Here is a 57,126-nt window from a genome sequence, read left to right as displayed (position 1 = left end):
CGGCCAGGTAGACCTTGACCATCTTGAGCACGCCCGCGGGCAGCTCGTCGCCCTGCGTGAGCTTCTTGCGCTTTTCTTCGAACATCAGGTCGAAGCTGTGGCGCGTCTGCTCCAGCGAGTTCTTGATCGATTCGAGTTGCGAAGCGACTTCGTCGTCGGCCGGACGAATGTCGAACCAGTGGAACTTCTCGACCGAAGCCAGGTAGGCCTTGTCGAGCTTGGTGCCCTTGGCCAGCTTGTTCGGGCCGCCGTTGGCCGCCTTGCCGTTCAGCAGCTTTTCGATCCGGTCGAACGCGTCGGCTTCGACGATGCGCAACTGGTCGTTCAGGTCGAGGCGGAAGCGCTTGAGCTCGTCGTCGATGATTTGCTGGGCGCGCTTGTCGCGCGTGATGCCTTCGCGGGTGAACACCTGCACGTCGATCACGGTGCCTTGCGAGCCCTGGTCGACACGCAGCGAGGTGTCCTTCACGTCGGAAGCCTTCTCGCCGAAGATCGCGCGAAGCAGCTTCTCTTCCGGCGTCAGCGTGGTCTCACCCTTCGGCGTGACCTTGCCCACCAGCGTGTCGCCCGGCTGCACTTCGGCGCCGACATAAATGATGCCGGATTCGTCGAGGCGGTTGAGCTGCTGCTCGGCCAGGTTGGGGATGTCGCGCGTGATTTCTTCGGCACCCAGCTTGGTGTCACGGGCCATCACCACCAGTTCCTCGATGTGGATCGAGGTGTAGCGGTCTTCGGCCACGATGCGTTCGGAGATCAGGATCGAGTCTTCGAAGTTGTAGCCGTTCCACGGCATGAACGCGATCAGCATGTTCTGGCCGAGGGCCAGTTCGCCGAGGTCGGTCGAGGCGCCGTCGGCCACCACGTCGCCCTTGGCGATGTGGTCGCCACGCTTGACGATCGGGCGCTGGTGAATGTTGGTGTTCTGGTTCGAACGCTGATACTTGATCAGGTTGTAGATGTCCACACCGACTTCACCGGCCGCCGCTTCGGCGTCGTTCACGCGCACCACGACACGGGTCGCGTCGACATAGTCGACCACGCCACCGCGGGTCGCGGTCACGACGGTGCCGGAGTCGACCGCGGACACGCGCTCGATGCCGGTGCCGACGAACGGCTTTTCGGGGCGCAGCACCGGCACGGCCTGACGCTGCATGTTGGCGCCCATGAGCGCGCGATTTGCATCGTCGTGCTCGAGGAAAGGCACGAGCGATGCGGCCACCGACACGATCTGCGCAGGCGACACGTCCATGTACTGGACGCGCTCGGCGCCGACCAGGATCGACTCGCCGGCTTCACGCGCGGAAACCAGGTCGCCCGTCAGCACGCCGTCCTTGTCCAGGACCGCGTTGGCCTGGGCAATGACGTACTTGCCTTCTTCGATGGCCGACAGGTAGTCGATGTCCATCGTGACCTTGCTGTCGACCACGCGACGGTACGGCGTTTCGATGAAGCCGTATTCGTTCAAGCGGGCATACAGGGCCAGCGAGTTGATCAGTCCGATGTTCGGGCCTTCAGGCGTTTCGATCGGGCAGACGCGGCCGTAATGGGTCACGTGCACGTCGCGCACTTCGAAGCCGGCACGCTCGCGCGTCAGACCACCCGGGCCAAGGGCCGAAACACGGCGCTTGTGGGTGATTTCGGACAGCGGGTTCGTCTGGTCCATGAACTGCGACAGCTGCGAGGCGCCGAAGAATTCCTTCAGCGCGGCCGAGATCGGCTTGCTGTTGATCAGGTCGTGCGGCATCAGCGGCTCTTGCTCGGCCTGACCCAGACGTTCCTTCACGGCCTTCTCGATGCGGGCCAGGCCGGTGCGGTACTGGTTCTCGGCGAGTTCGCCGACGCAACGCACGCGGCGATTGCCGAGGTGGTCGATGTCGTCGACTTCGCCGTTGCCGTTGCGCAGGTCCACAAGGATCTTGACCACGGCCAGGATGTCTTCGTTGGTCAGCACCATCGGGCCGGTCGACTCGTCGCGGCCGACCTTGGCATTGAACTTCATGCGGCCGACGCGCGACAGGTCGTACGTGTCCGGGTTGTAGAACAGGCGCTGGAACAGGGCCTGCACCGCGTCTTCCGTCGGCGGCTCGCCGGGACGCATCATGCGGTAGATGGCCACGCGCGCAGCGAACTCGTCGACGGTCTCGTCGATGCGCAGCGTTTGCGAGATGTACGCGCCCTGGTCCAGTTCGTTGGTGTAGATCACCTGGACGTCCTGGACACCGGCGGTGCGCAGCTTCTTCAGCAGCGCTTCGGTCAGCTCGTCGTTGGCCTTGGCCAGGATTTCGCCGGAGTCGGCGTCGACGATGTTGCGGGCGATGACGCGACCCACCAGGAAGTCTTCCGGCACGCTGATGTGCGTGGTCTTCGACTCTTCCAGTTCGCGGGTGTGGCGCGCGGTGACGCGCTTGTCCTTGGCGACCACGACCTTGCCGGACTTGTCGGTGATGTCGAAACGGGCGACCTCACCGCGCAGGCGCTCGGAGACGAACTCCATCTGCGCGCCGCTGTCCATCAGGCGGAAGTTGTCGTTCACGAAGAAGTTCGCGAGGATCGATTCCGGGTTCAGGCCGATGGCCTTCAACAGGATCGTGACCGGCATCTTGCGGCGGCGGTCGACGCGGAAATACAGCATGTCCTTCGGGTCGAATTCGAAGTCGAGCCACGAACCGCGGTAAGGGATCACGCGGGCCGAGAACAGCAACTTGCCCGAGCTGTGCGTCTTGCCCTTGTCGTGTTCGAAGAACACGCCCGGCGAACGGTGCAGCTGCGACACGATGACGCGCTCGGTGCCGTTGATGATGAACGAACCCTTTTCGGTCATGAGCGGCACTTCGCCCATGTAGACCTCTTGTTCCTTCACTTCCTTGACCACCTTCGACTGCGAGGTCGACGACTCGCGGTCATAGATGATGAGCTGGACTTTGGCGCGCACGGCCGAGGCGAAAGTCAGACCACGGGTCTGGCATTCACGCACATCGAACGCCGGCTTCGCCAGGTTGTACTCGAGGAACTTCATCTCGACAAAACCGTTGTGCGAGACGATCGGGAACGCGGCGTCGAACGCGGCCTGGAGGCCCTCGACGGTGCGCTTTTGCGGGTTGATGCCCGCTTGCAGGAACGCGGTGTACGCGTCCTTCTGCATTTGCAGCAGGTAGGGGATTTCGACGACGCTGTCGCGGTTACCGAAACTTTTTCGGATGCGCTTGCGTTCTGTGTAGCTGTACGCGGACGTTTGGGCCATGGGAGCTCCGGGGCTTGAGATCTTGCGCGACTTGGGGTCGATGCTTTCGCATCGCGCTTGGCGGCTGGCCACTACCAGCCCTGGCGGACGGTGATGCATTGCACATCACCCGAACCAAGGGGTCTTCTGCAGTCGGGGTCAGAAGACACTCATAAACCGCGTCGCGACGTCGGCTTGTGGGTGCGCTCTGAAAGCGGCAAAGGCTGGAGGGCTCTTCCGAGCACCTCCAGCCCTTCAGGGAAACTGAATTACTTCAGTTCCACCTTGGCGCCGGCATCTTCCAGCTTCTTCTTGGCGGCTTCAGCGTCAGCCTTCGACAGGCCTTCCTTGACAGCCTTGGGAGCGGCTTCCACCAAGTCCTTGGCTTCCTTGAGGCCCAGGCCGGTGATTTCGCGCACGGCCTTGATCGCCGACACCTTGTTCGCGCCAGCTTCCATCAGCATGACGTTGAATTCGGTTTGCTCTTCAGCGACCGCGGCAGGGCCGGCAGCAGCAGCGGGGCCTGCCATGGCGGCAGCGCTCACGCCAAACTTCTCTTCGATGGCTTTCACCAGCTCGTTGAGTTCCAGGACCGTCATGCTGTCGAGCGCGGTCAGAAATGCGTCTTTATCGAATGCCATTTTTGTTTCCTAACAATTGGGTTGAAATGTTCAAACGCAAGCCGGCTTACGCGGGCTGCGCTTCGGCTTCTGCCGGAGGTGCATCGGTTGCTGCTTCTGCCGTGCCTTCGCCGCGTTTCGCCGCCAACGCCGCGAGAACGCGAGCGGTACGGGAAATGGGGGACTGCATCAAGCCCAGCAATTGCGCCAACAACACTTCCTTCGAAGGAATGCTGGCCAGTTGCTTCACGCCGTTCACGTCCAGAATCTTGCCGCCGAATGCGCCAGCGCGAATCACCAACTTGTCGTTGGTCTTCGCGAAATCGGCCACCACTTTCGCAGCAGCCACGGCATCGACGGAAAAACCGTAGATCAGCGGACCGGTCATCTGGTCACCGAGGACTTCGAATGCGCTACCCGCGACAGCACGGCGTGCCAACGTGTTCTTAAACACGCTGAGCGTCACGCCCTTGCTGCGCGCTTCGTTGCGCAACTTGGTCATATCGGCAACCGTGATGCCACGGTACTCCGCCAGAACGAGCGTTTGAGCTTTTGCGGCGAGGCTGGTCACGTCACCGATGACCGCTTCTTTCTCACTGCGATTCAGACTCAAGGTCTACTCCTTTTAATGCGTCGTCGGCCGGGGCCTCGGAACGCGCTACATGCAGCGACCAACCGTTCAGGAAACAAATCCTTTGCGGCGGGATCGCCATCTGCGCTGATCGCTTCGTGCAACGACGGAGCAATTAAGTGCAGGCTGCCCTGCACACCAGCGGTCTTGGATGGCCCACGGCAACCGAAGCTGCCGCGACCCACCACATCGCGCCACCGTTTGACGGGTGGCGCAAATTACTTGATCAGCTCACCGAGATGGATTGCGTGTCCACGCGGACACCCAGACCCATCGTCGACGACACCGCCACCTTGCGCAGGAAGACGCCCTTGCTGGTGGCCGGCTTGGCCTTCACCAGTGCGTCGATCAGCGCCACGAGATTGCCTTGCAGCTTGTCGGTGTCGAACGAGCGACGGCCGATCGTGCCGTGGATGATGCCGGCCTTGTCGACGCGGAACTGCACCTGGCCTGCCTTGGCGTTGCGCACGGCTTGTGCGACGTCCGGCGTGACCGTTCCGACCTTCGGATTGGGCATCAAGCCGCGCGGGCCGAGGATCTGGCCCAGCGTACCGACCACGCGCATGGCGTCCGGCGCGGCGATCACCACGTCGAAAGGCATGTCGCCAGCCTTCACCATCGCAGCGAGGTCGTCCATGCCGACGATGTCGGCACCGGCGGCCTTGGCTTCTTCGGCCTTGGCGCCCTGGGCGAACACCGCCACGCGCTTGGTCTTGCCGGTGCCGTTGGGCAGCACGACGGCGCCACGCACGACCTGGTCCGACTTCTTCGCATCGATGCCGAGTTGCACGGCCACGTCGATGGATTCATCGAACTTGGCGGTGGCAGCGTCCTTGACGAGGCCGATGGCTTCCACCAGTGCGTACAGCTTGTTGCTGTCGACTTTGCCGGCGGATGCTTTTTGTTTCTTGGTCAGCTTGGACATTTACACGCCCTCCACAGTCACGCCCATCGAGCGGGCGGTGCCGGCGATGGTGCGAACGGCCGCGTCCAGATCGGCAGCGGTCAAATCCTTCATCTTGGTCTTGGCGATCTCTTCGAGCTGTGCGCGCGTGATCTTGCCGACCTTGGCGGATTGCGGCGTGGCCGAACCCTTGTCGATCTTGATGGCCTTCTTGATCAGGATGCCGGCGGGCGGCGTCTTGATGACGAAGGTGAAGCTCTTGTCCGCGAAAGCGGTGATCACCACCGGCAGCGGCAGGCCGGGCTCGACGCCCTGGGTCTGCGCGTTGAACGCCTTGCAGAACTCCATGATGTTCAAACCGCGTTGACCCAATGCGGGACCGATCGGTGGGGACGGGTTGGCCTTACCAGCTGGCACTTGCAGCTTGATGAAGCCGACGATTTTTTTCGCCATGACTGACTCCTTGCGGGTGATAACGCATTGGCTTTCGCCGCAGCTCCCCGGGGGTTAACGACTCTTTCAACAATGTTCGCACCGAGTCGAGGGGGCGCGAACCACAAAAACTCAAGGCCGCAAGGCCTTGTGATCGTCTGTTTATGTCTTCTCGACCTGGCTGAACTCGAGCTCGACGGGCGTGGCGCGGCCGAAAATCATGACCGACACGCGCACCTTGCTCTTCTCGTAGTTGACGTCTTCGATCGTGCCGTTGAAGTCGGTGAACGGACCGTCCTTCACGCGCACGAATTCGCCTACGACAAATTCGACCTTGTGGCGCGGCTTTTCGGTGCCTTGCTGCATCTGGTTGACGATGTCTTCGACCTCTTTTTGCGAAATCGGGGCCGGCCGGTTCTTGGCACCACCCACAAAGCCGGTGACCTTGTTGGTGTGCTTGACCAGATGCCAGCTCTCGTCGTCCATGATCATTTCGACCAGCACGTAACCCGGGAAGAAGCGACGCTCGGTGGTGCGCTTCTGGCCGTTCTTGATTTCAACGACTTCTTCGGTCGGCACCAGGATGCGGCCGAACTTGTCCTGCATGCCCGCGCGCGTGATGCGCTCGACGATGTTGCGCTCGACCGCCTTCTCCATGCCCGAATAGGCATGCACCACGTACCAGCGCAGATCCGGGTTGGCGGCGGCCGGCATCGCCGAGGGGTTTTCCTGCGGCACGGCTTCTTCAACGATGTCGTCGGTCATTATTTTCTCCAGCCCAAGATGAGGTCAAAAAACACCCATTCGAGCGTCTTGTCGGTGAGCCAGAGGAAAACGGACATGACTGCCACGAAGGCAAACACGTAAGCCGTCATCTGCATCGTTTCCTTGCGGGTTGGCCAGACGACTTTCTTGACTTCGCGCCACGAATCGCGGCCGAACGCCAGCAATTGACGACCACTCTCCGAACTTGCGAAGGCGCCGACGGCCGCCGCCAGGCCCACGAGCAGGGCGGCCCACTGCACCAGCGAGCCTTGGCGCGCGAGCAGATAGAACGCCACGATGGCGCCCACCGCGAGCAGTACCGCACCCGCCAACTTGGCTTTGTCGGCGCTCGTGCTCACGGTTTCGATTTGAGTAGTGGCCATTTTCGGCTGGTTTCCTGCGGCCTTTCGACCATCAATTCAATGCGCCTTCTTGAGACGCCGAAGCCCATCGGGTCACGATGGGCTTTTTCTGCCTTGCCGTCGGTTCACGACGGACTTTTTTCGGAGGCCACCTGCGTGGCAGGGGCAGTAGGAATCGAACCTACAACCTTCGGTTTTGGAGACCGACGCTCTGCCAATTGAGCTATACCCCTCCGGAATCTCTTAAGCGAGAACCTTGGCCACGACACCAGAGCCCACGGTGCGGCCGCCTTCGCGGATGGCGAAGCGCAGGCCTTCTTCCATGGCGATCGGGTTGATCAGCTTGACGGTGATGCTGACGTTGTCGCCGGGCATGACCATTTCCTTGCCTTCAGGCAGCTCGATCGCACCGGTCACGTCCGTCGTGCGGAAGTAGAACTGCGGGCGGTAGTTGTTGAAGAACGGCGTGTGACGGCCGCCTTCGTCCTTGCTCAGCACATAGACTTCAGCGGTGAAGTGGGTGTGCGGCTTGATCGAACCCGGCTTGCACAGCACCTGGCCGCGCTGGACGTCTTCACGCTTGGTGCCGCGCAGCAGCACGCCGACGTTGTCGCCGGCCTGGCCCTGGTCGAGCAGCTTCCTGAACATTTCCACGCCGGTGCAGGTGGTCTTCTGGGTGGCAGCGATACCGACGATTTCGATTTCTTCGCCGACCTTGATGATGCCGCGCTCGACGGCGCCGGTCACCACGGTGCCGCGACCGGAGATCGAGAACACGTCTTCCACAGGCATCAGGAAGGCACCGTCGATGGCGCGTTCTGGCTGGGGAATGTAGGTGTCGAGGGCGTCGGCCAGCTTCATGATGGCTTCTTCACCCAGGGGACCCTTGTCGCCTTCGAGGGCAAGCTTGGCCGAGCCGTGGATGATGGGGGTGTCGTCGCCCGGGAAGTCGTATTTGTCGAGGAGCTCGCGCACTTCCATCTCGACGAGTTCGAGCAGCTCGGCGTCGTCGACCATGTCGCACTTGTTCAGGAACACGATGATGTAGCCGACACCGACCTGGCGGGCCAGCAGGATGTGTTCGCGGGTCTGGGGCATCGGGCCGTCGGCTGCCGAGCAGACCAGGATGGCGCCGTCCATTTGCGCGGCGCCGGTGATCATGTTCTTCACATAGTCAGCGTGGCCGGGGCAGTCGACGTGGGCGTAGTGGCGGTTGGCCGTTTCGTATTCGACGTGGGCGGTGTTGATGGTGATGCCGCGGGCCTTTTCTTCAGGTGCCGCGTCGATCTGGTCGTACGCCTTGGCTTCGCCGCCGAATTTGGCCGACAGAACGGTTGCGATCGCAGCCGTCAGCGTGGTCTTGCCGTGGTCGACGTGGCCGATGGTGCCCACGTTGACGTGGGGCTTGGTGCGGGTGAACTTGCCTTTTGCCATTTTTTCGCTCCGAAGAAATAACGATCAATACGCCGAGTTGAGAAGCAACGACGCCGTTGCACCCCAAGAAAACTGGTGCCCTTTGCGGGAATCGGACCCGCGACCTCCCCCTTACCAAGGGGGTGCTCTACCACTGAGCCAAAAGGGCATTGCTAACCAAATTCGCATCCTGCGGCAAACCGGATTTCTGGAGCGGGAGACGGGAATCGGACCCGCGTCATCAGCTTGGAAGGCTGGGGTTCTACCATTGAACTACTCCCGCATCGGGGGCATTCGATACACCCAAGCGCGAAATCCAAACGCTCTTTGAAAACCAAATTCATCGCTGGTGGAGAGGGCTGGATTCGAACCAGCGTACTCGTAAGAGGGCAGATTTACAGTCTGCTGCCATTAACCACTCGGCCACCTCTCCGGCGAACCTCGGAATATAGCATGTTTCCGAGGCATCAGCGAACCCCCACGCGCCGCATCGAGGCACTCGTGGGTTCGAACCGACGGCCGCGATTGTGCCAGAAGCGAAATGCGCCCTCGAAAGCGGCATAAGCTCACAGATAGACCAGGGTTTACCCTGACTCTGAACGACGTAGCGGCGCAGAATGTTTCGCATGCACTCCCTCCAGACGCCCTCCCCCGTCCGTCCGCCGTCAAAGCGACGCGCTGTCAGCCTGGCGCTCCAGGGCGGCGGCTCCCATGGCGCTTTCACCTGGGGCGTCCTCGATGCCCTGCTCGAAGACGGCCGGCTCACCTTCGACGGCATCAGCGGCGCCAGCGCCGGGGCGGTCAACGCCGTGGCCATGGCGCACGGCTTGGCCACGGCCCGTGCGGCCGGCGGGGACGAAGCCGCGGCACGCGCAGCCGCGCGCAAGGCGCTGGAACGCGTGTGGCGCCGCGTGGCCAGCCTGGGCGCGCCGGGCGCGATGGCACAGCGTTTTGCCCGCCTGCTGCTGGGCGGCGCCAGTGGCGAGCGTCTGCGCGCCAGCCTGGGCGTCGACACGGCCAGTCGCTGGGCTTCGCCCTACCAGATCAACCCGCTCGACATCAACCCGCTGCGCTCGCTGCTCGGCCAGGAAATCGACTTTGCGGCGTTGTCCCAACCCGGCGCGCCGCGCGTTTTCGTGTCGGCGACGCAGGTCAGGACCGGCCGTGCCGAGATCTTTCACGGTGAGCGTCTGACGCTGTCTGCCGTGATGGCCTCGGCCTGCCTGCCGACGGTGTTCCAGGCCGTGACCATCGACGGCGAGGACTACTGGGACGGCGGCTTTTCCGCCAACCCCGCCCTCCAACCGCTCGTGAACGGCTGCGACAGCGCCGACATCGTGCTGGTGCAGCTGAACCCGTTGACGCACGCCGAGACCCCGCACACCCCGCAGGACATCACGATGCGCATGAACGAACTCGCCTTCAATGCGAGCCTCATGTCGCAGATGCGCAGCATCGCCTTCACCAACGAGCGTCTCGCCGATGGACGCCTGCAGGAAGGCGCGCAATACCGGCCCATGCGCCTGCACCGCATCGACCTCGGCAGTGCCGCGGACACGCTGCCCGCGTCCAGCAAGCTCTCGACCGACTCGGCGCAGATGGACCGGCTCTTCGAGAGCGGCCGGCTCGCCGCTGCCGAATGGCTGGCGACCCATTTCACCGCGCTCGGCAAGCGCAGCACGGTCGACATCGAAGGCGACTACCTGCCCAGCGAAGAAACGTCGTCACGCGCCTCCCGCCAGGCACGCGCCTGACCGAAGTGCCCGCAGCCGATGAACGGCACGGGCGCCCGCATCGCGGACAGCGGCGACGGATGGTTGGCCATCAGCACGTTGTGGCGGGTCGAATCGATCAACGCGCGCTTGCTTTGCGCGAGCGCGCCCCACAGCATGAAGACCACCGGCCGCTCACCGGACGCGACGTGGCGAATCACCGCGTCGGTCAGCACTTCCCAGCCGCGGCCGGCATGGCTTGCAGGCTGCGCTTCTTCCACCGTGAGGCACGTGTTGAGCAGCAACACGCCCTCCGTCGCCCATTTCACGAGACTTCCGCCCGGTAGCGGAAAGGGCGGTGGCGGCGTGCCGAGGTCGCGCTGCAGCTCCTTGAAGATGTTGCGCAGCGACGGCGGCACCTTGACGCCGGGCGCCACTGAAAACGCCAGGCCTTCGGCCTGCCCGCGGCCGTGGTACGGGTCCTGGCCGAGGATGACCACCCGCACGTCTTCGGGTCGCGTGAGTTCGAGCGCACGCAGGGGCTGCGGGGGAAAGATCGACGCGCCGTCCGCGATGCGTTCTTCGAGAAAGCCGAGCAGCTTCTGCCCGACGGTGTCGGCGAAGAAAACATCGACAAGCGCCTTCCAGCCCGCGGCCACGGGCCATTGCACAGGATCGGCCGCCGTGAGCTGGTCCAGCGCGCTCACGTGAAAAGTTCGGCGAGCGCCTCGCCGGGTTCCGGTGCGCGCATGAAGGTCTCGCCCACCAGAAAAGCGTGAATGCCCGCAGCCCGCAAGGTGGCAACGTCTTCGCGCGTCGCGATGCCCGATTCGGTGACCAGCAGGCGGTCCGACGACGCCTTCGGCAGAAGATCGATCGTGGTCTGGATCGACACCTCGAAGTTGCGCAGGTTGCGGTTGTTCACGCCGACCAGCCGCGTCTTCAGCTTCAGTGCGCGCGCGAGTTCGGCCTCGTCATGCACCTCCACCAATACCGCCATGCCGAGCCCGTGCGCGATCGCCTCGAAGTCCTTCATCTGCGCGTCGTCGAGGACCGCGGCGATCAGCAGGATCGCGTCGGCGCCGATCGCACGTGACTCGTAAACCTGCCAGGCATCGACCATGAAGTCCTTGCGCAGCACCGGCAGCTCGCACGAGGCGCGCGCCTGCTTCAGGTAGTCGATGCCGCCCTGGAAGAACTGCTTGTCGGTCAGCACCGAAAGGCAGGCCGCGCTGATCTCGCCGTCGCCTTCGGCATAGCTCTGCGCGATGTCGGCCGGAATGAAGTCGGCGCGAATCACGCCTTTGCTTGGGCTCGCCTTCTTGACCTCGGCGATCACCGCGGCGTGACCCGCGGCGATCTTGGCGCGCATGGCGCCTTCGAAATCGCGCGTGAGCACACGGCTCTCGGCATCGAAGCGGATCGCTTCGAGCGGCGTGCGCTGCTTCGCGGCCGCCACTTCGTGGTGCTTCACGGCGACGATCTTGTCGAGGATGTCGGACATGTTCAGTTCGCCTTCGCTTCAGTGGTGGCCTTGACCAGTGCCACGAGCTTCGCCTTCGCCGCGCCGGAATCCAGCACCGCGCGCGAACGCTCGATACCCGCGGCGATGGAGTCGACCACGTTGGCCGCATAGAGCGCCGCGCCCGCGTTGAGCACGACGATGTCGCGCGCCGGGCCCGGCTGGTCGTCGAGCACGCTCATCAGCATCGCCTTCGACTGCTCCGGCGTCTCGACGCGCAGCGCGCGGTTGCTCGACATCGCGAAGCCGAAGTCTTCGGGATGCAGTTCGTATTCGCGAATCTCGCCGTCCTTCAGTTCGCCGACCAGCGTGGCCGCGCCGAGCGAAATTTCGTCCATGCCATCGCGGCCGTAGACGACCAGCGCGTGCTCGGTGCCCAGGCGCTGCAGCGCGCGCACCTGGATGCCCACGAGGTCGGCATGGAACACGCCCATCAACATGTTCGGCGCGCCGGCCGGATTGGTCAGCGGGCCGAGGATGTTGAAGATCGTCTTGATGCCGAGCTCCTTGCGCACCGGGGCGACGTTCTTCATCGCGGGATGGTGGTTCGGCGCGAACATGAAGCCGATGCCCACGTCCTCGATGCACTGCGCGATCTGTTCGGGCTTGAGGTTGATGTTGACCCCGAGCGACTCCAGCACGTCCGCGCTGCCCGACTTGCTCGATACGCTGCGGCCGCCATGCTTGCTCACCTTGGCGCCGCCGGCCGCGGCGACGAACATCGAGCAGGTCGAGATGTTGAAGGTGTGCGAGCCATCGCCGCCGGTGCCGACGATGTCGACGAGGTGCGTGCGATCCTTCACTGGCACCTTGGTCGACACCTCGCGCATCACCTGCGCTGCCGCGGTGATCTCGCCGATGGTTTCCTTCTTGACGCGCAAGCCGGTGATGAGCGCCGCCATCATCACGGGCGAGCACTCTCCGCTCATGATGAGCCGCACGATGTGCAGCATTTCGTCGTGGAACACTTCGCGGTGTTCGATGGTGCGCTGCAGCGCTTCCTGGGGGGTGATCATGCGGGGCCTCCTCGGGCCATCAAGAGTGAAAGAAGGTTCGGATCGCGGCCACAGCGCGGTCCACGCCGGCGGCGTCGACATCGAGGTGCGTCACGAAGCGCAGGCGATAAAGCCCCGTCGCCAGAATGCCCTGCGCATTCAGACTGGCGAGCAGTTCCGATGAACGCGCCTGCGCCGCACCGGTCAGGTCGACGAACACGATGTTCGTGTGCGGCGCCTCGACCGTGAGCCCGTCGATGCCGGCCAGGCCTGCCGCGAGTCGCTGCGCCAGCGCGTGGTCGTCGGCGAGCCGGTCGATGTGGTGATCCAGTGCATGCGATGCCGCCGCGGCGAGCAGCCCGGCCTGGCGCATGCCGCCGCCCGCCATCTTGCGGATGCGGTGGGCACGTGCGATGAATTCGGTCGAGCCGCACAGCGCCGAGCCGATCGGCGCACCGAGGCCCTTGCTGAAACAGACCGAGACGCTGTCGAAGCACTGCGCGATGCGCCGCGCTTCGGCGCGCGGGTCGCCCTTCGTCTTCGCGGCCTGTGCGGTCGCGGCGTTGAAAAGCCGCGCGCCGTCGAGGTGTCGCTGCAGCCCTTTCGAGGTCGCCAGCGCGGTCGCGGCCTGCACGTATTCGAAGGGCAGCAGTTTGCCGCCGAGCGTGTTCTCGAGCGCGAGCAGCCGCGTGCGCGCGAAATGCGCGTCGTCGGGCTTGATGGCCGCTTCGATCTGCGCGAGCGGCAGCGTGCCGTCGGGCGCGTGGTCGAGCGGTTGCGGTTGCACGCTGCCGAACACCGCGGCGCCGCCGCCTTCCCAGCGGTAGCTGTGCTGCTGCTGGCCGACGATGTATTCGTCGCCGCGGCCGCAGTGCGAGAGGATCGCGCAGAGATTGCTCTGCGTGCCGGTGGGCACGAACAGCGCGGCCTCGAAGCCGAGCATCGCGGCGATCTTTTCCTGCAGCGCGTTGACGCTCGGGTCGGCGCCGAACACGTCGTCGCCGAGTGGTGCGGCGGCCATCGCCGCGCGCATCGCGGGGGTCGGCTGAGTCACGGTGTCGCTGCGAAGGTCGACATGAGTCATGGCGTCAGTCCAGGAAGTTCTTGAGCATGGCGTGGCCGTGCTCGGTGAGGATGGATTCGGGGTGGAACTGCACGCCTTCGATCCGAACGTCGTGCGCGAAGCCGGTATGGCGAACGCCCATGATTTCGCCGTCGTCGGTCCAGGCGGTCAGCGCCAGTTCTTTCGGGCAGCTCGATCGATCGATCGACAGCGAGTGGTAGCGGTTCACCGTGAAACGTTCCGGCAAGCCGGCGAACACCCCTTCGCGTGTCGTCGTGATCTCGCTGGTCTTGCCGTGCATGAGCTGCTGCGCGCGCACGATCTTGCCGCCGAAGGCCGCGCCGATGGCCTGGTGGCCGAGGCACACGCCGAGGATCGGCAGCTGGCCCGCGAAGGCCTCGATGGCCGGCACCGAGACGCCCGCTTCGGCCGGTGAACAAGGGCCGGGCGACACCACCAGCCGCGTGACGCCGGCCGCGATGCGCTCGCCGATCTGCGCCACGTCGATCTCGTCGTTGCGCACCACCTCGACCTCGGCGCCCAGCTCGCCCAGGTACTGGACGATGTTGAAAGTGAACGAATCGTAGTTGTCGATCATCAAGACTTTCATGGCTTGCTCACGATCCGGTGGACGCCCTTGACGACGGGGAACACATTGAAGTTGATGAGCAGCCCGAGCTTGAGGCCCGACAGGCGCAAGGCCGCCATGACCTGGGCGCGGTGCAGGTCGGTCAGCACGTCGACCGCACGCAGCTCGACGATGACCGACTGCTCGATCACGAAACCCGCGCGATACACCTCGCCCAGGTCGCGCTGCTTGTAGTGCGCCGACAGCGGCACCTCGCGCTGGAAGCCGATCTCGCGCTCGGCGAGTTCCACTTCGAGCGCCGCGGCGTAGGCGGATTCGACGAGCCCCGTGCCCAGCACGCGCTGCACTTCGACCGCCGCACCGATGATTTCGTGCGAGAAGTCGTTGACGCTTTCGTGAACACTCATTCCAGCCCCTCCTCGACCAGTTCGGCCGCCCGCAGCAGCGCGCGCGCCTTGGCTTCGGTTTCTTTCCATTCCAGCTCGGGCACCGAGTCGGCCACCACGCCGGCTGCAGCCTGCACGTGCAGCACCTGGTCCTTGATGATGCCGGTGCGGATGGTGATCGCCACGTCCATGTCGCCGGCATAACTGATGTAGCCGCAGGCGCCGCCGTAGAGGCCGCGCTTGATCGGCTCGAGCTGGTCGATGAGCTCCATCGCGTGCACCTTCGGCGCGCCGGTGAGCGTGCCGGCCGGGAAGGTCGCCTTCAGCACGTCGATCGCGGTCATGCCGTCCTTCAGCGTGCCTTCGACGTTGCTCACGATGTGCATCACATGGCTGTAGCGCTCGACGGCGAACGCCTCGGTCACCTTCACGGTGCCGATCTTCGCGATGCGGCCGATGTCGTTGCGCGCCAGGTCGATCAGCATCACGTGCTCGGCGCGCTCCTTCGGATCGTTGATGAGCTCCACTTCGGCGGCCTTGTCGAGTTCGAGCGACGCACCGCGGGGCCGCGTGCCGGCGAGCGGGCGAATCGTCACCTTCTGCTGGCCGTCGGGCATGTTCTCCTGTCGCACCAGGATTTCCGGCGAGGCCGCGACGACATGGAAATCGCCGAGGTTGTAGAAGAACATGTAGGGCGACGGGTTCATCGAGCGCAGCGCGCGGTACAGCGAGAGCGGCGACTCGGTGTAGCGCTTGCTGATGCGCTGGCCGACCTGCACCTGCATGAAGTCGCCGCCAGCGATCAGTTCCTTGGCGCGTTCGACAGCCGCCAGGTAGTCGGCCTTGGCGAACGAGCGCTCGGCCGGATGCGCCTGGCTTTGCTTGACCTGCGGCGCCGCGACCGAGTACTTCAGCTGGTCGCGCAGCTCGCGCAATCGGCGCTTGGCATTCGCGTACGCCTCGGGCCGCGTCGGATCGGCATAGACGATCAAATAGAGCTTGCCCGAGAGGTTGTCGATGACCGCCAGTTCCTCGCACTGCAGCAGCATGATGTCCGGGCAGCCGAGCGTGTCCGGCGGGCAGCTGTTCTCGAGCTTCTTCTCGATGTAGCGCACCGCGTCGTAGCCGAAGTAGCCTGCGAGGCCGCCGCAAAAACGCGGCAGACCGGGCCGCAGCGCGACCTTGAAACGCTTCTGGTACGCCTCGATGAAATCGAGCGGATTGCCTTCGGCCGTTTCAACCACAGCGCCGTCGGTCACGACTTCGGTGCGGGCCGCGGCGCCGAAGCCGCTGGCGCGGAGAAAGGTGCGGGCCGGCAGGCCGATGAAGCTGTAGCGGCCGAAGCGCTCGCCGCCGACCACGGATTCCAGCAAAAAGCTGTACTTGCCGCCGTCCTTGGTGTGCGCGAGCTTCAAGTAGAGCGAGAGCGGGGTTTCGAGGTCGGCGAAGGCCTCGACCATCAGCGGGATGCGGTTGTAGCCCTGCGCGCTGAGGCTTTTGAATTCGAGTTCGGTGATCACGGTGTCTCTTTCCGTCTGCCGGCCGGCGCTCGATCGGCCGGTGGCGGTTCATTCACGAGGAGGTCCAGACGTCAGTGCGATCCGGAACCGGGAGCGCACGGCATGCGCCGTGCTGTCAAACAGGCTGCGTCGATGGGCGACGCCAAAGCCAGGCTCCCCGGCGGCCTTGCCCTGTCTGAATGAGGTGGTGAACGAACATGCGGGCGCCAGTGTAGCAGCGGGTTTGCGGGCCGCAAAGCCTCGCGCGAAGCTCCGGTGGCGCCCTCAGAGGGCCCGGCCAAGCTCCGCCAGCGAGTCGACGAAACCATCGGCATCGACGCCGCGCACTGGCTCGCCGTGGTTGTAGCCGTAGCTCACCAGCACGACCGGACAACCTGCGGCACGCGCCGCGCGGGCGTCGTTGCTGGAGTCGCCGATCATCAGCGTGCGCGCCGGCGTGATGCCCAGGTGCTCGCAGGTCTTCAGGAGCGGCAGCGGGTCGGGCTTTTTGCGCGCGAACGCATCGCCGCCGAACACGACCTCGAAGAAACCGTCGAGCCCCTTGGCCGCGAGCAGCGGCTTGGCGAAATCGGTCGGCTTGTTGGTGAGACACGCCAGGCGCAGGCCACGCGCGCGCAAGGCCTGCAGACCCTCGAGCACGCCCGGATAAACCGTCGAATGCTGGCCGTTGATGCCCAGATAGTGGTGCTGGTAGCGCGCCCAGGCACCGTCGTAGAGCGCCTCGGCACGCGCTCGCTCCGAAGCGCCCAGCACATGGCCCAGCACCGAAAGAATGAGGTGCTCCGAGCCTTTGCCGACCATCGGTTTCACGACCTCGGCCGTCACCGGCGGCAGCGACAAGTCGCCCATCATGCCGTTGAGTGCGGCGACGAAATCGCCGACGGTGTCGACCAGAGTGCCATCGAGATCGACGATGGCGGCGTCAAAAAGAGAAAGGTCGAAGTGCTGCATAGGCCCGCAAGGATAGCGGGCTCGCCGATCGATTCAGGCTTCGGACAGCGTCTGTGCGGCCACGACCGCTTCGGTCCGGTTGCGCACATTGAGTGCGCGGAAGATCGCCGCCAGGTGGATCTTGACGGTGCCCTCGCTGATGCCGAGCGCGCGCCCGATCAGCTTGTTGGGCTTGCCCTGCGACAGAAGTTGCAGCACTTCGACCTGTCGCTCGGTGAGCACGTTGCGCAGGTGGTCGAGCGTGTGGGCGGGCGATGGCGTCGCGCTGCGCGCCGCTTCGATCGCCGGCACGCCCGCCACGATGCCGGGCGGCAGCGCCGACAGCATCATCGGCGGCACGTAGACGCCGCCGGCCAGCACCAGTCGCACGGCCGAGAGCATGACCTCGGGCGAATACGCTTTCGGGATGAAGCCGAGCACGCCGTGTTCGAGCGCGGTACGCATGATGGCCGGGTCTTCGTAGCCCGACAACACGATGACGGGCACCGCCGGATGGCGCTTGCGCATTTCGTCGATGTGCGCATGCCCGTTCGCGCCGGGCATGTTGAGGTCGATCACGGCGAGATCGAGGTCGTCGGACGCACTGGCGAGCAATTCGTCGACGCTCATTGCCAGCACGAAGTCGATGCCGGGCTCGAGTTCTGCCAGCTTGGCCTTGACCGCCTCGATGACGAGCCGGTGGTCGTCGGCGATCAAAATTTTCATGGTGGCTGTGTTCCCGCGTCTTGGATGAACGAGTCCGGAAGATAACGGCGATTCCCGCGCGCAGCAAGGTCGGGCCGCCGGGCGAACGGCATAGTCCCCCCGCGGTATGGTGCGCCCGAAAATGCATCGAAAGAATCTGCGGGTGGGTCGCCTGCTCGATCAGTTCTCTGCATTGTTCTCCTTCGGACTGGCGATCGATGCTTCCAATCCGGCCGGTAGCGGTTTTCGCACGCGCGACGCGGCACAGGAAGACGCGCTCGCCCTGCTGGATGCGGCCCGCCTGGCGGCGACAGCTTCCGGTACGCCGCCGCAGCAACTCGAATCCGCGACCTTCGCCATGGTGGCGTGGCTCGACGAGATCTTCGCGCGTCAACCGCAGTGGCACGACGAATGCCCGCCGCTTCAGGCACAGCTCTTCAATTCGGCCAATGCTCACAGTGAGTTCTTCCATCACCTCTCGGCACTCCAGGCCGACGACGACGCGGTGCGCGAGGTGTATTGGCACGCGCTCGCGCACGGCTTCGTCGGCCAGTACTACTTCGAGAAAGACGACTCGGGCGAACTGGGCAAGCTGAAGGACCTGCACGGACGTCAGCTGCGTTCGCCGCCGCTCTCGCTCGCGACGCTGGCGCAAGAGCACCTCACGCCCCAGCCCTACGCGAGCGCCGACCCCGCGGGTCCGCGCGATCCGTTGCGTCGCGAGCGCACGCTGCTGCGTGCCGGCGGCGCGCTGGCGCTGCTGCTGCCGCTGGCGTTCCTCCTCTCTCTGATGCTCGCGGGCCCACGACCGGCGCCGCCGACGTTCGCGCAGCAACTGAGAATGCAACTGGACCGCTACGCCTGCGCCGACCTCAGGGCCGACACCGGCAACGACGACACGTTGCGCGTGACCGGCTTCGTCCCCCTGCAGGACGACGTGGCGCGCGTAGCGCGCGAGGTCCGTGCATTGCCAGGCGTCCAGTCGGCCACGTTCGACCTCGGCCTGCGTGTCTGGCCGCATTGCGAGGTGGTGGACATCCTCAAGCCGTACCAGACGCGCAATCGCGAAAAGGCTCTCGGGTTGCGCGTCGGCGCGCCGTCAGCACGGAGCGGCCGGCTGCGCGAAGGCGATGCGGTTCGCATCAGCCTGACCGGCGCGAACTACGACGGCCATGTCCAGGTCGACTACTACACCGCCGACGGCGCGGTGCAGCACTTGAACCGCGGGGTTGCCCGGGCGCAGGTGGCCGCGGGGCAGCGCACGGAATTCGGCCAGGACATTCCTTCGAGCTGGCTGGTCAGCCCGCCTTTCGGCACGGTGCTCGTGTCGGTGTTGTCGTCACCGGCGCCTTTCACCGAACTGGGTGATCGGCCGCCCTTCGAGCTGGCGTCCGCCTATCTCCTCACGCTGCGCGAAGCCCTGTCCGCCAACAAGGGCGGCGAACGGCTGATCGCGGAGCTCTTGTTTCTCGAAACGGCGGAGCGCCCTTGAACGTCCTGCCGGCATCCTGGTGGCTCGTTCTGACTCTCAGCGGTCTTGGTTTCGCGCTGCTCTGGTGGGTCGTTCGAGAACGCCACCGCGCTGCGCGCATCCGTGCCATGAAGCACGCACTCGCGCAATGCGGGCGTGCCGAATCGCCCGCCGAACAAACGGCACTCGATCGCCTGCACGACGCGCCGCGCGCGGTGCCGCGACGCAGTGCGCCGGTGCCGACACCTCGTTTCCTGTTCCTGGGTGACGTGCCGCGCATGGCACGGACCGGTTTCTGGCACTGGACCGCACTTCCTGCCATGGTCGCGATCGCCATCGACCCGCAGGTCGTCGCGTCGCCGGACGCACCGCCGCTTCGTCGCGCCTGGCACCACGCGTTGCTCGCATTGATGCAAGCGCGTCGGCGCGTGCCCTTGAACGGCATCGTCGTCTGCCTCGATGCGCAGCGACTCGGGCCGGGCAATCCGCCGGTGCAACCCGAGGCCACGCGGCTGCGCCGATTGATCGACGAGGCTGTGGACCATCTGGGGCTGCGAAGGCTCCCGATCTACCTGGTGGTGACAGGTCTCGAGCGCCTGGAAGGCTACGCCGTGGTGCGCGACGCGCTCCCTGCCGACGTGCGCGCGCAAGTGCTCGGAGAGCGTATCGCGCTGGACAGTCCGGCGCTTCCGCGCGATGCGTTCGCCGCGATCACGGCGGGTTTGCACGCCCTGCGGATGACGCTGCTGCGCGCGCATCCGGCAGCGCGCGACCGATGGGCGGTCCATGCGTTCGTCGAGGCTGTGCGCGTCATGGGTGACGCGCTCGACACCGTGGCCACCACGCTGTTCGCGCAGAGCATCGACGGTGTGGATGCGCAGCCTTGGCGCGGTCTCTACCTGACAGGCACCGGTGCCGCCGGGGGCGATTTTTCCGACGACCTGTATGCGCGCTTTCTGCCCGCCGACGAGGCGCTGGCTACTTCGACGCGTCGATCCGGATCTGCCGCGCGCCGAAGGTCACCATGAGGCCGAGCGGCTTGCCAGGCTCGACGGCGCGCACCTCGCGCCAGCGTGCGCGCTCGAGGTCGCGATAGGCAGCCAGCACGCCGATGGCCTTGACCTCGGCGGGCAAGGTGAGCGCGAGCTTTTTGCTGTCGCCAGGCCGCAGCAGCAGTTCTTCGCGCTGAACCATTTCGGCACCGAGCGTGGCCTGGTCCTTTTCGTAGAGCGAGAAAAAGTCGGCGCCTTCGAAAGGCCCTGGCGACTTGAGCGCGTAGATGCGCACGGTGAGCGGCGATGCGCGGTTGCGCGCATCGGGGTTGACATCGGGCGCAGCCATCAGCGTAAGCGACACCGGCGTGACCACCGGTTTGGTCGCACAGCCCGCGAGCACGAAGGCGGCCAGCGCCAGCCCGAAAAAGCGTCCATAGAACAAACGGCGTGTACCAGGCAGTCGCATGCTATTCCCTTCGTTGCATTGACCCGTCGATAGGCATCTTTGATTATCACCAGTCAACTCGAACAGGCAACATGCTGACTCCCGAACTCGTTCAATCGCTGCAGGCGCCCATCAGCGAAGCCTCGCCGTGTGGCGACGATCTGGCGTACGACCCGGCCTTCACCGCACTGGAGTCCGCATCGCAAGGCAAGCCCGAACAGCAGTTCGGCGACACCGTCATCCCCGCCATCGAACCCGAGTGGCGCGCCGTGGCCGAACAGGCCGAAGCCGTGCTGCGCCGCGCAAAGGATGTGCGCCCCGCCGTGTTGCTGCTGCGAGCCGCCACGCGCCAACAAGGCGTTGCCGGTTTCGACGCGGGCCTTCGCCTGCTCACCGGCCTGCTCGACACCTTCTGGGACGGCATACATCCAACGCTGGATGCCGACGACGACAACGACCCGACCATGCGGCTGAACGCGCTGGCGCCGCTGACCGACGAAGGCATGGTGCTGCGCGACCTGTACGACGCGCACGTCGGCACCGCACGCGGTGTCGGTCCGATCCGCGTGCGCGACATCGCCATCGCGCACCACGCGCTCGCGGCCGGCAACGGCGATCCGGCGTATTCCGCAGCGCAGATCCAGGGCGCGCTCGAGGAAATCCATGGTGACCGACCCGACGCCGTGCAGACGCTGATGCATCTGCGTCAGGCCGTCGGCCATCTCCAGGCGCTGCTCAGGGAGCGCACGGGCCTGGACGATGCCGTCGACTTTGGCAAGTTGCGCGCCATCGCTGCGGTGTTGCACAAGGCAGCGAGCGGTGTGGCCGGCGCCGCACCCGCCGACGAAACCACGGCGCCCACCGCCGCCGAAGGAAGCGCCGGTGCCGTTGCGCCGGCGCCGGCGGCCACGTCCCGCAGCGACATCCAGAACCGGCAGGACGCACTGCAGCTGCTCGACCGCGTGATCCGCTATCTCGAACAGACCGAACCCGGCAATCCAGCGCCGCTGCTCATCGAGCGCGCCAAGAAGCTCATCGGCGTGAGCTTCTTCGAAATCATGAGCAACCTCGCGCCCGGCGCGATCGACTCGATCGAAACCGTGACGGGTCGCCGCCCGTCCGAATGACCCGTCACCGAACCCGCCCCAACCCTCCAGGAGCAGCACCATGGCCAGCAAGAGCAGTCAGAAATTCATCGCCCGCAACCGGGCGCCACGCGTCCAGATCGAATACGACGTGGAGCTCTACGGCGCCGAGAAGAAGGTGCAGCTGCCGTTCGTGATGGGCGTGCTGGCCGACCTCTCGGGCAAGCCGGGCGATCCGCTGGCGCCGGTCAGCGACCGCAAGTTCCTGGAGTTCGACACCGACAACTTCGATTCGCGCATGAAGGCCATGAAGCCACGCGCGGCCTTCTCGGTGCCGAACACGCTCACCGGCGAAGGCGACCTGAAGGTCGACATCACGTTCGAGAACATGGACGACTTCTCGCCCGCCGCCATCGCGAAGAAGGTCGACGCGCTGAACAAGCTGCTCGACGCCCGCACCCAGCTGGCGAACCTCGTCACTTACATGGATGGCAAGGGCGGCGCCGAAGAGCTGCTGGCCAAGGTACTGGAGGACCCCGCCCTGCTCGCCACGCTGGCTGCCAGCAGAAAACCCGAAGACAGCGCGCCCGCGGCCTGACACCCATTCACCGGACAACGAGGAGAAGCACCATGGCAGAAGCACTCGAACAGAGCGCACTCAAGGATGTGGCCTACGCCGGCAGCGATTTTTCGTCGCTGCTGCAAAAGGAATTCAAGCCGCGCAGCGACGAGGCCAAGAGCGCCGTCGAAGCCGCGGTGCTCACGCTCGCGCAGCAGGCGCTGAGCAACAGCACGGTCATCGGCAAGGACGTGACGCAATCGATCCAGGCCATGATCGCCGCCATCGACGCGAAGCTCACCGCGCAGGTCAACCAGATCCTGCACAACGACGAGTTCCAGAAACTGGAGAGTGCCTGGCGCGGCCTGCACTACATGGTGAACAACACCGAATCGGACGAACATCTGAAGATTCGCGTGATGGACATCTCGAAGAAGGACCTGCACAAGACCCTGAAGAAGTTCAAGGGCGCGGCCTGGGACCAGAGCCCGATCTTCAAGAAGGTCTACGAAGAGGAATATGGGCAGTTCGGCGGCGAGCCCTTCGGTGCGATCGTCGGCGACTACCACTTCGACCAGAGCCCGCCCGACGTGGAACTGCTCGGCGAGATGGCCAAGATCGCGGCTTCCGCGCACGCGCCTTTCATCACGGGTGCCAGCGCCAACCTGATGCAGATGGAGTCGTGGCAGGAACTCGCCAATCCGCGAGACCTGACCAAGATCTTCGGGACGCCCGAGTACGCCGGCTGGCGATCGCTGCGCGAGTCCGACGACTCCAAGTACCTGGGCCTGTGCATGCCGCGCTTCCTGGCGCGCACGCCCTACGGCGCCAAGACCAATCCGATCGAGGAATTCGATTTCGAGGAAGACGTGGCCGGCGCCGACCACAGCAAGTACGCGTGGGCCAATGCGGCGTATGCCATGGCGACCAACATCAACCGCTCGTACAAGCAGTACGGCTGGGGTTCGCGCATCCGCGGCATCGAATCGGGCGGCGCGGTCGAGAATCTTCCGCTGCACACCTTCCCGAGCGATGACGGCGGGGTCGACCAGAAGTGCCCGACCGAGATCGCCATCAGCGACCGGCGCGAAGCCGAGCTGTCGAAGGCCGGCCTGCTCTCGCTCATCCATCGCAAGAACTCCGACTTCGCGGCCTTCATCGGCGCCCAGTCGCTCAACAAGCCGGCCGAGTACGACGACCCGGACGCCACGGCCAACGCCAACCTCGCCGCACGCCTGCCCTACCTTTTCGCCTGCAACCGCTTCGCGCACTACCTCAAGTGCATCGTGCGCGACAAGATCGGCAGCTTCAAGGAGCGCGACGAAATGCAGCGCTGGCTGAACCGCTGGATCATGAATTACGTGGACGGCGACCCGGTCAATTCATCCGAAGAGACCAAGGCGCAAAAGCCGCTCGCGGCCGCCGAGGTCGTGGTGGAAGAAGTCGAGGGCAACCCCGGCTACTACACCTCGAAATTCTTCCTGCGCCCGCACTACCAGCTCGAAGGCCTCACGGTCTCGCTCCGGCTGGTGTCCAAGCTGCCCTCGGGCAAGAGTGCAGGCTGAAAAAAAGGGAGTGGCGCTGGCACTGACGTCTTGGAAAACCCCGCCACTCCATCGTTCTAGAGACAGCTCCTGCGGGCGAAGCCACTGCAGCAGGAGCCCCGAAAAACACCGTTTCATCACGCCCGCATCGGGCAGTTAACACACTGAAGGAGTACCGCCATGAGTTCCGATTACTACGTCAAGATGACCGACATCAAGGGTGAGGCCAAGGACACCGACCACAAGGACGAGATCGAAATCTTCTCCTGGAGCTGGAACGTGAGCCAAGCCTCCAGCGCCAACTCCGGCATGGGCTCCGGTTCCGGCAAGGCCAACCCGGGTCAGTTCGAATTCACGCACTCCTTCGACAAGGCGTCGACCGTGTTGGCACGCAAGTGCGCCGAGGGCAAGCCGATCACCGAAGTCGTGCTGTCGGCGCGCAAGGCCGGCGGCGGTCCCAAGACCTACCTGACCTACACCTTCAAGGGCGTGTTGATCACCAGCGTGTCGCCCGGCGGCTCGCAAGGCGGCGATGTGGTGGAGCACGTCACGGCCACCTACAAGGAAATGGAAGTCAAGTACAAGCCGCAAAAGGACGACGGCGAGCTCGACTCCGAAGTCAAGTTCGGCTGGGTTCCAACCGAGAACAAGTTCAGCTGATTGGCACGCCTGCGCCACGCGAGGCGGGCGAAATTGCGCGCCGGCGCCGACGCGCGCTGTCACATCTCCGGAGCATTGATCATGGCCCACACATTGGTCTACTACAACGACGGGCAGGCACCTTCCAGGCGCTACAACGTCGACAAGCCGGTGGGACGAAGCTGGCAATCCAGGAACTTGCGCGACGACACCATGCTCGTGCAGGCCCTGCTGAGAATCTTCTATTACGAGCTGGGCGGCAAGACCGATCTGGGCGTCAACTTTGACCCGCCTCCCGGCTCATCGAGCGCGGGCAATCTCAAGGTCGACGGCTATCACGGTCCCGCCACGCAAAGCCACATCGAGCGGTTCCTGGACCAGTTGGGCAAGGCCGAGCCCGCCCTGGGCCGCCGCAACGACCATGCCTTCGACCCGATGGACAAGATGGTCGTCAGTGGCAAACGGTTCTTCGTGGTGGCGCTCGTGATGCTGAACGACTTCTGCTTCGATGGTCCCGGCTTGCGTTCAACGCCCCTGGAAACGCGCGCATCCGACCCGCAAGTCGTGCCGCCTTATCTTGCCGCTTCGTTGACACGGGTCAAAGTGTTCCGCTAGCCGCTGAATCGTCATGGCTTTCACAATCAAGAACCCTGAAGCGACAGGCCTCTACTCGATCGACTACACCGTCGGTCATGGCGCGGTGAACATGCGCGACGATGTGATGCTCGCGCAGGTGTGCCTCAACATCACCTATTTCGAGCGCCGCGACATGTACGCCGCGCGCTACGTGAAATCACGCGAAGACAACCAGCTCGAGCTGCTGGAGGAAGACGGTTATTGCGGGCCGCTGACCATCGCTCGCATTTACCAGTTCCAGAACGATCTGGCCAAGAAGGGCAACCAGGGCATGGGCGCGATCCCGGTCAGGATCGACGGCAAATTCGACGTGAGTCCCGAGCCGGGAGTCATCCACATGGGGACCCAGAAAAGGGTCTACAGCTTCGACAGCATGAACTACGTGCTGGCCGACCACACGGAAGACGAAGCCAAAGCGCACTACTACAACCTGCGGGTCACCGCGAAGCCACCGCTGCTGCATTCGCTCACCCTGCAGCGCAGGTTCGCCAAGCGATTCAAGTAGCGCGGAAAGCCGGCGCAGTGCGGTCTCGCCGCTCGAGGCTCAGGACGCCGGCGCTTCCCCCGGCATCGGCAGCAACTGCGTCGCCTCGTCGTCCGCATGCAGCCACGCGGCCAGCGCGGTGTAGTTGTCGTGCCCCGGCTTGGCACGCGCCTTGATCGCCTGGTCGAGGTGCTCGACCCACTGACTCGGATTGCGCGAGGCCTGCAGGGTGTCGAGGAGGCAGTCGTCGCCGAGCGGCTCCCACACGCCGTCGCTGCACAGCAGCAGCACGTCGCCGGCGACCAGCGGCATCGGCGCCGAGACGGCGATCTCAGGCAGATCGTCCACCGCGCCGAGCGCCGACAGCAACATGTTGCGGTGGGGATGCGCCCGGGCGCCCTCTTCGTCCAGCATGCCGCCGGCCACCATCTGCTGCACCAGGCTGTGATCGACGGTGCGCGCCACGAGCGCGCCGGCGCGAAAGAGGTACGCGCGGCTGTCACCGCTGTGCGCCCAGGCGAACCGGTTGTCGTGCAGGTCGATCGCGGCCAGCACGACCGTCGAGCGCATGGCCGCCAATTTGCCGCCCTCGGCCTGGCGCGCGACCACATCGCGGTTGGCCTGCTCCAGCAGGTGGCGAAGCGACACGGCGTCGATGCCCGGCGCCGCACCAAAGCCACCGAGCACGCTGCTGCGTGCGGTGGCCGCGGCCACGTCGCCGCCGCCGTGACCCCCGGCGCCATCGGCCACGAGGCAGGCGACGTAGCGCCCGTCGTGCCAGTGACCGTGCACGTCTTCGTTGTAGCTGCGGCCGCCCTGTTTGGACAGCGTGACGATTTCGATTTCCACCCGGGGCGCCTCTTTTCTGCTTTCTCAGGGACCGGCCGATTTCAGGCGCTCCATTTGCTCTTCGTAGGCCTCGATGAACGCCTTGCCGAAAAGACTGTGGAAGTCGTCTTCGGCTTCGCTCGCGATACCGCCGTAGAGTGCCATGAACTGGTCCCACAGCTTGGCCTTGCGGTTGGCGGCGAACAGGCTGTCGAGGGCGGATTTCGCGGCGATCTTCTTCTCGAGCTCTTCCGGCGCAAAGCGCGCGATGACGTGCGCCAGCGCTGCGCGCATGCCGACCATCACGCCGAACTGGTGCGAGCGCAGGTCGTTGTAGGCGTCGCGCATCGCCGCCTCGGGCGCCATGAACCCCCGCACGCCGGGCCCCAGCAGGTGCGCCAGCGCCACGTCCACCGTCGGTGAGAACTTGAGCGGGTTGTTGGCTTGCGACGCGATCATCGTGACCTCGGCACGCACCTCGCGCTTGAATTCCTGACGGGTGAGCAAAAGCTGCAGCGTGCCTTCGGTCGACCCGCGCAGCAGCACGCCGATGCGCTCCATGAGTCCGGGCGTGAGCACCTGCGGCGCCGGGTGCGGATGCCCAAGGCCGCGCAGAAAGGCGGCGAGCAGCGCGTCGTCGGTGGCCGGCGTGGGCGCAGCGGGCGGCAGCACCGGAGCGGGCGCGGGCACCGGCCTCTCGACCGGCGGCATCACCGCGGCTTGCAGCGGCAAGCCGGTCATGTCATCGAATGCCAGAGGCTCGACCGCGGGTTCGGGAACCATGCGCGGCGGCTGGTAGGCGAACTGCCCCATCGGCAGCGCATCGCCGCGCGGCCCCGGCGTGGCGGGCGTCGCGCGTTGCAGCGCCGCCAGCGGATCGGCGTTCGATGCGGTGTTGGGCTGCAGCAAGGGGTCGGCCAGCGGCGACAGCGCCAGCGGATCGCTGCCCATGCCGAGCCCGCCCACGCCGCCGAACAGGTCGTCGATGCCGTTCGACTTGCCGCCGCCCGTCGCCACGCCGAGGTCTGAAAAATCATCGAGCGCGCCGAGCCCCGCGGCGGCCGGCGCCGCAGGCCCGGGCCCGAGCAGGTCGGCGAACGGGTCGACCTCCGGCGCGCGGGCATTGCGGGCCTGTGTCTCCATCGGGTTCGGAAAGAGCAGCGGGTCGGGTGCGACCGCGCCGCGCTGCGCAGGCGCTGGCGCCGACGCAGCGGGCGCACCGAGCCCGGCCAGCAGGTCGGCGAACGGGTCGTCGCTCGACGGCGTTGCAGCAGCGATCGATGCAGCGCCGGCCTGCGGTGCCCGTGCGCCGGGCGACGGCGAAGCGGCGTCCTGCACATCGAGCTCGAAACTGCCGATCACGAGGCGGTCGCCGGGCGCGATGGCGGCTTCCCGGCCCGAGCCCAGCGGCTGGCCGTTGCACTGCATCGGATTGCTGCCCCGGTCGACGACGACGAAGCCGCCATCCCTGAAAAGAATCTGTGCATGCACGCGCGACACCGTGCGATCGGGGTCGGACAGCACGAGCGTGTTCGTGTCGGCACGGCCGATGGTGCCGCCGGCCGGGCCGAAGTTCGCGGAGAGGGGCTGCTCCGTCGGCATGCCCTGCCGGGTGGCCACGGCGATTTGAATCATGGCGGGAGTATTCATTTCGCCCGTTGCCTTGGCAATCTCGCCGGAAGAGGTAGACCGCCCGTCATCAGAAGTCGGGCATCTTCGCCTTGTTCAGCGCCTGGTCGATCACCGGTTTCGACAGGATGCCGAGGATGCCGCCCAGCATCGGGAACTCGTTGCCGATGATGGCCAGTGTCTTGTCGACCTGCTGCTGCGCTTGCTGCTTCGCCGCATCGATGGCGGCCTCGCCGGTGCTGTGCGCGAGGTCTTTGGCGGCTGCGAAGGCCTGGTCCTTGATGGCGGCCGGATCGGGCGGCTTGCCGGCCATGGCGTCCTGGATGAGGCCATCCGCCATGTCGGCGCCCTTCTTCAACGCCTCGTCTTTCGCGTTGTCGGCGGCGGCGCCGGCCACGTTCGTGCCGGCGTCTTTCGCGTCGTCGCCGTAGTCGGCGAACGAGCCCGGGTCCTGCTTCGGCTTGCCATCGTCGGCGCTGCCGGGCGCACCGGGCGCACCGGGCACGCCCGGCGCGCTCATGAAATCGTCAAGGCCTGCCATGGAGTCTCTCCTGTGAACCGTCGAAGTCAGAGGCCGGTGGCGCCCGGCACGATCTGCACGCCCGTGGCGTCGGCGTCGCCCGGTGTGGCGTAGCCGGCACCGCCTGCCGCATCGGCGATGCGGCCGCCCGCCAGTCCGATGGCCGCGGGGCCCAGAACGATCATGCAGGCGCAGGGCAGGTAGCCGGCCGCCGTGCCGACCACGCCGGCCGGCAGGTTGGCGTTCGCGAAGTTCTGCACCGCCGCGTTGGCCGAATTGAGGACGGCCCCGAGCACCGCGCCGCCCACGTCGCCCAGGCCCAGCCCGTTGGACATGGCGTTTCCCAAGCCATTCGAGACCACCGCGCCGAGCCCGTCGGCCGCGAAAGAGATCACCCCCGCGAGCACGTCGCAAGCACCGAAGCCGACCCACCGCACGCTCACCAGCTGAAGACCGATGCCCAGCGGCGCCACGAAGCCCTCGATGCAATCCTGCAGGGGAATCACGAAGGCCGAGGTGGTCACCGCGACGGCGCTGCCGGAGGCGCCCGCCATCGCCAGCGCGCCGCCCTGCGGCGTTTCCTGCACGGCGTAGGAGGGCAGGAAGTACTTGTGGCTGGACCCCATCATGACGATCAGCGCGTTGGGCGCCATCACCACCGGCGGCACCGGAATATGCGGCTGCATCATTCCCCAGTCGTGGCCCGCGAGGATGTCGCCCATGCCCTCGGTGATCGAATTGGAGCGCGTGAACTTGCCGAAGATTTCAGGCGACGCGTAGTTCACCATCAAGGCGGTCCACAGGTACATCGGCAGCGGCGCCGGATTGACCGGACTCGGCGGCACCGGCGGCAGCGAGCCGGGCAACACGTTGTGGAAGTCACGCCCGAAGCTCGGCAACGCCGGGTACTTGGCGATGCGCATGGTCATGCCAGTGTCTCCACCCGCGTGCGCACCGTGCGCAACACGTCCTGGTCCTGGCCGGGTTGCAGTTCGCACCCGGTTGGCCACGACGCCGCCCACAGCAGTTCGACCCGGCGCGCGTCGACATCGATGAACAGCTGGAACAGCGCGCCGGGCAACGCACCCTGGCCCGGCACCTCGAACACCGGGCGTTCGCCCGGCAGCACGAAGTCCCAGCGCGGCAGGTCCGCGCGCAGGGCGATGAGGCTCACCGGCTCGGTGCCGGCCAGGCGCGGCAGACGCAGGCCGATCGGCGCGCAACGTGCGGCATCGGGATGCACTGCGAGGGCCGCGTCGGCGTCGTCGGCGGTCAGGACATTGCCGCGGCTGAAATCCGCCGGCACCTGGCCCCAGTCGACCTCGGGGCACTGGCGCGCGCCGACCTCGAAACCCGGCGGTGGCAGGCCGAACATGGCCGTGCGCGGGAACATGCGCATGTCCATGAAGTCCAGCCCCGCCGGCACCGGCCGGTGCAGCCAGTCGAGCGGGCGGCCCTGCGCAAAGCGTTCGGGGGTGAGCAGGTCGCGTTCCAGTTCGAAGCGCGGCAGCGCCACGTCGTGCAGCGCCTCGGGCAGCGCATCGGCCACGTAGCCCATGCCCACCGGATTGCGCGCGTAGGCCACCGGCACGGTGGTCGGCAGCGTGTCCTGCAGGAAGGCGCGGCTGCGCCGCCAGCCGACCGCATCCATGCGCGCCTCGATGCCGGCCAGCGCGGCGCGCAGGGCCACCGGGTCGAAGCCGCCGTAGGCCAGTTCGCTGCGCAACGGCACGGACTGGAACAAAGACGGTTCCGAGAATTCCACGCGACCGCCGATCCGCCGGCTGCGCCGCTCGCCGAACGCCCGCACCTTGTGGAGGTGACGCCCCACCGCCAGCCCGGCCAGCAAGGTGCGCACCGGCCGCCCGCTCGCGGCGTGCGCACGGACCACCACGTCGGTGCCGGTCTGGAACGCACGCGGCTCCGGCGTCGTCTGCATGCTGCCACTGCGCCCGGCATCCCGGCCCACCCAGTCGGGCAACGCGTCGTGCCTTGCGTAGGCGGTGTGGATCGGCCCCTGTGGCGCGCGTTGCAGCGTGCCGCTGTCGGTGATGGCGTAGGTCACCTTGCGCAACAAGGTCCACCACCACTGGCCCTGTTGCTGCCCGTGGACCAGCGCCTGCACCGAAGGCGCCGGCGCCAGTTCGGGCGGCACGCCGGGTGGCGGATCGCTGATCACGCTGCGCGGACGGAGGGCCGCGCTCATGGGTTCGGCTCCAGCGCGAACGCGTGGTCGCCGTGCCACTGCAGCAGCGCGCGACGGGCCTCTTCCGCGCGCATCAGGTAGCGAAAACTGGCGGCGAAGGTGACCACCAGCATCCGCTGCGCGACCAGCACCAGGATCGCGCTGATTCGCAACGGAAACGCCGAGCGCAAGCTGCCGACTTCCACATACACCACGGCGCCTTGACGCGCGGAGCCGATCTCCGGTGGCAGCGCGATGTGCTGCAGGCCGCCGGTATCGAAGCCCTTGAGCGTCAGCCGCGGTCCCAACGCGCCGCGCGGGCAGACGAAGTCCGGCGGTGCCTGCTGGAACGAATGCTTGAGCAGCACCTGCGACAGGCGCATCGGGTCGTCGCCGCTGGCCGCTTCGTTCCACGATTCCGGGCCGCTCGCCGGCAGCAACAGGCCACCCGGCGGCTTGTGGAAACAGGCCGGCACCGGCTGGTCGCTCCAGCGGGCCATGCGCTGGTCGATGCGCTCGACGTTCGGCAGGGCCACGTTGCCCAGTTCCGCGGGATCGAGGGCATAGCCCCGGCCGCGCGGGTTCATGCTGAAAGGATGGTCACCGTCGCCGAACGCGGCGCTGCCACCGAATGCGCGCTCGCAGCCGAGCGGCATGCGCTCGAAGGCAGTCGGTGCCGAGAGTTGCCACGGCGCCTCGGCGTGGGCGCGTGCCCAGCGTCGATCGCCGAGCACATCGAATTGCCGCACGAACCCGCCGCTCGCGACGCCGACACGCATCTGCTGCACGGCCTGGCCGCGCGGCGCCACGGCGTCGCCGAACACCAGCACATCGACCCCTTCACGACGGTGGTCGGCATCGGGCAACAAAAGCACGTCGCCATACAGCTCGGGCGCCCTGGCCACCGGCCACAGGGCCGCGTCGGGCACGGGAAAGATCTCGCCGTCGTCGGCCCACTGGTAGCTGACCTTGCAGGCCACCGTGCCCAGCTGTTCGTTGTCGGTGGTCGAACCCATTTCCAGCACCGACGGAAAAGGCGTGTTGTTGGTGAGCTTCATGGCACCGCGTGCTCCGGATCCCCGACGATTGGCACCGCGCAGATGAGGCGATGCGTGGCGAGCAGCGCCATGTCGGCGGCGGCCGTGGTGCGCGACGCGTAGTCCTTTCGGTGGTCGCGCTCGCCGGCCTGCGATGCGATGCCCATCGCCATGGCGGTGTCGTCGCCGTACACATGGCGCGCCGCCGCGAGTGCGGCCTCGCGCTCGGCGGCGCGCAACTCGGCGTCGTTCATCGGGCGGCCATCGCGCATGCGCTCCAGCTGCCTGTCGCGCACCTGCCGCAGAGCCTGCTCGAACACCAGGGTCGAGAGCGTGTCGCGTGCGCCGGACATGATCGACATTCCGCTCTTCCTTCAGGCGTTCATGCGAACGCGCTCGCCTTCGAGCCGCACGTCGTCGTTCGCCGTGATCGCCACGTCGCCGCGCGTGGCGTCGAGCGCGAGCGCACCGGCGCGAGCATCGATGCGACCGTCCGCCGCCAGCGTGAGATCGCCGCCGCAACGCAGCGCCAAGTCATGGGTGGCGCTGAGGTCGACGCTGTCGGCACTCACCGCGAGCGCACCGGCCACGCGCAGCCGCGTACGGCCGCCGAGGCAATCGATCACCAGTTCGTCCGCGTCGATGCGCAGCTGCAGTCGCGGCGTACCGTCCGCCGCACACACGCGCAACGCCGTGGCGGCGCCTGCCTCGCCGGGCGTGATGTGAAGCTGCCCACCGGCACCCAGGTCGATGGTCTGCAGGGACGCGGAGGGTGTCGTCTCAGGCATTGGTCTTGACGATGGCGCCGAGAATGGTGGTGGTGCCCGCCGCACTGATATCGATTTTCGGGGCACTCATGGTGATGCCCGCCGGCGTCAACGTGATCGTGCTGGCGCCGCACTGCAGCGTGAGCTTGGTGCTGGCATCCACGGTGACCAGCTTGCCGTTGAGGTTCAACGCCGCGCCGCCGGTGATCTGCTGCGCACCGCTGGCTTTCTGTTCGATCTTGGTGGCCGTCACGGTGATGCCCGGCGCGCTCAGCGCATACGTCGCCGCATCGATCTTGTAGGCCGCGGTGGCGATGGCGCTGATGGCGATCGACGACAACTTGTATGACACCGTCCCGTTGACCTCGATGTTCGGCGCGGCCGAATGCCAGTCGCCCATCGAGGTGAACTTCGTGGTGCCATTGACCGTTTCACCATGGTTGCCACCGACCGAGATGCTGCGGTTCCCGATCACCTTGAGCACGTCGTCGGCGCCGATGTCGGCCGTGCGCTTCTTGCCGGTGCACAGTTGCATCTCGCCGCCGACCTTGGTGTACGAGTCGGTGCCGACCTTGCGCGTCTCCTGCTTCTCGACCAGCACGTCGAGGTCCTTCTCGGCGTGCATGTGGATCTGCTCTTCGCCCATCTGGTCCTCGAAGCGCAGCTCGTTGAAGGTGGTGGTGTCGCCCCCGGGGGTGGACCGCGTCTTGAAGCCGCTCTGCGTCGCCGTGGTGTACGGCGGCGGCTGGTCGTCGTTGTACATGCGCCCGACGATGATCGGCCGGTCCGGGTCGCCGTTCAAAAAGTCGACGATCACCTCCTGGCCGATGCGCGGAATGAAGAAGCCCCCCCAGGCCTTGCCGGCCCACGGCTGCGACACGCGCACCCAGCAGCTGGACTTCTCGTTGCTCTCGTCGTAGCGGTCCCAGTGGAAGTGCACCTTCACGCGGCCCATGTCGTCCATGCAGGTCTCCTTGCCGGCCGGGCCGACCACGATGGCCGACTGCGGGCCCGGCATGGTCGGGCGCGGCGTGAGCCGCTGCGGGCGAAACGGCATCTCCACCGGCATCGCGGTCACGAGAAAGGTGTGCATGCCGCGGCCCGGCAGGCTGAGGCCGGCTTCGCTCGCGATCAGGTCTTTCACGAGGTCGGCGTCGCCCGCATGGACCGGATCGGCGAGTACGAGGTCCAGCAGCACGCGGCCCAGCCTTTGGAAGCTGCTTTCGGCGTCGGTCAGGCCTTCGTAGCCGGAATGCGTGACGACGAAGTCGCAGGAGGCGATGAGGTATTCGCCGTCGCTCACGCCATCGGCCGCGTCGGCGAGCTTGAAGGCGCGTCCGGCCGCGACGTCCGCCCAGCGCGTGACAGCCCAGTGGCGGCGGCGGCGCGCCGTCTGTTCCTCGCCGCGCGCCTTGACGACGTTCTCGCCGTCGCCGTTGGTGAAGAAGAGGCCCGGGAACTCGAACACCTCGAAATCCGCCAGCTCGTTGTCGTCGTGCGTGTCGCGCGCGGCTTCGAGCTTCTGGCCGATCGCCTTGAAGTTGCTGTCGCGCGCCATGTACTTGCCGCTCTGCAGGCTGCGCGCGCTGACCCAGCGCGTGATCTCGTTGTGGCGCGCTTCCTGGGCACCCGGCGTCGCCTGGCGCAGCGTGTCGATCACCGGCAGCTTCTCGTGCGCGATGTCGCTCGCATCGGACAGGAACATCGTGCCGGGTGCCTCGTGCGCGTCGAACCAGTAGTAGATCCCCTCTTCCTCCAACAGCCGCGAGAGGAAATGGAAGTCGCTCTCCATGTGCTGCAGGTTGTAGCTGCGCTGCACGTGGTTGCCGATCACATGGCGCTTCTCGGTCTTGGCGACGCCCCGGATCGGGCTGTCCTCGAAGACGGCGTCCATGATGTCCAGCACCTTCTTTTCCTGCTGGATGCGCGAGTTCACGCGCTTGGTGAGAAGCCAGAACCACGAGCGCAGCACGATGCGGTACTCGGTGTAGCGGCCGGTCTTGCCGGCGCGCATGAAGCGCACCGCATGCCCCTGGCAATGGCGCTCGTGCTTCGCGCCGTCGGCATCGAAGAAGTCGATCACCACGTCGAACGCCCGGCCCAGGATGTCCTTCGCGCCGATCTGGTCGTTTTTCGACAGCACCACGAGTTCGTAGGCCGACGGTTGCGAGAGCGCCTCGTGCCCCACCACCGCCCAGAACATCAGGTCGCCCGCGAACGGTGAATCGCTCCGGATGTGGAACAGATCGTCCGCCATGGTCAATCGAAGGCGTAGGTGAAGTCGGCGTCTTTCACGTCGAGCGCCACCTTCTTGATCTCGCCGCCGGACGCCAGCCGCTGCAGGTATTCCACCGAGATGGTCGGGAGCACCGTGTTGGTGAGGATCGCGTCGATCACGCGGCCACCCGACTCCGGGTCCTGGCAGCGCGCCACCACCTGGTCGACCACCGCGTCGCTGTACTCGAACGGAATGCCGTGGTTGGCCTCGACCCGCTTCTTGATGCGGCCCAGCTGCAGCCGAACGATCTTTTTCATCATGTCCGGCGACAGCGGGTAGTAGGGGATGGTGACGATGCGGCCCAGCAGCGCGGGCGGGAACACCTTCATGAGCGGCGCCTTGAGCGCATCGGCCAGCGCGTTCGGCTCGGGCAGCAGCTCGGGGTCGCGGCACATGCTCATCACGAGCTCGCTGCCGGCGTTGGTGGTGAGCAGGATGATCGTGTTCTTGAAGTCGATCATGCGGCCCTCGCCGTCTTCCATCCAGCCCTTGTCGAAGACCTGGAAGAAGATTTCGTGCACGTCGGGGTGCGCCTTCTCGACCTCGTCGAGCAGCACCACGCTGTAGGGCCGGCGCCGCACCGCCTCGGTCAGGATGCCGCCCTCGCCGTAGCCCACGTAGCCGGGCGGCGCGCCCTTGAGCGTGGAGACGGTGTGCGCCTCCTGGAATTCGCTCATGTTGATGGTGATGATGTTCTGCTCGCCGCCATAGAGCGCCTCGGCCAGCGCCAGCGCGGTCTCGGTCTTGCCGACGCCGGAGGTGCCGCAGAGCATGAAGACGCCGATGGGTTTTTGCGGGTTGTCCAGCCGCGCCCGAGAGGTCTGGATGCGCCGCGCGATCATCTCCAGCCCGTGCTTCTGGCCGATGACGCGCTTGTTGAGCGTGTCGGCCAGTTCCAGCACCGCCTGCACTTCGTTCTTGACCATGCGGCCGACGGGAATGCCGGTCCAGTCGGCGACGACCGAGGCGACGGCCTGCTCGTCGACCGACGGCAGAATCAGCGGCGACTCGCCCTGCACTGCATGGATCTTGGTCTGAAGCTCGTGCAGTTCGGCCAACAGCGTGGCGCGGTCCTCTCCGCCCGTTCGGGCTGAGCCTGTCGAAGCCTCGGCCGGCACGTCGACAGGCTCAGTGCGAACGGGTTCACTGGCGGCATCCACCGGCTTGTTGCCCTCGCGCAGCTTGCCGCGCAGTTCCAGCAACCGATCGATCAGTCCCTTCTCCTCTTTCCAGCGTTCGTTCAGCGCCACGAGCTGCACGTTCGCCTCGGCCAGCGAGCCGGCCATCAATGCCGCGCGCTTCGTCACGTCGATGCCGATGGCCTCCTCGCGGCCGATGATTTCCTTCTCGACCGTCAGCGATTCGATGCGGCGCATGCAGTCTTCCACTTCGGGCGGCGTCGCATGCTGGCTCACCGCCACGCGCGCGCAGGCCGTGTCGAGCAGACTCACCGCCTTGTCGGGCAACTGGCGCGCCGGGATGTAGCGATGACTCAGCTTGACGGCCGCCTCGATGGCTTCATCGAGCAGCTGCACGCGGTGGTGCTTTTCCAGCACGCTCGCCACGCCGCGCAGCATGAGGATGGCCTTGGCCTCGTCGGGCTCGGGAACCTGCACGACCTGGAAGCGCCGCGTGAGCGCCGGGTCTTTCTCGATGTACTTCTTGTATTCGGCCCAGGTGGTCGCGCCGATGGTGCGCAGGTTGCCGCGCGCGAGTGCGGGCTTCAGCAGATTGGCCGCATCGCCGGTGCCGGCCGCGCCGCCCGCGCCCACGAGCGTGTGGATCTCATCGATGAACAGGATGATCGGCGTCGGCGAGCTCTGCACCTCGTCGATCACCTGGCGCAGGCGCTGCTCGAACTCGCCCTTCATGCTGGCGCCGGCCTGCAAAAGGCCGATGTCGAGCGCGAGCAGCTTCACGTCCTTGAGTTGCGGCGGCACGTCACCGCGCGCGAGGCGCTGCGCGAAGCCTTCGACCACCGCCGTCTTGCCGACGCCGGCTTCGCCCGTGAGCAACGGGTTGTTCTGGCGGCGGCGCATCAGGATGTCGACGATCTGGCGGATCTCTTCGTCGCGCCCGGTCACCGGGTCCATCTCTCCCTTCTTCGCTTTCTCCGTGAGGTCGATCGCAAATTTCTTGAGGGCATCGCCTTTGCCCATCGCGGCGGGCGCCATCGCGCCAGACGCTTCGCCTGGCACGCCCCCACCGCCTCCGGCCGCCATCCCGGTCCCATCCTGCGCCCGCATCTGCGCTTCGGGCGAGGCGTCGCAGATCCTGGCGAAGTTGTCGGCCAGGTCTTCGACCTTCACTTTCTCGAACTGCTTCGAGAGAGTGAACAACGGGTTGCGCAGGCTCTGCGTCTTGAGCATGCCCACCAGGAGATACCCGGTGCGCACCTGCGCCTCGCCGAACTGCAGCGTGGCGTAGGTCCAGGCGCGCTCGATCGCGTTCTCGATGTGCGGGGAGAAGTCGCTGATGGCGGTGGCGCCGCGCGGCAGGCGGTCGAGCGCGGCCGTCAGGTCCTTGGCCACGGCCGAGATGTCGAGCCCGTAGTGCTGGATCACGCGGTGCAGGTCGGAGTCCTGCGCCTGCAGCAGTTGCGCAAACCAGTGTTCGAGTTCGACGTACGGATTGCCGCGCATCTTGCAGAACACCGTGGCGCCCTCGATCGCCTGGTAGGCCAGCGCATTGAGCTTGCCGAAAAGCGCGGTGCGGCTGATTTCACTCATGAGGTTCTCCGTGTGTTTCGTAGACGAATCGAGGGACGCCGGTTTCAAGTGGCGGCGATGCGCACATCGGCCGCATCGCGCTCGCGCGGTCGCTGGCCGAGCCACGACAACCAGCCGAGGCGGGGCGCGTTGCCCGCTTGCTGGCCAAGGTGCGTCGGCGGCACTTCGCGTTTTTCGAGGATGAGTTCGGCATCCCATTCGAGCTCGTCGCCGAGCAGCTGCTGCATCCAGCGCTGCAGCACCGGTCGCGCGGTGCCGGTCGGCAGGAAGACCTTGTATTGCGCGAGCGAGAGCGGCCCGAGGTGCAGCCGTACGCGGTGCTGGCGGTCCCAGGCGCGCCGCCCCAGCATCGCGCCCAGCCCCATCGAACGCGAGACCTCGCCCCGCCCGAGCCGCGTGAGCTCCGTCGTCGGCAGCGCCATCCAGTGGCCGACCCAGCGCTCCAGCCGCACCGGCACGCCGAAGTAGCTGCACAGCACCGACTCCACGCCTTCCGCGTTGTGCACGCGGCGGGCGAGCCAGCCCGCGAAGTGCAGGCGCGCGTCGTCGTGGATCTCGTCGCGACCGTTGCGCGTCGCGGTGCCGGCGCCGACCAGCGCACCGACCTGAAGCCGAAACGCATCCTCGCCCGGCCGGTCGAGCGCGACCGCCGGCCGCGCCTGTGCCCAGGCCCGGTACAGGTGCAGCGAGAAGCGGTGCGAGAAGGAGTCGAGAAACGCCATCCAGGTCGCGTCGCCATGGTTGATGAAGCGCTCGCGGATGAAGTCGGACAGGTGCACCGGCAGCGGACCGTTGGGCCCGATGTAGCCGAAGAAGTGCTGGCGCAGGCGCGGCGCCGACACCTCGGTGGCCGCCTCGAAGCGGCTGAAGGTCGCGGGCGCGAACGAGAGCGACGGCTCCTGCCCGACACGCAACGGCTCGGCGCTCGGCAGCAGCGCACGGCCCCAGCGCGGGCTGGTTTCGGCGATCGCTTCCAGGCGCCGCATCAGCGCGTAGTAGTCGAAGGCCCACGGCTCGTGCGCCACGGCCACGAGGTGCGCGCCGACGCGTGCGGCCGCCGACGGCGTCACATCACCGGTCGCGTCCCGCACATCGGCCTCCAGCGCATGAGCTCGCCCTTGCCCGCCACGGCGATTGCGGTCTCGACGAAATGATTGACCTCGACGTGGCGCGCGAAATACTGCGCCAGCACCGCGCCGAAGAGGAACGCGCTCTGGCCGTGGAAGGCGTTGCGGTCGATTTCGATCGTCACTTCCAGGCCACGCCCGAACGCGATCGGCCCCGCCATCGGCAGGCGCCGCGCCACGGGTTTCGAAGACACCGACAGCAGGCCGCGCACTTGCACCTGGCGCGCCTCGTCGGCATGCACGGCATAGAGCATGAGCATCTCGCGCACGGCGGCGGCGTTCTTGTGCGCGTCGCTCCCGCCGAGCGACAGGTAGTTGAGCGCGAGGTGGTCGACCACGCGCCAGCCGAGCCCCTGGCTCACCACCGGCGACACCGGCCGCGAGGGCCCGCGCACCATGCGAACGCGCTGCACCGGGAAGGAGTCGACGCAATCGAAATCGTTGTCGCGGCCGAGCGGCATGAGGAGCGGCAGGTCGCGGTTGGTGACGAGCGCGGTCACCGCCAGTTGCCGAAGGCTCCTTGCATACGGTGCCTGCTGCGGATCGACCACCTGCATGTAGACCTCGGAGCCGATGTGGCTGCTGCGGTGCCCTTCGGTGCGTTGCCGGGCCGACAGCGCACGCGGCTCGCGCGTGGTCGTGTAGTAGGCCGGGTGGCTGTGCCGGCTGTCGTGGAAGGCCGCGTAGAACGGGTGGAACACCAGCTCCTTCGCGCTCTCGGCCGCGCCGGGTGCGCCGTGCCCGATGACCTCGGCCACCGAATGCACCTCGAAGTCCTGTGGCCGCGTGCGGTCGGGCACCAGGTGGAACTCGCTCACGCCCTCGTTCACCGCCACGCGGTCCAGTCGTTTGGTGAAGAGATTGACCGCCGGCACGCAGTTCAGGAGCAGGTTGTCGGCACTCACCAGCTTTTCGAGCGACGCGTCGCCGCGCGAGAACAGCACGACGATCTCGACCGCGGCCGTGTTCATGCCGCGCAGCACCGCCTGCAGACCGTCGATGCGCACGAACTGGAAGCGCTGCGGGAACGCGAAGTACTCCTGCACCAGCCGGAACCCCGAGAAGCCGGTCGCCGTGACCGGCAGCAGCGACTCGTCTTCGTCGAACCCCACCGGATGGATCACGCTGGCCGGCAAGGTGCGCAGCGCGCCGGACGCCGTGCCCCCCGCGCCGAGCGGCTGCACCAGCACGGCGATCGGCTTGCCGAGGAAACATTCGTGCAGCTGCCAGGCCACGTCGTCGGCGCCGCCGAAATGCAGCACGAGTTCGTCGACCGGCATCTTGTCGAAGGTGAGGCCGGCGGTGGCGCGCAACTGCATGCGCACGCCGCCGCGGATGTCGCGCGCCTGCGGATGCTGGTTCAACGGCAAGTCGGGCGCATAGGTGAAGTACTGCGCGCGCGTGAGCGTGATCGGCCACACGCGCAGCGCGCGGCTGGTGCGGAACTCGCAATGCGTGTTCTGGCCGACGGCCTGGCGGGCGCGCAGGCCGCTGCCGCGCGGCAGGGTCGGGCCGGTGGCGAGGCTCGCGTCGTCGAGTTCGGGGGTGCAGGCCACCACCGTCATCGACGGCGTGGGCGCCATGAAGTGCGGATAGACGATGTCGAGCAGGTGCCCCGTGAAGCGCGGATATTCCGCATCGAGCTTGAGCCCGACGCGCGCCGAGAGGAACGCCGTCGCCTCGATCAGCCGCTCCACGTACGGGTCGGCGACCTCCTGCCCCTCGATACCCAGGCGGTGCGCGATCTTGGGAAAGGCACGCGCGAATTCGCCGGAGCTTTCCCTGAAGTAGCGCAGCTCCTGCTCGTACAGGTTCAGGAGGCGGGGGTCCATGGATCAGCGCGAACCCGGGTGACCCGTGTCCTCGATGTCGATGCGCCCTTCCTCGAGGTCGATGCGGCTGCGCATCAGGAATTCCAGCGGCACGGGCTGCGCCCAGAGCATGCCGCGAATCTGCAGCCCGATGCGGTTGTGGGAATCAAGGGCTGGGCCTTCCATGACAAGTTCGACTTCGAGGGTGCGGGGCAGGATGCGCGGCTCGAACTGCATGATCGCGTTCTTCAGAGCCTGTTCCATGCTGACACGCTGCACGCTGGACGTGAACTGGCCGGACAGCATAGGCAATCCGTAGTTGATGACCGACCGCGCCGCCTGCGGATGGTGCTTGTCGTCGAATGCGAGGCCGTAGCCGGTCGCATTGAAGAGCCAGCTCAGGTCGCGCAGCACCGCCTGGCGCAGTGCCTGTTTGGTGAGCGTGCGCTTGTCGTCGCTCTCGCGCTGCTCGTTCGGCGCGAGGTCGACCAGGCGGTCGAGCAGCGACGGCTGCAGGCGCTCTTGCGCCGAGGTGTCAGCCATCGACCGACTCCTCGCCTGCGGGCTGTGCACCGGTGAACAGAATCTCGCGAATCTCCATGAATGGGTGATCGCCCGCGTCGCTCCCGAGCACACGCTGGCCGGCGCCCACCCACACTTGCGGCTGCAGTTCGCGCCACTCGGTCTTGCGGGCGAGTTGAAGGGCTCCGTCGGCACGGGCCTCCGAACCTTCGTAGCGCACCGGGATCAGCGCCAGGGACTCGCCGCCGTTCTCGAATTCCAGATGCGCCGGCAGCCACACGCAGTCGCGCAGGTCTTCGGGTGGATCGATCTTGATGTGCGCGAGCCGTGCGTACGGAATCCAGTAGTACTTGCCGTTGACGAAGGCTTCGAGCACCGGCCCGAGGCGCATGTCGGCATCGGCCAGCCACTCGAAGGACGTGCCGTCCAGCGTGCCGGCGGTGGCGGGCGCGGCCTCGAAGGCGCGTTGCCTCAATTCCTCGGCCAATGCTGTTTCGCCGCGGCCGCGCCGCAGCAGCGATTCGATCAGGAGTGCGAGCCATTCGTCGGGCTGGCCGAACACCATCGGCGTGCGGCGCCCCGCGAACACCTCGGTGCGCACGCCTTCGCAGCGGATGGCCTCGCCGTAGACCTGCTTCATCGGCACCGCGAGCGCATCGAGCTCGGCCGCGACCGAGAGCTGGTTGAGCGCGCGCTCCCATTGCCCGAGCACACACAGCAGCTGCGCGAGGAACACGCGGTGCTTGCTGTCGCCGGGCCTGGCGCGCACCTCGTCGGTGAGCGCCTTGAGCGCACCGGCCGGATCGGACGCCTTCAACCGGTCTGAAGCGGACATGGGAACTCCTTGAAGCGGTGAAATCTTGAAAACCGTGCGCTCAGTCGGCCATGGAGAAGGTGCTGGTCCGGACGGCGCCGCGCGCGCCGGTCCCGGTCTGCGGCGCGGATTCGATCGTCAGTTGGCGGAAGCTGAAGCGGATGACCTCGCAGGGCGCCCCGGTCGCGCCGCCGGTCAGCAGCAGCATCTCCGCGATGCGCGCGCCCTCGTAGAGGTACTGGATCATCGGATCGGTGTCCTTGGACGCAGCACCGCCCGCGCGGTAGACCGACAGCGTCAGCTTCAGCCTGTCGTTGTTGCTGCTCAGCAGGCTGGCAAGCGTGGCGGTGGCGGCGTCGCTCCGCCGAACGATGGTCAGCGTCGACGTGACGCCGCCCGCGCCGACCGCGGTGGCGACGTTGCGGCGCGCCGTGTGCAGCGCGTAGCCCATCACGTCCAGGCGCTGCTTGCCGTCGCTGTAGACCCGGGTGGATTCGCCTTCGACCGGCGTCTTGTCGTTCTCGATCGACATCGCCAAGTCGTTGCTGCCCGAGGCCAGCTCAAGGAGGCGCAGGGCTTCGGTGGTGTCGAGTCGTCCAGTGGCAATGTCTGACATGGGGGTCTCCGTCAACGGCAAAAAGGGGATCGGTGCCGGCGCGCCTGCGTTCAGTCGTCCACGCACTGGCCTTCGACCGGCACGAGGCACTGCGGAAGGTTCGGGCCGACCGCGCCGCCGCGGGTGCGGATCGACGAGGTCGATGCGGCCGCCACGGCCAGGCCGCGCGGCAACAGGATCCAGAGCTGGCCGCGCTCCTTCATGCGGCGCGCGTTGGTCGCGGCCTGCGTGCCATTGCCGAAGAAGTAGTCGGCCCGCACCGCGCCGCGGATCGCGCCGCCGGTGTCCTGCGCGATGGTGAGGCGCTGCATCGGCGCGCCGGTGCCGGGCGCGCGCGTCGAAACAAACACCGGAAAGCCGAGCGGCGTGCTGCGCGGATCGACCGCGATCGAGCGGCCCGCCGACAGCGGCACGCCGAACGCGCCGACCGGTCCGCCCGCGCCGCCCGCCGCCTCCTTGAAGAACACGTAGCTCGGATCCTTGATGCCGGAGCCGGTGACCGCGCCCGAGGCCTGACGGCCCGGCACCATCACCGCGCCGCTGGCGGCCGGCCGTGCCAGCGTGAAGCCGCGCGTCTTGACCGCCGTGAGGTCGTCGCCATCGTCGTCGTCCACTTCGAGCTCGATGGCACCGCCGCGGGTGCGCACCGCACTGCGCGGCTTGCCAGCCGCGTTCTGCGCGAGCGTGGGGCGGAACGGCTGGCCGTTCTGCTCGGCGTAGGCAACGCGGATCACCTCGCCGTTCGGCAGGCGGATGCGGCCAGAGCCCTGGATCTGCATTTCGTACAACGCGGTGGCGCTGTTCACGAAGGCCAGCACGCGGGCATTGGGCGCCCCGCGCGTCTCGATTTCTTCCCGCGTGTAGTACGGCAGCACCTGCTTGCCGTCGATGCGCAGCCGCACCTTGCGGTCGAGCGTGTCGCGCGTGACGGCCGAGAGGTCGAGCGCATACAGCCCGGGTGCGCCCATGTCGCGCGTGCTCAGGCCCGTCTGCACGATCACGTCGCGGCCCTGGACCCGCACCGCCACCGTGCCGCTGCCCGGCGGCAGCTTGCGCGCATCGACGAACAGCATGTCTTCGGGCTGGCCGTAGACGGGATAGATGTAGGGCGGCGCGTAGCTGCGGTTGCCGTTGATCTCCGGCTCGAAGTAGCCGGTGACCACGCCATCGGGCCTGCGGTCGTCGTCGCGGATCTGGTAGGCCGCGAACTCGGATTCGAAGAAGCCACGGATCGCCGGGTTGCTCTTGTCGTTGACGGCGCGGGCGCGATCGCACACCGCCTTCCATTCGGCGCCGCGGCCGGTGAGCACCTTGCAGCTGCCCAGAAACGCCGGCCAGCTTTCCGCGAAATCGTCGCGACCCCAGCCGGGCACCGATTCGAAGCCGACCGCGGTGTAGGTGGCCAGCTGGGTGGAGAAGGTGCGCGCCGCGCCGGCCACGCTGGCGGCACCCGGACCACTCGATGGCGGTCGTGGCGCGGCCGCCGCCGGTTCGGCCGACGCGACCACCGGCGCGGGCGCCGGCGCAGGGCTGTAAGCACACCCCGCAAGCGTCGCCAGAAGGAGCATGGCCGACCGATGAAGAACGGGTCGGATGAGGGGCGAAGGGGTGGTCATGAAAACTCCTGGTCTTGAAGACGATTTACTTCTCGACGATCTTGAAATACCCGACGCCGTAGACGTCGTTGCACGGGTTGCTGCCCGGACACACGGGCCTGCCGACGAGCGGCGACGGCCCGCTGCCACGCGTGGCTTCCAGCGCGGCGAGCACCGGCAGCGGGAACTGCGGGAAGACGCCGTCGTTCTGCATGCCCGAGGCGGAGAAATCGCGCTCGCGTTCGCTCACCACCACCGCGAATTCGTCGGTGCCGGCCGGGCCGCCCGCGTCCATCGGCCAAGACGCGCGCGGCAGCGAGACCGTTCTGCCCGCGGTGATCTTGTTGTACTTGTCCAGCAGGTTCGGGAACAGCATGAACATCTCGCCGCCGCTGGACAGCAGGTACACGTAGACGTAGCCATCACGATTGCTCTTCACGTCGAACGCGAGCCTGTCCTTCTTGATGGTGACTTCCGCATTCTTCGGTGTGGCGACCACGTCGAAGCCCGTCGTTGCGCCCGCGCCGATCGCAGCGAGCGACTCGGCGGCAGTCTTCGCAGCGACCGGCGCTGGGGGTGGCGGCGTCACTGGCGGCACCGGCGCCTGGGCGATTGGGTCGTCGGGCGGGGTGACCCTCCCCATCGTGGCGGGCCCGGCCTCCGGCGTACGGCCCTGCAGCCACCAGCCGACCGCCGCCGTCGTGACGAGCGCCAACGCTGCCACGGCCGCGATGACCTTGCCCTTGCCCGCTGAAGCCGCTGGGGGCGCCTTCGGTGCAGGGGGCGCAGGGGGTGACCGATGCACACCGGACGATGGCGCACACGCGGGCGCGCCGGTCTGCGCACCCTCCAGTCCCAGCCCCAGCGCATCGCGCAGCGCGGCCATCGATTGCGGTCGCGCTTCGGGCCGCACGCCGAGCCCGGCATCGATCGCCGAGAGTGTGCCGACGCTGTAATGCTGGCGCAGGAGCTCGTTGCCGGCCAGCGGCACGTAGCTGTCGGACAGGAGCCGCGCCACCGACGGCGGCGGCGCGCGTCCGCACACGGCCACGTGCATGACGGCGGCGAGCGCATACACATCGGTCCAGGCGCCCTGGGACATGTCGGGCATCTCGGCGTATTGCTCGATCGGCGCGTAACCCGGCTTCAGGATGACGGTGATCGCCTGCGTCTTGTCGGTGATCACGCGGCGCGCGGCGCCGAAGTCGAGCACCACCGGCCGGCCCGAGTGCTCCAGCAGGATGATGTTGTCGGGCGCGATGTCGCGGTGGTAGCAGTTGGCGGCGTGCATCACGGCGAGCGCCTGCGTCACGCCGTCCATGATGCGCAGCAACCAACCTTCGTCGACCCCCGCGGGAATGGCGGCCAGCGCCTGGCGCAGCGTGTCGCCGCGGTAGAACGGCATCACCATGTAGGTGGTGCCGCCCTCCTGCCAGAAGCGGTACACCTTGAGCAGCGACGGATGGTCGAACTGCGCCAGCAACCGCGCTTCGTTGATGAAGCTGCGCATGCCCAGGTCGAAGGTTTCACGATGCCGCTCGGACAACGGCACCACCGTGCCGTCGGCCTGCCGCGTCGACAACGACACCGGCAGGTATTCCTTGATGGCGACGACGCGCTCGAGCGTGTGGTCCCACGCTTCGTACACCGCGCCGAAGCCGCCCTGCCCGACCAGGCCGGTGATCTCGAACTCCGCCACGCGGCTGCCCGCGGGCAACACGCCGGCCTCGGTCGCGGCGGGCGGGCCGGACACCGGCATGCGCGTGGACACCGGCAACGCGCCGCCAGTGATGACCTGCGTGCGGTCGTCGCTGTCTTGGTCGCTCATGCCGATGCCACCGTTTCCACCCATTCGTCGCTCGCAAAGCCGAACAGCGCATCGAAGCGTCCGTCGGCCGGCAAACCGTTCGCCCGCATGACGAGACCCTGCTCCACGGCCGGGTCGGTCAGCCAGAGCGATCCGCCGCGCGCCGGCCATGCGATGTCGCGCACCGCGCCCTCGTCCGGCACCGCGCCGGCCTCCAGGCGGCGCTGCAGCGCAGCGTCGAAGCGCACGGCATCGAGGTCGTCTGCCAAGCCTTCGAGCGCCGCCGCAGCGGCCATGCGCCACCAGGCCCACGCGGCGGCCGCGTCCTCTTGTGCATCGCACTCGACGGCGACGAGGAACGGAAAGTAGCGGCCCACGCCATCGACCGACGGCATCAGCACGCCGAGCCACGCCGGCGCACCGGCGACGCCCTCGCCCAGCGCGAAGAACCACAGCGGACCTTCGAGGTAGCGCACGGTCCAGTCGTCGTGGCGCTCGCGCAGGCGCAGCAAGCCGTCGTGCAGCCAATCATCGAGCCGCGCGCGAAAGCCGTCGGGCAGGCGGCGGTGGGCAAAGTCCCCCATGCCCGGCAACTTGCCGAACCAGCCAGGCAGACCGGGGGCCAGCATCAGAGTCCCTCCGGACACGCGAACTCGCGCAACTCGCGCAGGCGGATCGGGTGCTGCACGCTGTTGGTCGTCACCTCGAAGCGGGTCTTGCGCGCGCCGATCTGGAAGGTGATGAAGAACTTCTCGGGCGCGTCGCCGGCTTCGAGCTGGCCGTCGTCCAGCGCGCGGAACAGCGCCCACGGCCCGTCGACCGAGAGGCCCGAGCTGCCCGTGGCCGAAGGCGGGCTCACCTGCACGCGCACCTGGTTGCTGCCCTTGGGGCCCGGCCACTGCACCGCCATCGGCACCACCGGGCCGTGCGCGTACTTCACGAGCTGGCCGTCGACGTCCAGGATGAACTGCGTGATGGTCTCGTCCATCTCCACCGGCTTGAAGTCCATGCGCATCGCCGGCGCGCGGCCGCCGGCGCGAAAGAAGATGTCGCGGATGCGCGCGGCGCGCTCGAACTGCGCGAGCGCCTGCGTCGTGACGCCGGCGCGTTCGGCCACCGGCTTGTAGCGCCAGGGCCGCGTGCTCGTGTCCACCAGCGCGGCCAGCTTCTTCTGGAAAAAGTCGTCCATCAACCCGCCGGGGCCGAACATCTGGCCGAAGTCCTCGGGCAGCACGTCGCGCTTGCTGCTCCCCACGAACGGGTAGCGGCCGGCGATGGCCCGCGTGCAGAACTCGGTCACGGGCCGCAGGTCCTGGCTCAGGTTGCCGCGCTCGGCGCTCTGCGCCTGCGCGGCCCCCGACTGGCTGAGGTTCTCGACCATCGAACGCACCGGCTCGGGCAGCCGCCCGGCGTCGGACTTGAGCTTGCCGGCCACATCGCCGGGCGGCGGCGAGGTGCGCGCCTTGACGGCCGTGTCGACGGCGGTGAGGTACACGTACACCTCGTTGAAGAGCTTGAGCGCATCGTCGAGCGGCGCGGGCTGGTTGGGCGCCGCAGCGGTCACCATGCGGCGCAGCGGCTCGAAGCGGTCGTCCACGACGCTCTCGATGCGCTTGCCCGGCGCGACCTGCTTGCCGGCGTCGCCGCCGAACAGGTCTTCGAGGCCCTTGCGCGTGCTGCGCACCGTCTCCGCGGCCTTGGTGACGACGTTGTCCTTGCTGGCCTCGGCCGGGATCAGCGTCGTTTCCTTCACCACCGCGCGCAGGAAGTTCGCGAGCGGCGAACTCACGCCCGAGAGGATGCGCGCCGCCTCGATGTTCTTCTCCAGCCCGGTCGCCTTGATGAGCCGCACGTCGGCCAGCAGCGCTTCCCATACCTTCACGTATTCCTCGAGATAAAGACGGCGCACGCGGTCGGTCAGCGCGCCGAGTGCGGCCGCGTCGCGCAGCTTGTCGGCGGCACTGCGGTCCTGCCCGAGCACCCACGGGTCTTCCTGCGCAAGCAGCGCGGTGAGCACCGTCACCTCGTTCTGGAAGCGCTTGTGATAACCGTCGTAGGTGAACATGCCCGGCACGCCTTCGGTCAGCGGCTTGCCGCTGATGCGCTCGAACACGAGCGGCCCGGAGGGCCCCGCCGCGGTCGCGACGCTGAAGGCCGGGATGTCCTTGCCCAGGCGCTGGCGCTTGAGGCGGCTGAACACGCGGGCTTCGAGCGGGTAGCTCGCGAGCATCGCGCGCACGTTGCGCACCAGGTTGTCGTCCATCTTGAGCGGCGAGTGCGGCGGGCCCTGCGCGATCAGCACATCGAGCTGGTCTTCGAGCAGCTTGCGCTGATCTTCGGGGATGCCGCGGTCCAGGCTGCGTGCCCAGTCGAGCGTGATCCAGGCCTTGAGCGCCTCGGCATCGAAGTGTTCGGGCTGGTGCAGCATGAGGTAGCTCTTGAGCGCTTCGTAGCTGTATTCGAGGTTGTCCTTTTGCGCGGTGCGCAGCTGGTCTTCGAGGCGCTTGGCCAGCTGCGGCAGGAACACCTCGTTGAGTGCGCGCTGATGCGCCAGCATGGCGGCGGCGTCGAGCTTGTCGCCCTGATAGAGGCCGAGCGTCATCGCGAGCGGTGGGTTGCCCTCCTGGTTTTCCGGCGTCTTCCAGATGTCGCGCAGGCTCTGCAGCACCGGCGCGACCTGCACCAGGTTCTGCACGCGTGCGGGCAGCGTGGTCAGCGTTTCCTTGAGCGGATCGATGCGGGCCTCGACCGCCTTCAGATAGTTCAGGTTGCGCCAGGTGCTGTAGCCCCAGCCCGCCAGCAGCGCGAGTGTGACGAGCGTCATCCCCGACACCGCGGCGAGCCGCAGCGTGTGCCGACGCCGCTCGAGCTTCACGTCGGCACCGGCCAGGCGCTGCTCGGGAAACACCACGTCGCGCAGCAGCGTCGTGAGGAAGTAGCTGCGACCGCTGCTCTTCTGCGGCGCGAGCATGGCGCGCTCCAGCCCGAAGCTGCGCGCCAGGCTGCCCATCACGCGGTCGATCGGGCTGCCCTCCTGCGTGCCGCTGGTGAAGTACACGCCGCGCACCCACGGCGGCTGGGCGAAACGCGAGCCGGTGAAGACCTGGTCGAGCAGGTCCGACAGCAGCGGACCGACCGAGGCGAACTGCGCCGGAAAACCGAAGATGGCGGCGCGGCGCGTGCCGTCGGTCTCTTGCTGCATGCGCGCGATGAGCCCGTCGTTGACGCGATCGTGCAGCAGCGCGAACTCGCGCTGGAACACGACGGCGAGGCCTTTCTCATCGAGCTGGACGCCCTCTTCCGGCGGCAGCGTGAAACCGAACACCTGGGCGCGCTGCTCCTTGCCGAGGTCCGCGAAGTAGTCGGTGAAGCCGTAGAGCAAGTCGCTCTTGGTGACCAGCACGTACACCGGCAGGCGCGTCGTGAGCTTGGCATCGAGTTCCAGCAAACGTGCGCGGATGGAAGCGGCCAGCGTGGTGCGCGCTTCGGCGCCCTGGCTCAGCAGGTCGGCCACGCTCACCGTGAGGAACACGCCGTTCAGCGGTCGGCGCGGACGCGCCTTTTTCAGCAGGCCCAGGAAGCCTTCCCAAGCGCTCTTGTCTTCGCTCTGGTGACTGTCCTGCGTGGTGTAGCGGCCCGCCGTGTCGATGAGCACCGCTTCGTCGGTGAACCACCAGTCGCAGTTGCGCGTGCCGCCCACGCCGCGGATGGCGCCCGGTCCGAACTTGTCGGCCAGCGGGAACGAGAGGCCCGAGTTGACGAGCGCCGTGGTCTTGCCCGCGCCCGGCGCGCCGATGAAGACATACCACGGCAGATCGTAGAGGTAGCTGCCACCCGAGAGCGACATCCAGTCGCGCCAGCCGGGCTTCTTGCCGGCCGCGTGCAGGCGCATCTGCTTCAACGTGGCGACCGCATCGGTGAAACGCGTGTTGAGGATCTTCTGTTCGCCGTTGTCGGCCGCTTCGGCCCTGGCGGCTGGCGCCTGCATCAATCCCTCGGTCAGGTTCTGGCTGGCCTTGCGCGTGCGCCAGCGCCGCCACACGGCGCGCAGCACGACGACGAGCACGATGACGCCGATGAGCACACCGCGCGCCAGGTCGGATTCGAGCGGCGCGAGCGAGCCGATCCTGATCAACGGGCCGACCCACCAGATCAGCAGCGAGACGACGACGAGCGCCAGCACCGTCAGCAGCACCGGATGAAAGAGAAAGCCGACTGTCTTCTTCATCGCTTCACCTCGCCGCCGGCCACGCGCTCCGGCTCGGAGAGCAGAACGATGTCGACGCGCCGGTTGCGTGCGCGGTTGGCTGGCGTGTCGTTGGCCGCGACCGGCTCCGCATCGGCCTTGCCGTTCGCGCGCATGCGGGCGGGATCGACCTGCGCAGTGAGCGCGGTGCGGACCGCATCCGCACGCGCTGCAGACAGATGCCAGTTGGACGGATAGCGCATCGATCGGATCGGCTGGTTGTCGGAATGCCCGGTGATCAGCACGTCGCCCTTCACCTCCGCCAGCGCCTGCCCGATGCGCACCAACACCGGCAGCGACTGCGCCATCGGCTCGGCACTGCCGGAGCCGAAAAAGGAATCGCCGCGCAGCCGCACCACGCTGCGGTCCGCCTCGTCGGTCACGGTGACCAGGCCCTGCCGCACCTCAGGCTCCAGGAATTTCGCGAGCCGCGGCGTCTTGGCCATCACCGCGGCCGGTGCGATCTGCACGTTCGGCACGCGCAGACCCGAGAGCGCGGCGTAGGTGGTGTCGGAGCGGTTGTTGAGCGTGAGCCGCAGGCCGAACCACACCAGCGCGAGCAGCAGCAGGAAGCCGACCGCGAAGACCCACAGCGGCAACGATTCGGCGAGACGCGCGGCCCCGGCGCCCTGCCCGCGCCAGTGCGGCGACAGCGCCGGCTCGAGCGCCGGCCGGTCTTTCGCGATGAGGTCGGCCAGGCGCTGGCGCACCGTGTCGAGCTGCGCGCGGCCGTTGTCCACCACGCGGTAGCGGCCCTCGAAGCCGAGCGCCAGCACGCTGTAGATGAGCTCGAGCAGCGGCCGGTGCGTGGGCACGTCCTGCGCGAGCTTGGCAAGCAGCTGGAAGACTTTTTCGCCGCCCCAGGTCTCGTTGTGGAACTGCACCAGCAGGCTCTGCTTGTTCCAGCCGGCCTGCACGCCCCACGGCGTGTTGGCGACCGCCTCGTCGAGCGCGGTGCACAGCACGTAGCGCGCGGCGAGCACGGTCTCGTTGGAGGCGCCGCTGCGCCGCGCGGCCGCATCGAACTGGTTGACGGCCTCGGCGGTCGAGGCGCGCAGCGCGGGCACGTTCGGTGGCTGGACCAGGTTGCGCAACTTGCCAATGAGCACCAGCAACTTGCCGGCGGCCGACACCAGCGGATTGAGCAGGCCCAGCTCACCGAGGTCGACGGGCAACGCGTCCGGCGCGCCGCCCGGCGGCACCGGTGGCCCGCCGCTTCCGCCGCCCGCCGCGCCGGACCCGCCGGACGGGCGTGGCTTCGGCTTGATGACGGTGCGTTCCGACTCGAACGCCGCGAACGGATCAGGCGTGCTCATGATCGGATCGCCCAGAAGGCGAGGTCGAGGCCGGGGAAGTCGCCGGCGATGTGCATCGCCACGCCGCCCGAAGCTTCGAGTTGCCGCCACAGGTCGCTGTTTCGGGTTTCGAGCTCGAAGTAACTGGCGCCGGAATGGAACGGAATCTGGCGCGGCGCCACCGGCATCGGCGTGAGCGTCACGCCCGGCAGCGCGAGGTTGACGAGGTCGCGGATGCGCTCGACCGGACCGATCTTCACCTGCGTCGGGAAGCGCGCGCGCAACGCTTCGCTCGGCATCTGCGCGTTCACCGCCAGCACGAAGGTCGCATTGCGCTGCAGCTCCACATCGGGGATCACCGCCACGCGCACGCCGTGCTTGCGGTCGTGCAGTTCGATGCGGATGGCCGACTGCTCCAGCACCATCGAGAGGCTGCGCCGGAGGTCGTCCATCACGGGCCGGAAGGTGAGCGCGAGGTCGTCGTGGATGTAGGGGCCGAAGCGCGTGACGCGGCGCGCATCGCGAAAGGTGGCGAGGTCGCCGGCCAGCGCCAGCGCGTGTTCGAAGAAATGCCGCGGATGCAGCATCGCGCTCCGGGCGAGGTGCGCGAAGACGGGCTCGTTGCGGTTCACCGTTTGAAGGAGGAGGAAGTCGGCGATCTCGGCGACGCCGCCGGTGCCGCCCTGCGTCATGCGGCCGGCCAGCGCTTCACCGCGCTGGCGCAGCAGGCCGAGCAGTTCGTCGAGCCAGCCCTTGATGACCGCGTGGCCCGCCACGTCGAGCAGCGGCGGCAGCATCGCGCGTTCCAGCTGCACCTGGTTGTCGACGCGGCGCTCGACCACGCGGCCCACGCTGAGCAGGGTCCATGCGTCGGTCGTTTCACCCGCGCGCAGGAGGCGCGTGTGCAGCCGGCCGAGCTGCAGCATCGCGGTGCGCTCGCCCGCCGTGTTGGAGTCGGGCACTTCCGACTCCAGCACGCGATGCCGCACCAGGTCGTCATGGCCCTCGGCATCGGCCTCGCGGGCGCCGGCGCGGCGCAGCGGCAAGGCGAGCACCACAGCCTCGTCGCGCATGGTGGGCGGGATGTCGATCGGCTCGGGCAACGGATCGACGGCCGGCATGTCGAACACCGTGCCGTCGCCGAACACGCCCACCGCGCGCACCAGGGCGAGCTTGCCGAGCGTGAGCGCGGCGGCGTCGATCTCCAGTTCCGAGAAGCCCCATGCATACGGCGTGGTGTTGCGCACCAGCACATGCCGGGCATGGTCGGCGTGGCGCTCGCTTTGCTGCAGGTGCTGGGGTTGCAACAGCATCCCCTCGCTCCAAACCACTTTTGTTCGCCAACTCATCCGCGCTCCGTCAACGGCAAGGGTGCCTGAATGAAACATCCAGTTTCCGGTGCTTGACCGCAGAGGCAAATCCGCCTTACGGCCTAGCCGGCACCGTTGGGCCTAAGGCGAAGGGACTAGACGCAACGAAAAGACGAGCGGCGTCAGGGCGGCGCGGCGCTGACGCTGCCCTGGCGCAGTGCCGAGACCTGCTCGGCGTAGAGCGCATCGATGCGCTCGAGCCGCGCCTGGCGCGCGGCCTCGTTGACCCATTGCGCGGTCATCGCGTTTTGTCGTGCGAGTTGGTAGGAGAGCTTGGCCGCGGGCATGAGCGAGGTGTCGTCGGCGGGCAGAAAGCCGGCCAGGTCGTGCAGCGACTTGAGCACCGCGCGCTCGCCCTCGCCGCGCGGGCCTTTGATGCGCCCGTAGGCCGTGAGAAAACTCTGCAGGCGCGCCTGCAGTGCCGGTGGGTAGTCCCGTCGCACCACGATCTGCGCGTGCGGGATCAGCTCCGACTCCCAGATCACCTGCAGTCGCTCGGCCTCTGCAGGGAACTGCAGCCGGAAGCGCTCGAAGTCCGCCGTGTTGTTGGTCGCCAGATCGGCCTCGCCATTCGCCACCGCGAGCGCCGCCGCCTGGTGGGTACCGACCAGCTCGCTGGCAAAACGGGTCTCCATCGCGATGTGGTGCGGCAGGAAGAACTGCAACTGCGGCACGATGAAGCCCGATACCGAACGGTTCTCGCCGCGCGCGAGGCGCCATCGCTCCGGCCCGGCGAGCAGGTCCTGCAAGGTGCTGCGGTTGCCCGCCTTGCGCGTGAGCAGCAGCGCGCGGTAGCCGGGCAAGCCGTCGTGCCGCGTGACCTGCGCGATCACCTTCATGCGCCGCTGCGTGACGGTGTCGAGCGCCATCTTCCCGGAGAGAAACGCCATGTCGACCTGGTTGCGCTGGATGGCTTGCTCCAGCGCTTCGTACGACGTCACCGAGAGCACCGCAACCGGCCGGTCCATCGCGCGGCCGAGGTCGGCCAGCAGCGGCTCCCAGTCGTTGCGCGATTCCAGCGCCCCGCCGAGCGGCAGGATGCCGAAGCGGATGGGCGTTGCGCCCAAAGGCGCAGGTGCGGCACGCGCGGACGGCTGGGCCGAGGCCAGCATCGACACGCCGAGCAACAAGGCACACAGAACGCGGAGAACCTGCATGGAACACAATTAGATACCAACTTCCGAGCGCAAGCGTGATGTATTGCGCTCCCCGTCATCCCTGTTCCACCGCATGAACTGGTCGATTCGCGCGCTGCGCAAGCTGCTCAACCTGTCGCTCGCACAACAGCTGGTGCTGCTCGCGCTGCTGCCGGCGGCCGTCGCGACGGTGGGCGCGATCGGCGTGCTCACGGGTCAGCATCTGACCAGCGTGACCGAGCTGATGCGCGCCAATGCGCAGACCGTTGCACTCCAGGTCGCCACGCTGGCGCAGCAGCCGATGGCGCACATGGACCGGCGCGCGTTGGCGCGCACGGCGCAATCGGGCGCGTACCAACCGCACGTGCAGCAAGTGCAGATCTGGTCGGAAGACGGCGAGATCGTCGCGCGCTCCGAAGCCCCCGGTCGCCGCACCGGCGAGGGCCTGCAGGCGGTCGCGCCGATCGTCAACGACGACGGCAGCCGGCTCGGCAAGGTGATGGTCGAGATCAGCCTCGACGCGGTGCAGGCGGCGCGCAAATCGGTCGGCCTCAACGTGGCGCTGGTGCTGGCCGCCACGCTGATCGGTGTGAGCCTGGCGGGCTGGTGGGCGGCCCGGCGGATCAGCGCGCCGATCCGCGCGCTGGGCGAGGCGGTCGACCGGTTGGGTGCGGGCGAAGACGCGAGCGTGGCGATCGAAGGCACGCAGGAAGTGCGGCGATTGCAGCGCGGCTTCAACGAGGCGGCGAGCGCGATGGTGCAAAGCCAGCGCTTGCTGCAAAGCCGCATCGGCGACGCCACCGCCGAACTCGCGCGCAAGAACGAGCAGCTCGAAATTGCCAGCCAGGCCAAGACGCGGTTGCTCGCGGCCGCCAGCCACGACCTGCGCCAGCCGCTGCACGCGCTCACGCTTTTTTCCGACGGGCTGGCGAACGGCGAGACCGATCCGGTGCGCCTGCAACGCATCGGCCACATCAAGGAGTGCGTCGACTCGCTGGACCGGCTCTTCTCGGAACTGCTCAACCTCTCGCAGCTCGACGCGGGCGTGCTGCAGCCGCAATGGCTCGACTTTCCGCTGGACCGCCTATTCGACGAAATCAGTCGCAATTTCCGCGCGGTGGCCGAGCAGCGGGACCTGCGCCTGGTGGTGCGCAAGACTGAGCTGTGGGTGCGCTGCGACTACGTGATGCTGTCGCGCGTGCTGAACAACCTGGTGTCGAACTCGCTGCGCCACACCACCGAAGGCGGCATCCTGGTGGGCGCGCGGCGGCGCGGCAAGGGCGTGCGCATCGATGTGTGGGACACCGGCATCGGTATCGCGCCGCAGCACCAGGCCCGCGTGTTCGAGGAGTTCTTCCAGGTCGACCCGCACGGCGAGGCCGGCTCGCGCGGGACCCGCGGCATGGGCCTCGGACTGGCCACTGTGCAGCGGCTCGCAGCCCTGCTCAACACCCGGGTCGAGCTGACGTCGCGTCCGCAAAAAGGCACGTGCGTGCGGCTCGTCGTGCGGGCCGCCGCCCCGGTGGCCTACCTGCCGCCGCCCGGCGGTCCGTCGGCGGGAACTGCACTGGACGAAGAAGCCGATCTGACGGGTGTGCGGGTGCTGGTGATCGACGACGAACGCACGATCCTCGAAGGGCTGCAGGTCGTGCTCTCGAACTGGGGCGCCACCGTGATGGCGGCGCAGACGCGGGCAGAAGCGCTGGCCCTTGCCGACGCCTGGGCCGCACCGCCGGAAGTGGTGGTGAGCGACCTGCTGCTGCATGGCGGCGACAACGGCCTGGACGTGATCGCCGCGCTGGAGCGGCACCCGAACGGCATCGGCGCGAGCACCGCGCGGCTGCTCGTGACCGGCGAGACCAAGGCCGACCGCCTGCGAGAAGTGGCGAGCGCGGGTGTTGCCGTGCTTTACAAACCGGTGTCGCCGCGCACGCTGCGCCAAGCCATCGCCGCCCAGCTCGCGGTCGTGCGCGAAGCGGCCTGAGCGTTCCCCTGGCCATCGGGCCTATCCCGGGCGCACCGCATCAGCCGTCTGCCTTATCGCGTGGAACGAACCCGCTTCGTACATTGGGACCGTCTCACTTTGCGTGTGCCGATCGCCCATGGTTGTTCGCTCCCCCTCGATGCGCTGGCCGCTGCTGCGCCGAATCTCCGCCCTTGTGGCGGCGGGGGCGACGGCGTGCGCCATGTTCACCACGATCCCGGCACGTGCGGCCAGCCTGACGGTGCTGGTGGCCGACGAAGTCGCGCCGTATGCGGAGTTCGTGCAGCAGTTGCGTGCACTGGCAGCGGACGCATCCCCGGCGGAGGAGGAACGTGCCGTCGCCGGTGTGCGCACGCGCAGCGTGCGGCCGGGTGCGGCAGCGGACATCAACGTGACGATCGCCGTCGGCGTGACCGCCTCGCGCGCCGCCATCGAGCGGCCGGGGCCAGACCCGCTGGTCCTCGCCATGCTCACGCGGCTGGACTACGAGAGCCTGAAGTCGCAACCCGCGTTCCGTCGCAGCGACCGTCGCGTGGGCGTGCTGCTGCGCGACCCGTCCATGGCCGACCAGCTCGCCCTGGTCGACGCGGTCCTGCCGCGCAAGCGCCGGCTCGGCGTGGTGGCGACCGCCGAATCCGAACCGCTCCTGCGCGAGTTGCAGCGCGCCGCGCAGGGTTGGGAGCTGCAGATCGAGTACGCGCCCGATGCGAAATCGCTGGCCGCTGCCCTGCGCTCGGTGCTGCCCCGCAGCGATGCGCTGATGGTGCTGCCCGACCTGATCGGCGACAACCAGGCCGCGACGCTCGCCGTGCTGCGCGCCGGTGCCGGTGCCGGCCTGCCGGTGTTCGGCGCCAGCGAAGGCCTGGTGCGTTCCGGTGGCCTGGCCGCCGTCGTCTCGACGCCGTCCCAGCTTGCGCAGCAGGCGCGTGCGCTCGCTCAGAAGCTCGTGGCGTCCGGCACGGGCTCCGCTAGCGCGCTGGTCGAGGCCGCCGCGCCGGCCACCGTTCGCGTCAACGCCACGGTGGCCCGGGGGCTCGGCCTTCGCCTGCCCAACGAGCGCGAACTGACCGAACGCGTGACCGCCCTCCGATGACCGCACCGAGCCCGCGACTGGCGTTCATGCCCTCCCCTCTCTCGCCTGCCGCTCCGGACACGCTGCGCCCGCGCACGCGCACCCTTGTCGTCCGAGGCCATCTGCGGCGC

52 protein-coding genes and 4 tRNA genes (2 of these 56 only partly in view) are annotated in these 57,126 nt (G+C 67.3%); 12 read left to right on the top strand and 44 right to left on the bottom strand.

Annotated elements, in window-relative coordinates; all coding sequences use genetic code 11:
* From rpoB to AX767_RS12720, 12 genes are all read right to left on the bottom strand, one after another.
* Positions 1–3,241: the 5' portion of a DNA-directed RNA polymerase subunit beta gene (rpoB, locus tag AX767_RS12775; protein ID WP_068631690.1), read on the bottom strand. Its footprint begins 884 nt before the window's first position; 3,241 of the gene's 4,125 nt are visible here — the first part of the coding sequence; it begins with the start codon at positions 3,239–3,241; its stop codon lies beyond the left edge, outside the window.
* A gap of 248 nt (positions 3,242–3,489) precedes the next feature.
* Positions 3,490–3,861 carry a 50S ribosomal protein L7/L12 gene (gene rplL, locus AX767_RS12770; RefSeq protein ID WP_068631689.1) on the bottom strand — a complete coding sequence of 124 codons (372 nt, stop codon included), beginning with the start codon at positions 3,859–3,861 and terminating at the stop codon, positions 3,490–3,492.
* A 46-nt stretch (positions 3,862–3,907) separates the two neighbouring features.
* Entirely contained in the window at positions 3,908–4,453 is a 546-nt protein-coding gene (gene rplJ, locus AX767_RS12765; RefSeq protein WP_068631688.1) for a 50S ribosomal protein L10, read from the bottom strand.
* Positions 4,454–4,697: 244 nt separating this feature from the next.
* Positions 4,698–5,396: a 50S ribosomal protein L1 gene (rplA, locus tag AX767_RS12760; RefSeq protein WP_068631687.1), complete on the bottom strand. Its 699-nt coding sequence runs from the start codon at positions 5,394–5,396 to the stop codon at positions 4,698–4,700.
* Complete coding sequence (gene rplK / locus AX767_RS12755) at positions 5,397–5,828, bottom strand: 50S ribosomal protein L11 (protein WP_068631686.1); 432 nt, start codon at positions 5,826–5,828, stop codon at positions 5,397–5,399.
* Between the two features lie 141 nt (positions 5,829–5,969).
* Positions 5,970–6,572 (bottom strand): transcription termination/antitermination protein NusG, encoded by a 603-nt coding sequence (nusG, locus tag AX767_RS12750; protein ID WP_068631685.1) that lies wholly within the window; start codon positions 6,570–6,572, stop codon positions 5,970–5,972.
* Positions 6,572–6,955, bottom strand: a complete 384-nt coding sequence (gene secE / locus AX767_RS12745) for a preprotein translocase subunit SecE (protein WP_068631684.1) — start codon at positions 6,953–6,955, stop codon at positions 6,572–6,574. The genes nusG and secE overlap by 1 nt, the downstream gene beginning before the upstream one ends.
* Before the next feature lie 136 nt (positions 6,956–7,091).
* Positions 7,092–7,167: transfer RNA gene (locus tag AX767_RS12740), tRNA-Trp, on the bottom strand.
* Between the two features lie 10 nt (positions 7,168–7,177).
* Positions 7,178–8,368: an elongation factor Tu gene (tuf, locus tag AX767_RS12735; protein ID WP_068630553.1), complete on the bottom strand. Its 1,191-nt coding sequence runs from the start codon at positions 8,366–8,368 to the stop codon at positions 7,178–7,180.
* 73 nt (positions 8,369–8,441) lie between these two features.
* Positions 8,442–8,516, bottom strand: a tRNA-Thr gene (locus AX767_RS12730).
* Between the two features lie 40 nt (positions 8,517–8,556).
* Positions 8,557–8,630 (bottom strand) — tRNA-Gly (locus AX767_RS12725).
* A 64-nt stretch (positions 8,631–8,694) separates the two neighbouring features.
* Positions 8,695–8,780: transfer RNA gene (locus AX767_RS12720), tRNA-Tyr, on the bottom strand.
* Between the two features lie 193 nt (positions 8,781–8,973).
* Between AX767_RS12720 and AX767_RS12715 the strand changes: the two genes are divergently transcribed.
* The gene (locus AX767_RS12715; RefSeq protein WP_068633659.1) at positions 8,974–10,101 is read left to right on the top strand and encodes a patatin-like phospholipase family protein; all 1,128 of its coding nucleotides are present in this window, start codon (positions 8,974–8,976) and stop codon (positions 10,099–10,101) included.
* Here AX767_RS12715 and AX767_RS12710 read toward each other — a convergent pair.
* The 9 genes from AX767_RS12710 to AX767_RS12670 all read right to left on the bottom strand — a co-directional run bounded on the left by AX767_RS12710 (position 10,047) and on the right by AX767_RS12670 (position 17,790).
* Positions 10,047–10,766, bottom strand: a complete 720-nt coding sequence (locus AX767_RS12710; protein ID WP_068631683.1) for a uracil-DNA glycosylase — start codon at positions 10,764–10,766, stop codon at positions 10,047–10,049. The genes AX767_RS12715 and AX767_RS12710 overlap by 55 nt on opposite strands.
* Complete coding sequence (trpC, locus tag AX767_RS12705; RefSeq protein WP_068631682.1) at positions 10,763–11,563, bottom strand: indole-3-glycerol phosphate synthase TrpC; 801 nt, start codon at positions 11,561–11,563, stop codon at positions 10,763–10,765. The genes AX767_RS12710 and trpC overlap by 4 nt, the downstream gene beginning before the upstream one ends.
* A gap of 2 nt (positions 11,564–11,565) precedes the next feature.
* The gene (trpD, locus tag AX767_RS12700) at positions 11,566–12,597 is read right to left on the bottom strand and encodes an anthranilate phosphoribosyltransferase (protein WP_068631681.1); all 1,032 of its coding nucleotides are present in this window, start codon (positions 12,595–12,597) and stop codon (positions 11,566–11,568) included.
* Positions 12,598–12,616: 19 nt separating this feature from the next.
* Positions 12,617–13,660, bottom strand: a complete 1,044-nt coding sequence (gene ltaE / locus AX767_RS12695; RefSeq protein ID WP_068631680.1) for a low-specificity L-threonine aldolase — start codon at positions 13,658–13,660, stop codon at positions 12,617–12,619.
* Positions 13,661–13,664: 4 nt separating this feature from the next.
* The gene (locus AX767_RS12690; protein WP_068631679.1) at positions 13,665–14,249 is read right to left on the bottom strand and encodes an anthranilate synthase component II; all 585 of its coding nucleotides are present in this window, start codon (positions 14,247–14,249) and stop codon (positions 13,665–13,667) included.
* Positions 14,246–14,635, bottom strand: coding sequence for a GxxExxY protein (locus AX767_RS12685; RefSeq protein WP_068631678.1), 390 nt, complete (start codon positions 14,633–14,635; stop codon positions 14,246–14,248). Before AX767_RS12685 ends, AX767_RS12690 begins: the two co-directional genes overlap by 4 nt.
* Positions 14,632–16,134 carry an anthranilate synthase component I gene (gene trpE / locus AX767_RS12680; protein ID WP_068631677.1) on the bottom strand — a complete coding sequence of 501 codons (1,503 nt, stop codon included), beginning with the start codon at positions 16,132–16,134 and terminating at the stop codon, positions 14,632–14,634. The genes AX767_RS12685 and trpE overlap by 4 nt, the downstream gene beginning before the upstream one ends.
* Positions 16,135–16,398: 264 nt before the next feature.
* Positions 16,399–17,085, bottom strand: coding sequence for a phosphoglycolate phosphatase (locus tag AX767_RS12675; RefSeq protein WP_068631676.1), 687 nt, complete (start codon positions 17,083–17,085; stop codon positions 16,399–16,401).
* A gap of 33 nt (positions 17,086–17,118) precedes the next feature.
* Positions 17,119–17,790, bottom strand: a complete 672-nt coding sequence (locus tag AX767_RS12670; RefSeq protein ID WP_068631675.1) for a response regulator — start codon at positions 17,788–17,790, stop codon at positions 17,119–17,121.
* Between the two features lie 121 nt (positions 17,791–17,911).
* On the opposite strand from AX767_RS12670, the gene AX767_RS12665 reads away from it, so the two are divergent.
* Positions 17,912–19,261, top strand: coding sequence for a DotU family type IV/VI secretion system protein (locus AX767_RS12665; protein WP_237288445.1), 1,350 nt, complete (start codon positions 17,912–17,914; stop codon positions 19,259–19,261).
* Positions 19,258–20,268 carry a type VI secretion system protein gene (locus AX767_RS12660; RefSeq protein WP_068631674.1) on the top strand — a complete coding sequence of 337 codons (1,011 nt, stop codon included), beginning with the start codon at positions 19,258–19,260 and terminating at the stop codon, positions 20,266–20,268. The genes AX767_RS12665 and AX767_RS12660 overlap by 4 nt, the downstream gene beginning before the upstream one ends.
* Here the strand turns inward: AX767_RS12660 and tssJ are convergent.
* Positions 20,219–20,701 (bottom strand): type VI secretion system lipoprotein TssJ, encoded by a 483-nt coding sequence (tssJ, locus tag AX767_RS12655; RefSeq protein ID WP_068631673.1) that lies wholly within the window; start codon positions 20,699–20,701, stop codon positions 20,219–20,221. The two genes, AX767_RS12660 and tssJ, sit on opposite strands and share 50 nt — an antisense overlap.
* Before the next feature lie 71 nt (positions 20,702–20,772).
* On the opposite strand from tssJ, the gene tssA reads away from it, so the two are divergent.
* From tssA to AX767_RS12625, 6 genes are all read left to right on the top strand, one after another.
* The gene (tssA, locus tag AX767_RS12650) at positions 20,773–21,807 is read left to right on the top strand and encodes a type VI secretion system protein TssA (protein WP_068631672.1); all 1,035 of its coding nucleotides are present in this window, start codon (positions 20,773–20,775) and stop codon (positions 21,805–21,807) included.
* 40 nt (positions 21,808–21,847) lie between these two features.
* Complete coding sequence (gene tssB, locus AX767_RS12645; protein ID WP_068631671.1) at positions 21,848–22,363, top strand: type VI secretion system contractile sheath small subunit; 516 nt, start codon at positions 21,848–21,850, stop codon at positions 22,361–22,363.
* A 32-nt stretch (positions 22,364–22,395) separates the two neighbouring features.
* Complete coding sequence (gene tssC / locus AX767_RS12640; protein ID WP_068631670.1) at positions 22,396–23,889, top strand: type VI secretion system contractile sheath large subunit; 1,494 nt, start codon at positions 22,396–22,398, stop codon at positions 23,887–23,889.
* 159 nt (positions 23,890–24,048) lie between these two features.
* Entirely contained in the window at positions 24,049–24,528 is a 480-nt protein-coding gene (locus AX767_RS12635) for an Hcp family type VI secretion system effector (protein WP_068631669.1), read from the top strand.
* An 81-nt stretch (positions 24,529–24,609) separates the two neighbouring features.
* Complete coding sequence (locus AX767_RS12630; RefSeq protein WP_068631668.1) at positions 24,610–25,122, top strand: hypothetical protein; 513 nt, start codon at positions 24,610–24,612, stop codon at positions 25,120–25,122.
* Positions 25,123–25,135: 13 nt separating this feature from the next.
* Positions 25,136–25,648: a hypothetical protein gene (locus AX767_RS12625; RefSeq protein WP_068631667.1), complete on the top strand. Its 513-nt coding sequence runs from the start codon at positions 25,136–25,138 to the stop codon at positions 25,646–25,648.
* A 39-nt stretch (positions 25,649–25,687) separates the two neighbouring features.
* Here AX767_RS12625 and AX767_RS12620 read toward each other — a convergent pair whose 3' ends face one another.
* From AX767_RS12620 to phnD, 22 genes are all read right to left on the bottom strand, one after another.
* Positions 25,688–26,476, bottom strand: coding sequence for a PP2C family protein-serine/threonine phosphatase (locus AX767_RS12620; protein ID WP_068631666.1), 789 nt, complete (start codon positions 26,474–26,476; stop codon positions 25,688–25,690).
* A 24-nt stretch (positions 26,477–26,500) separates the two neighbouring features.
* Entirely contained in the window at positions 26,501–28,090 is a 1,590-nt protein-coding gene (gene tagH / locus AX767_RS12615) for a type VI secretion system-associated FHA domain protein TagH (RefSeq protein WP_068631665.1), read from the bottom strand.
* A 64-nt stretch (positions 28,091–28,154) separates the two neighbouring features.
* Positions 28,155–28,625 (bottom strand): hypothetical protein, encoded by a 471-nt coding sequence (locus AX767_RS12610; RefSeq protein ID WP_068631664.1) that lies wholly within the window; start codon positions 28,623–28,625, stop codon positions 28,155–28,157.
* A 26-nt stretch (positions 28,626–28,651) separates the two neighbouring features.
* The gene (locus AX767_RS12605) at positions 28,652–29,533 is read right to left on the bottom strand and encodes a hypothetical protein (RefSeq protein WP_068631663.1); all 882 of its coding nucleotides are present in this window, start codon (positions 29,531–29,533) and stop codon (positions 28,652–28,654) included.
* A complete protein-coding gene (locus AX767_RS12600; protein ID WP_068631662.1) occupies positions 29,530–30,810 on the bottom strand; it encodes a DUF2169 domain-containing protein in 1,281 nt (426 codons plus the stop codon). The genes AX767_RS12605 and AX767_RS12600 overlap by 4 nt, the downstream gene beginning before the upstream one ends.
* Positions 30,807–31,847 carry a DUF2169 domain-containing protein gene (locus tag AX767_RS12595; protein ID WP_068631661.1) on the bottom strand — a complete coding sequence of 347 codons (1,041 nt, stop codon included), beginning with the start codon at positions 31,845–31,847 and terminating at the stop codon, positions 30,807–30,809. Before AX767_RS12595 ends, AX767_RS12600 begins: the two co-directional genes overlap by 4 nt.
* Entirely contained in the window at positions 31,844–32,188 is a 345-nt protein-coding gene (locus AX767_RS12590) for a hypothetical protein (protein WP_068631660.1), read from the bottom strand. Before AX767_RS12590 ends, AX767_RS12595 begins: the two co-directional genes overlap by 4 nt.
* Positions 32,189–32,200: 12 nt before the next feature.
* Positions 32,201–32,614, bottom strand: a complete 414-nt coding sequence (locus AX767_RS12585; protein ID WP_068631659.1) for a hypothetical protein — start codon at positions 32,612–32,614, stop codon at positions 32,201–32,203.
* Positions 32,607–34,850, bottom strand: coding sequence for a type VI secretion system Vgr family protein (locus tag AX767_RS12580; protein WP_068631658.1), 2,244 nt, complete (start codon positions 34,848–34,850; stop codon positions 32,607–32,609). The genes AX767_RS12585 and AX767_RS12580 overlap by 8 nt, the downstream gene beginning before the upstream one ends.
* 2 nt (positions 34,851–34,852) lie before the next feature.
* Positions 34,853–37,600 carry a type VI secretion system ATPase TssH gene (gene tssH / locus AX767_RS12575; protein ID WP_068631657.1) on the bottom strand — a complete coding sequence of 916 codons (2,748 nt, stop codon included), beginning with the start codon at positions 37,598–37,600 and terminating at the stop codon, positions 34,853–34,855.
* Positions 37,601–37,644: 44 nt separating this feature from the next.
* The gene (gene tssG, locus AX767_RS12570; protein ID WP_237288443.1) at positions 37,645–38,691 is read right to left on the bottom strand and encodes a type VI secretion system baseplate subunit TssG; all 1,047 of its coding nucleotides are present in this window, start codon (positions 38,689–38,691) and stop codon (positions 37,645–37,647) included.
* On the bottom strand, positions 38,667–40,559 hold the full coding sequence (gene tssF / locus AX767_RS12565) for a type VI secretion system baseplate subunit TssF (protein ID WP_068631656.1): 1,893 nt from the start codon (positions 40,557–40,559) through the stop codon (positions 38,667–38,669). Before tssF ends, tssG begins: the two co-directional genes overlap by 25 nt.
* Positions 40,560–40,562: 3 nt before the next feature.
* The gene (gene tssE, locus AX767_RS12560; RefSeq protein ID WP_068631655.1) at positions 40,563–41,081 is read right to left on the bottom strand and encodes a type VI secretion system baseplate subunit TssE; all 519 of its coding nucleotides are present in this window, start codon (positions 41,079–41,081) and stop codon (positions 40,563–40,565) included.
* Positions 41,074–41,895, bottom strand: coding sequence for a type VI secretion system accessory protein TagJ (locus AX767_RS12555; protein ID WP_068631654.1), 822 nt, complete (start codon positions 41,893–41,895; stop codon positions 41,074–41,076). The genes tssE and AX767_RS12555 overlap by 8 nt, the downstream gene beginning before the upstream one ends.
* A gap of 40 nt (positions 41,896–41,935) precedes the next feature.
* A complete protein-coding gene (locus AX767_RS12550) occupies positions 41,936–42,490 on the bottom strand; it encodes a type VI secretion system tube protein Hcp (protein WP_068631653.1) in 555 nt (184 codons plus the stop codon).
* 50 nt (positions 42,491–42,540) lie between these two features.
* Positions 42,541–44,106 carry a murein transglycosylase A gene (gene mltA / locus AX767_RS12545; protein ID WP_068631652.1) on the bottom strand — a complete coding sequence of 522 codons (1,566 nt, stop codon included), beginning with the start codon at positions 44,104–44,106 and terminating at the stop codon, positions 42,541–42,543.
* Between the two features lie 25 nt (positions 44,107–44,131).
* Entirely contained in the window at positions 44,132–45,913 is a 1,782-nt protein-coding gene (locus tag AX767_RS12540) for a serine/threonine-protein kinase (RefSeq protein WP_082755150.1), read from the bottom strand.
* The gene (gene tagF, locus AX767_RS12535; protein WP_068631650.1) at positions 45,910–46,521 is read right to left on the bottom strand and encodes a type VI secretion system-associated protein TagF; all 612 of its coding nucleotides are present in this window, start codon (positions 46,519–46,521) and stop codon (positions 45,910–45,912) included. The genes AX767_RS12540 and tagF overlap by 4 nt, the downstream gene beginning before the upstream one ends.
* Positions 46,521–50,120, bottom strand: coding sequence for a type VI secretion system membrane subunit TssM (gene tssM / locus AX767_RS12530; RefSeq protein ID WP_068631649.1), 3,600 nt, complete (start codon positions 50,118–50,120; stop codon positions 46,521–46,523). Before tssM ends, tagF begins: the two co-directional genes overlap by 1 nt.
* Complete coding sequence (locus AX767_RS12525) at positions 50,117–51,454, bottom strand: DotU family type VI secretion system protein (RefSeq protein ID WP_068631648.1); 1,338 nt, start codon at positions 51,452–51,454, stop codon at positions 50,117–50,119. Before AX767_RS12525 ends, tssM begins: the two co-directional genes overlap by 4 nt.
* Positions 51,451–52,782, bottom strand: a complete 1,332-nt coding sequence (gene tssK, locus AX767_RS12520; RefSeq protein WP_068631647.1) for a type VI secretion system baseplate subunit TssK — start codon at positions 52,780–52,782, stop codon at positions 51,451–51,453. Before tssK ends, AX767_RS12525 begins: the two co-directional genes overlap by 4 nt.
* A 143-nt stretch (positions 52,783–52,925) precedes the next feature.
* Complete coding sequence (phnD, locus tag AX767_RS12515; RefSeq protein WP_068631646.1) at positions 52,926–53,960, bottom strand: phosphate/phosphite/phosphonate ABC transporter substrate-binding protein; 1,035 nt, start codon at positions 53,958–53,960, stop codon at positions 52,926–52,928.
* Between the two features lie 73 nt (positions 53,961–54,033).
* On the opposite strand from phnD, the gene AX767_RS12510 reads away from it, so the two are divergent.
* The 3 genes from AX767_RS12510 to AX767_RS12500 form a co-directional block, all read left to right on the top strand.
* Complete coding sequence (locus AX767_RS12510) at positions 54,034–55,923, top strand: ATP-binding response regulator (protein ID WP_068631645.1); 1,890 nt, start codon at positions 54,034–54,036, stop codon at positions 55,921–55,923.
* Between the two features lie 202 nt (positions 55,924–56,125).
* Positions 56,126–57,016, top strand: a complete 891-nt coding sequence (locus AX767_RS12505) for an ABC transporter substrate-binding protein (RefSeq protein ID WP_068633654.1) — start codon at positions 56,126–56,128, stop codon at positions 57,014–57,016.
* A protein-coding gene (locus AX767_RS12500) for a hybrid sensor histidine kinase/response regulator (protein ID WP_082755009.1) crosses the window boundary here: on the top strand, positions 57,013–57,126 show its beginning. 1,863 nt of this gene lie beyond the right edge of the window; 114 of the gene's 1,977 nt are visible here — the first part of the coding sequence; its start codon is at positions 57,013–57,015; its stop codon lies beyond the right edge, outside the window. Before AX767_RS12505 ends, AX767_RS12500 begins: the two co-directional genes overlap by 4 nt.

It is taken from the genome of Variovorax sp. PAMC 28711, from assembly GCF_001577265.1.
GTDB lineage: Bacteria > Pseudomonadota > Gammaproteobacteria > Burkholderiales > Burkholderiaceae_C > Variovorax.
The sequence above is the reverse complement of the archived record's forward strand: the minus strand, read 5'-3'. Positions and strand labels throughout refer to the sequence as shown.

Coding starts and splice junctions, on each gene's coding strand:
- tssK (WP_068631647.1), bottom strand. CDS start 52,782: ATGAGTTGGCGAACAAAAGTGGTTTGGAGCGAGGGGATGCTGTTGCAA.
- AX767_RS12670 (WP_068631675.1), bottom strand. CDS start 17,790: ATGAAAATTTTGATCGCCGACGACCACCGGCTCGTCATCGAGGCGGTC.
- tagF (WP_068631650.1), bottom strand. CDS start 46,521: ATGCTGGCCCCCGGTCTGCCTGGCTGGTTCGGCAAGTTGCCGGGCATG.
- tssM (WP_068631649.1), bottom strand. CDS start 50,120: ATGAAGAAGACAGTCGGCTTTCTCTTTCATCCGGTGCTGCTGACGGTG.
- tssE (WP_068631655.1), bottom strand. CDS start 41,081: ATGGCTGACACCTCGGCGCAAGAGCGCCTGCAGCCGTCGCTGCTCGAC.
- AX767_RS12525 (WP_068631648.1), bottom strand. CDS start 51,454: ATGAGCACGCCTGATCCGTTCGCGGCGTTCGAGTCGGAACGCACCGTC.
- AX767_RS12595 (WP_068631661.1), bottom strand. CDS start 31,847: ATGAAGCTCACCAACAACACGCCTTTTCCGTCGGTGCTGGAAATGGGT.
- AX767_RS12600 (WP_068631662.1), bottom strand. CDS start 30,810: ATGAGCGCGGCCCTCCGTCCGCGCAGCGTGATCAGCGATCCGCCACCC.
- AX767_RS12630 (WP_068631668.1), top strand. CDS start 24,610: ATGGCCCACACATTGGTCTACTACAACGACGGGCAGGCACCTTCCAGG.
- AX767_RS12665 (WP_237288445.1), top strand. CDS start 17,912: ATGCATCGAAAGAATCTGCGGGTGGGTCGCCTGCTCGATCAGTTCTCT.
- AX767_RS12585 (WP_068631659.1), bottom strand. CDS start 32,614: ATGCCTGAGACGACACCCTCCGCGTCCCTGCAGACCATCGACCTGGGT.
- AX767_RS12555 (WP_068631654.1), bottom strand. CDS start 41,895: ATGTCCGCTTCAGACCGGTTGAAGGCGTCCGATCCGGCCGGTGCGCTC.
- rplK (WP_068631686.1), bottom strand. CDS start 5,828: ATGGCGAAAAAAATCGTCGGCTTCATCAAGCTGCAAGTGCCAGCTGGT.
- AX767_RS12625 (WP_068631667.1), top strand. CDS start 25,136: ATGGCTTTCACAATCAAGAACCCTGAAGCGACAGGCCTCTACTCGATC.
- AX767_RS12635 (WP_068631669.1), top strand. CDS start 24,049: ATGAGTTCCGATTACTACGTCAAGATGACCGACATCAAGGGTGAGGCC.
- nusG (WP_068631685.1), bottom strand. CDS start 6,572: ATGACCGACGACATCGTTGAAGAAGCCGTGCCGCAGGAAAACCCCTCG.
- AX767_RS12715 (WP_068633659.1), top strand. CDS start 8,974: ATGCACTCCCTCCAGACGCCCTCCCCCGTCCGTCCGCCGTCAAAGCGA.
- rplL (WP_068631689.1), bottom strand. CDS start 3,861: ATGGCATTCGATAAAGACGCATTTCTGACCGCGCTCGACAGCATGACG.
- tssH (WP_068631657.1), bottom strand. CDS start 37,600: ATGAGTGAAATCAGCCGCACCGCGCTTTTCGGCAAGCTCAATGCGCTG.
- tssJ (WP_068631673.1), bottom strand. CDS start 20,701: ATGCGACTGCCTGGTACACGCCGTTTGTTCTATGGACGCTTTTTCGGG.
- mltA (WP_068631652.1), bottom strand. CDS start 44,106: ATGACCACCCCTTCGCCCCTCATCCGACCCGTTCTTCATCGGTCGGCC.
- AX767_RS12605 (WP_068631663.1), bottom strand. CDS start 29,533: ATGACCATGCGCATCGCCAAGTACCCGGCGTTGCCGAGCTTCGGGCGT.
- AX767_RS12550 (WP_068631653.1), bottom strand. CDS start 42,490: ATGTCAGACATTGCCACTGGACGACTCGACACCACCGAAGCCCTGCGC.
- AX767_RS12685 (WP_068631678.1), bottom strand. CDS start 14,635: ATGAGTGTTCACGAAAGCGTCAACGACTTCTCGCACGAAATCATCGGT.
- tuf (WP_068630553.1), bottom strand. CDS start 8,368: ATGGCAAAAGGCAAGTTCACCCGCACCAAGCCCCACGTCAACGTGGGC.
- secE (WP_068631684.1), bottom strand. CDS start 6,955: ATGGCCACTACTCAAATCGAAACCGTGAGCACGAGCGCCGACAAAGCC.
- phnD (WP_068631646.1), bottom strand. CDS start 53,960: ATGCAGGTTCTCCGCGTTCTGTGTGCCTTGTTGCTCGGCGTGTCGATG.
- AX767_RS12540 (WP_082755150.1), bottom strand. CDS start 45,913: ATGAGCGACCAAGACAGCGACGACCGCACGCAGGTCATCACTGGCGGC.
- tssF (WP_068631656.1), bottom strand. CDS start 40,559: ATGGACCCCCGCCTCCTGAACCTGTACGAGCAGGAGCTGCGCTACTTC.
- trpD (WP_068631681.1), bottom strand. CDS start 12,597: ATGATCACCCCCCAGGAAGCGCTGCAGCGCACCATCGAACACCGCGAA.
- AX767_RS12590 (WP_068631660.1), bottom strand. CDS start 32,188: ATGTCGATCATGTCCGGCGCACGCGACACGCTCTCGACCCTGGTGTTC.
- AX767_RS12505 (WP_068633654.1), top strand. CDS start 56,126: ATGTTCACCACGATCCCGGCACGTGCGGCCAGCCTGACGGTGCTGGTG.
- tssB (WP_068631671.1), top strand. CDS start 21,848: ATGGCCAGCAAGAGCAGTCAGAAATTCATCGCCCGCAACCGGGCGCCA.
- AX767_RS12675 (WP_068631676.1), bottom strand. CDS start 17,085: ATGCAGCACTTCGACCTTTCTCTTTTTGACGCCGCCATCGTCGATCTC.
- tssC (WP_068631670.1), top strand. CDS start 22,396: ATGGCAGAAGCACTCGAACAGAGCGCACTCAAGGATGTGGCCTACGCC.
- rplA (WP_068631687.1), bottom strand. CDS start 5,396: ATGTCCAAGCTGACCAAGAAACAAAAAGCATCCGCCGGCAAAGTCGAC.
- ltaE (WP_068631680.1), bottom strand. CDS start 13,660: ATGACTCATGTCGACCTTCGCAGCGACACCGTGACTCAGCCGACCCCC.
- AX767_RS12510 (WP_068631645.1), top strand. CDS start 54,034: ATGAACTGGTCGATTCGCGCGCTGCGCAAGCTGCTCAACCTGTCGCTC.
- trpC (WP_068631682.1), bottom strand. CDS start 11,563: ATGTCCGACATCCTCGACAAGATCGTCGCCGTGAAGCACCACGAAGTG.
- tssA (WP_068631672.1), top strand. CDS start 20,773: ATGCTGACTCCCGAACTCGTTCAATCGCTGCAGGCGCCCATCAGCGAA.
- tagH (WP_068631665.1), bottom strand. CDS start 28,090: ATGATTCAAATCGCCGTGGCCACCCGGCAGGGCATGCCGACGGAGCAG.
- AX767_RS12610 (WP_068631664.1), bottom strand. CDS start 28,625: ATGGCAGGCCTTGACGATTTCATGAGCGCGCCGGGCGTGCCCGGTGCG.
- AX767_RS12690 (WP_068631679.1), bottom strand. CDS start 14,249: ATGAAAGTCTTGATGATCGACAACTACGATTCGTTCACTTTCAACATC.
- AX767_RS12580 (WP_068631658.1), bottom strand. CDS start 34,850: ATGGCGGACGATCTGTTCCACATCCGGAGCGATTCACCGTTCGCGGGC.